This is a genomic window from Verrucomicrobium sp. BvORR106 (assembly GCF_000739655.1).
In the GTDB taxonomy this organism is placed as follows: domain Bacteria; phylum Verrucomicrobiota; class Verrucomicrobiia; order Verrucomicrobiales; family Verrucomicrobiaceae; genus Verrucomicrobium.
The window spans coordinates 56,257-105,775 of the sequence record NZ_BATR01000081.1 but is presented as its reverse complement, the minus strand read 5'-3'; the positions used below and the strand labels follow the sequence as shown (position 1 = coordinate 105,775).

48 protein-coding genes (1 of these 48 cut by a window edge) are annotated in these 49,519 nt (G+C 58.8%); 22 read left to right on the top strand and 26 right to left on the bottom strand.

What is annotated here, in order from left to right; genetic code table 11:
- The first annotated feature begins 626 nt into the window (after positions 1–626).
- The gene (locus BV106_RS12450; RefSeq protein WP_265595622.1) at positions 627–3,467 is read left to right on the top strand and encodes a hypothetical protein; all 2,841 of its coding nucleotides are present in this window, start codon (positions 627–629) and stop codon (positions 3,465–3,467) included.
- Positions 3,468–3,523: 56 nt separating this feature from the next.
- Here the strand turns inward: BV106_RS12450 and BV106_RS12445 are convergent, their stop codons facing one another.
- Positions 3,524–3,793, bottom strand: a complete 270-nt coding sequence (locus tag BV106_RS12445) for a hypothetical protein (protein ID WP_265595621.1) — start codon at positions 3,791–3,793, stop codon at positions 3,524–3,526.
- 264 nt (positions 3,794–4,057) lie between these two features.
- On the opposite strand from BV106_RS12445, the gene BV106_RS12440 reads away from it, so the two are divergent.
- Entirely contained in the window at positions 4,058–4,480 is a 423-nt protein-coding gene (locus BV106_RS12440; RefSeq protein WP_038164991.1) for a response regulator, read from the top strand.
- Between the two features lie 83 nt (positions 4,481–4,563).
- Here BV106_RS12440 and BV106_RS38435 read toward each other — a convergent pair whose 3' ends face one another.
- Positions 4,564–4,791, bottom strand: a complete 228-nt coding sequence (locus BV106_RS38435) for a hypothetical protein (protein ID WP_265595620.1) — start codon at positions 4,789–4,791, stop codon at positions 4,564–4,566.
- A gap of 715 nt (positions 4,792–5,506) precedes the next feature.
- On the opposite strand from BV106_RS38435, the gene BV106_RS12430 reads away from it, so the two are divergent.
- Entirely contained in the window at positions 5,507–5,695 is a 189-nt protein-coding gene (locus BV106_RS12430) for a hypothetical protein (protein WP_038164986.1), read from the top strand.
- A 23-nt stretch (positions 5,696–5,718) separates the two neighbouring features.
- Here BV106_RS12430 and BV106_RS12425 read toward each other — a convergent pair whose 3' ends face one another.
- The 4 genes from BV106_RS12425 to BV106_RS12410 all read right to left on the bottom strand — a co-directional run bounded on the left by BV106_RS12425 (position 5,719) and on the right by BV106_RS12410 (position 8,588).
- Entirely contained in the window at positions 5,719–6,450 is a 732-nt protein-coding gene (locus tag BV106_RS12425; RefSeq protein ID WP_038164984.1) for an SOS response-associated peptidase, read from the bottom strand.
- Positions 6,451–6,619: 169 nt separating this feature from the next.
- Positions 6,620–6,838: a hypothetical protein gene (locus BV106_RS12420; RefSeq protein WP_038164982.1), complete on the bottom strand. Its 219-nt coding sequence runs from the start codon at positions 6,836–6,838 to the stop codon at positions 6,620–6,622.
- A gap of 28 nt (positions 6,839–6,866) precedes the next feature.
- Positions 6,867–7,775, bottom strand: a complete 909-nt coding sequence (gene ligD, locus BV106_RS12415; RefSeq protein WP_265595619.1) for a non-homologous end-joining DNA ligase — start codon at positions 7,773–7,775, stop codon at positions 6,867–6,869.
- 135 nt (positions 7,776–7,910) lie between these two features.
- Complete coding sequence (locus tag BV106_RS12410; RefSeq protein WP_038164980.1) at positions 7,911–8,588, bottom strand: SOS response-associated peptidase family protein; 678 nt, start codon at positions 8,586–8,588, stop codon at positions 7,911–7,913.
- 431 nt (positions 8,589–9,019) lie between these two features.
- Between BV106_RS12410 and BV106_RS12405 the strand changes: the two genes are divergently transcribed.
- From BV106_RS12405 to BV106_RS12340, 16 genes are all read left to right on the top strand, one after another.
- Positions 9,020–10,072 carry a P63C domain-containing protein gene (locus BV106_RS12405; protein ID WP_265595618.1) on the top strand — a complete coding sequence of 351 codons (1,053 nt, stop codon included), beginning with the start codon at positions 9,020–9,022 and terminating at the stop codon, positions 10,070–10,072.
- Between the two features lie 69 nt (positions 10,073–10,141).
- Positions 10,142–11,896 (top strand): hypothetical protein, encoded by a 1,755-nt coding sequence (locus tag BV106_RS12400; RefSeq protein ID WP_038164978.1) that lies wholly within the window; start codon positions 10,142–10,144, stop codon positions 11,894–11,896.
- A gap of 453 nt (positions 11,897–12,349) precedes the next feature.
- Positions 12,350–13,489 (top strand): hypothetical protein, encoded by a 1,140-nt coding sequence (locus BV106_RS12395; protein WP_038164976.1) that lies wholly within the window; start codon positions 12,350–12,352, stop codon positions 13,487–13,489.
- Between the two features lie 191 nt (positions 13,490–13,680).
- Positions 13,681–14,307, top strand: coding sequence for a hypothetical protein (locus BV106_RS38430; protein WP_265595617.1), 627 nt, complete (start codon positions 13,681–13,683; stop codon positions 14,305–14,307).
- Between the two features lie 272 nt (positions 14,308–14,579).
- Entirely contained in the window at positions 14,580–14,783 is a 204-nt protein-coding gene (locus BV106_RS12385; protein WP_038164970.1) for a hypothetical protein, read from the top strand.
- 177 nt (positions 14,784–14,960) lie between these two features.
- Positions 14,961–26,963 (top strand): hypothetical protein, encoded by a 12,003-nt coding sequence (locus BV106_RS12380; protein ID WP_038164968.1) that lies wholly within the window; start codon positions 14,961–14,963, stop codon positions 26,961–26,963.
- 5 nt (positions 26,964–26,968) lie between these two features.
- Entirely contained in the window at positions 26,969–29,104 is a 2,136-nt protein-coding gene (locus tag BV106_RS12375; protein ID WP_038164965.1) for a hypothetical protein, read from the top strand.
- A gap of 19 nt (positions 29,105–29,123) precedes the next feature.
- Positions 29,124–29,879, top strand: coding sequence for a hypothetical protein (locus BV106_RS12370; protein ID WP_038164962.1), 756 nt, complete (start codon positions 29,124–29,126; stop codon positions 29,877–29,879).
- A gap of 7 nt (positions 29,880–29,886) precedes the next feature.
- Entirely contained in the window at positions 29,887–30,450 is a 564-nt protein-coding gene (locus BV106_RS12365; protein ID WP_265595616.1) for a hypothetical protein, read from the top strand.
- 23 nt (positions 30,451–30,473) lie between these two features.
- Positions 30,474–31,298, top strand: a complete 825-nt coding sequence (locus BV106_RS12360; protein ID WP_038164958.1) for a hypothetical protein — start codon at positions 30,474–30,476, stop codon at positions 31,296–31,298.
- A 21-nt stretch (positions 31,299–31,319) separates the two neighbouring features.
- Positions 31,320–31,445, top strand: coding sequence for a hypothetical protein (locus BV106_RS38425; protein ID WP_265595615.1), 126 nt, complete (start codon positions 31,320–31,322; stop codon positions 31,443–31,445).
- Positions 31,442–31,699 (top strand): hypothetical protein, encoded by a 258-nt coding sequence (locus BV106_RS12355; protein WP_038164955.1) that lies wholly within the window; start codon positions 31,442–31,444, stop codon positions 31,697–31,699. Before BV106_RS38425 ends, BV106_RS12355 begins: the two co-directional genes overlap by 4 nt.
- Before the next feature lie 259 nt (positions 31,700–31,958).
- On the top strand, positions 31,959–32,117 hold the full coding sequence (locus BV106_RS38420) for a hypothetical protein (RefSeq protein WP_265595614.1): 159 nt from the start codon (positions 31,959–31,961) through the stop codon (positions 32,115–32,117).
- 1 nt (position 32,118) lies between these two features.
- On the top strand, positions 32,119–32,388 hold the full coding sequence (locus BV106_RS12345; RefSeq protein WP_038164949.1) for a hypothetical protein: 270 nt from the start codon (positions 32,119–32,121) through the stop codon (positions 32,386–32,388).
- A gap of 64 nt (positions 32,389–32,452) precedes the next feature.
- On the top strand, positions 32,453–32,899 hold the full coding sequence (locus tag BV106_RS37305) for a DUF1353 domain-containing protein (RefSeq protein ID WP_081891691.1): 447 nt from the start codon (positions 32,453–32,455) through the stop codon (positions 32,897–32,899).
- The gene (locus tag BV106_RS12340; protein WP_051945695.1) at positions 32,896–33,318 is read left to right on the top strand and encodes a TIGR02594 family protein; all 423 of its coding nucleotides are present in this window, start codon (positions 32,896–32,898) and stop codon (positions 33,316–33,318) included. Before BV106_RS37305 ends, BV106_RS12340 begins: the two co-directional genes overlap by 4 nt.
- A gap of 718 nt (positions 33,319–34,036) precedes the next feature.
- Here the strand turns inward: BV106_RS12340 and BV106_RS12330 are convergent.
- The 11 genes from BV106_RS12330 to BV106_RS12280 all read right to left on the bottom strand — a co-directional run bounded on the left by BV106_RS12330 (position 34,037) and on the right by BV106_RS12280 (position 43,338).
- Positions 34,037–34,471, bottom strand: a complete 435-nt coding sequence (locus BV106_RS12330; protein ID WP_265595613.1) for a hypothetical protein — start codon at positions 34,469–34,471, stop codon at positions 34,037–34,039.
- 61 nt (positions 34,472–34,532) lie between these two features.
- Positions 34,533–35,108 carry a hypothetical protein gene (locus BV106_RS12325; RefSeq protein WP_038164941.1) on the bottom strand — a complete coding sequence of 192 codons (576 nt, stop codon included), beginning with the start codon at positions 35,106–35,108 and terminating at the stop codon, positions 34,533–34,535.
- A complete protein-coding gene (locus BV106_RS12320) occupies positions 35,109–36,272 on the bottom strand; it encodes a hypothetical protein (RefSeq protein ID WP_038164938.1) in 1,164 nt (387 codons plus the stop codon).
- 3 nt (positions 36,273–36,275) lie between these two features.
- Positions 36,276–37,244, bottom strand: coding sequence for a hypothetical protein (locus tag BV106_RS12315; protein ID WP_038164935.1), 969 nt, complete (start codon positions 37,242–37,244; stop codon positions 36,276–36,278).
- Between the two features lie 13 nt (positions 37,245–37,257).
- Positions 37,258–37,869, bottom strand: coding sequence for a hypothetical protein (locus BV106_RS12310; protein WP_038164932.1), 612 nt, complete (start codon positions 37,867–37,869; stop codon positions 37,258–37,260).
- 33 nt (positions 37,870–37,902) lie between these two features.
- On the bottom strand, positions 37,903–38,553 hold the full coding sequence (locus BV106_RS12305; RefSeq protein WP_038164929.1) for a hypothetical protein: 651 nt from the start codon (positions 38,551–38,553) through the stop codon (positions 37,903–37,905).
- Positions 38,554–38,616: 63 nt separating this feature from the next.
- Positions 38,617–40,128 carry a DUF4043 family protein gene (locus BV106_RS12300; RefSeq protein WP_038164927.1) on the bottom strand — a complete coding sequence of 504 codons (1,512 nt, stop codon included), beginning with the start codon at positions 40,126–40,128 and terminating at the stop codon, positions 38,617–38,619.
- Positions 40,129–40,176: 48 nt separating this feature from the next.
- Entirely contained in the window at positions 40,177–41,343 is a 1,167-nt protein-coding gene (locus BV106_RS12295) for a hypothetical protein (RefSeq protein WP_038164925.1), read from the bottom strand.
- A 94-nt stretch (positions 41,344–41,437) separates the two neighbouring features.
- Positions 41,438–41,866: a hypothetical protein gene (locus BV106_RS12290; RefSeq protein WP_038164921.1), complete on the bottom strand. Its 429-nt coding sequence runs from the start codon at positions 41,864–41,866 to the stop codon at positions 41,438–41,440.
- 46 nt (positions 41,867–41,912) lie between these two features.
- Positions 41,913–42,494, bottom strand: a complete 582-nt coding sequence (locus BV106_RS12285; protein WP_038164918.1) for a hypothetical protein — start codon at positions 42,492–42,494, stop codon at positions 41,913–41,915.
- Positions 42,495–42,498: 4 nt separating this feature from the next.
- Positions 42,499–43,338, bottom strand: a complete 840-nt coding sequence (locus tag BV106_RS12280) for a hypothetical protein (protein WP_051945693.1) — start codon at positions 43,336–43,338, stop codon at positions 42,499–42,501.
- 288 nt (positions 43,339–43,626) lie between these two features.
- Here BV106_RS12280 and BV106_RS38415 point away from each other — a divergent pair, with 288 nt between their 5' ends.
- The 3 genes from BV106_RS38415 to BV106_RS12265 all read left to right on the top strand — a co-directional run bounded on the left by BV106_RS38415 (position 43,627) and on the right by BV106_RS12265 (position 44,706).
- On the top strand, positions 43,627–43,773 hold the full coding sequence (locus BV106_RS38415) for a hypothetical protein (RefSeq protein WP_265595612.1): 147 nt from the start codon (positions 43,627–43,629) through the stop codon (positions 43,771–43,773).
- 52 nt (positions 43,774–43,825) lie between these two features.
- A complete protein-coding gene (locus tag BV106_RS12270; protein WP_038164912.1) occupies positions 43,826–44,149 on the top strand; it encodes a PadR family transcriptional regulator in 324 nt (107 codons plus the stop codon).
- Positions 44,150–44,268: 119 nt separating this feature from the next.
- Positions 44,269–44,706, top strand: coding sequence for a hypothetical protein (locus BV106_RS12265; RefSeq protein WP_265595611.1), 438 nt, complete (start codon positions 44,269–44,271; stop codon positions 44,704–44,706).
- A 144-nt stretch (positions 44,707–44,850) separates the two neighbouring features.
- Here the strand turns inward: BV106_RS12265 and BV106_RS12260 are convergent, their stop codons facing one another.
- The 9 genes from BV106_RS12260 to BV106_RS38400 all read right to left on the bottom strand — a co-directional run.
- Positions 44,851–45,588, bottom strand: coding sequence for an ATP-binding protein (locus tag BV106_RS12260; RefSeq protein ID WP_265595610.1), 738 nt, complete (start codon positions 45,586–45,588; stop codon positions 44,851–44,853).
- Positions 45,551–45,829 carry a hypothetical protein gene (locus tag BV106_RS38410; RefSeq protein WP_038164902.1) on the bottom strand — a complete coding sequence of 93 codons (279 nt, stop codon included), beginning with the start codon at positions 45,827–45,829 and terminating at the stop codon, positions 45,551–45,553. Before BV106_RS38410 ends, BV106_RS12260 begins: the two co-directional genes overlap by 38 nt.
- Before the next feature lie 696 nt (positions 45,830–46,525).
- Positions 46,526–46,840, bottom strand: a complete 315-nt coding sequence (locus BV106_RS12250; RefSeq protein WP_038164899.1) for a hypothetical protein — start codon at positions 46,838–46,840, stop codon at positions 46,526–46,528.
- On the bottom strand, positions 46,837–47,124 hold the full coding sequence (locus tag BV106_RS12245) for a hypothetical protein (protein ID WP_038164896.1): 288 nt from the start codon (positions 47,122–47,124) through the stop codon (positions 46,837–46,839). Before BV106_RS12245 ends, BV106_RS12250 begins: the two co-directional genes overlap by 4 nt.
- Positions 47,125–47,127: 3 nt before the next feature.
- Positions 47,128–48,201, bottom strand: coding sequence for a phosphoadenosine phosphosulfate reductase family protein (locus BV106_RS12240; protein ID WP_265595609.1), 1,074 nt, complete (start codon positions 48,199–48,201; stop codon positions 47,128–47,130).
- 89 nt (positions 48,202–48,290) lie between these two features.
- Complete coding sequence (locus BV106_RS12230) at positions 48,291–48,752, bottom strand: RusA family crossover junction endodeoxyribonuclease (RefSeq protein ID WP_051945692.1); 462 nt, start codon at positions 48,750–48,752, stop codon at positions 48,291–48,293.
- A 2-nt stretch (positions 48,753–48,754) separates the two neighbouring features.
- Complete coding sequence (locus BV106_RS38405; RefSeq protein WP_038164893.1) at positions 48,755–49,027, bottom strand: hypothetical protein; 273 nt, start codon at positions 49,025–49,027, stop codon at positions 48,755–48,757.
- Positions 49,024–49,341, bottom strand: a complete 318-nt coding sequence (locus tag BV106_RS12220) for a hypothetical protein (RefSeq protein ID WP_038164890.1) — start codon at positions 49,339–49,341, stop codon at positions 49,024–49,026. The genes BV106_RS38405 and BV106_RS12220 overlap by 4 nt, the downstream gene beginning before the upstream one ends.
- A 17-nt stretch (positions 49,342–49,358) precedes the next feature.
- Positions 49,359–49,519: the 3' portion of a DNA methyltransferase gene (locus BV106_RS38400; protein ID WP_265595608.1), read on the bottom strand. The gene runs 997 nt beyond the window's last position; the window shows 161 of its 1,158 coding nt (coding positions 998–1,158); the start codon falls outside the window, past its right edge; its stop codon occupies positions 49,359–49,361.

Below are 49,519 nucleotides of genomic sequence, written 5' to 3'. Positions count from 1 at the left end.
GTGCTTGAAGTTTCGGGCGCGGGGGTGCGCATAGAGCAAGCTTTATTGATCGCTCCCCGCCATTGAACTTCAACGAAGCGGGTTGGAGTGCCGACTGCAGTCCAATGCCATCAGGGAAAAGGAAAGTCTTGCCGCTTTGCCTTGGTGAGGTTGAAGTCGCGATGGTGCGTCAGCCATACTTGTAGCAGGAGTGCCACTTCAGGAGGGCCGAAGGCTCGGCGTGATACCAGCCTTGGGCAACGCCCAAGGAATAGATGACCAAACAACCCTTGAGGGCTGAAGGCCCGGCCTCATCAAGCCTGCCCACGACGAGCATCCCTGAATGACCCCGGGCCTTCAGCCCTCAACATCTAAAACTAACGCCAACCTTGGGCGTTGCCCAAGGCTGGTATCACTCCGGGCTTTCAGCCCTCAGCTCGTTCGCCAAAGGGAGATCATCGTCACCCCTTTTTCCCTGATGGCAGTGGACTTCAGTCGGCTCACCGGCCAAACCGCCCAGCACACCCCTCTCACCTGGAAAAGTACTTACCTTTAACCGATGGCATCTCCCCCATCCATCAAGCACCGAGAACCCAAAAACCTCCCCTCCTTGACAGCCATCGAATAAATCCTTAGGCTTCGCCAGCATGACCCCTTATCCGGCTCACGCTGCCCGCCTGCTACATCCATTCAGATGGCTATTCCCCGTGGCCCTGGCGGCGTGCCTGGCCGTTCCGCATGCTCCCTGGGTGACGGAGGCGCGGGCGCAGGGGCACCTGCTGTCTCGCTCCTACCCCGGAGCGCCGGTGCCGGATCCGCTGGCGTTTCTCCAGCCGGGAGATCCGGTGGAAGAGAAGAAGATCCGCCTGAGCCTGGCGTTGCTGAAGGTGCCTGCCTTGGACTTCGCCAAAACGCTGGAGCAGGATCGTGAGGCAGGCAGCCTCTCCTGGCACCGCTGGCTGCTCCAGGCCAAGGCGGCTGGAAAACTTGAGCTTGTGGAGAGCTTCAGGGCAGAGTCCACACCGCGGGAGGCCTTTAAGTCCGGCTATCAGCGTCCCCAGCACTACATCCGCCAGGGGGAGTCCTCCCAACTCTGGTCGAGCATCATGCAGGAGAACTTGCCGCATCTCAATCCGGAGATCTGGGACGACATGCTGGACAGCCTGGACCAATCCCCTGTGGGCTCAATCGCCACCGGAGAAATGGCGTTGGCGCTGGATGAAGGCGGCGTGGAAATCAAACTCAACGTCAACTGCGCCGCCCTGCCCGAGAAGCGGCCCTCGCCAGCGTGGGTGCACCCCCATTTCCCTGCGCCCAAGCTCCTCTTTCCCACCTGGGAGTATCAGGGCCATGTGCTGGCCCCGCTGAGCGAGCCCTTCCTGCTCGCTGCCCAGATGGAGCCGCTCGCCAAAGAAGCTGCCCCCGGCACGGAGACTGGCCCGGCCTATGTGTGGGCGCTGTTTGGCCGACTGACCTTGTCAGCTGATCTGGCGGAGAAGACTGGCGAAGGCGTACCCCTCGAGTCCATGGGAGGTGCCTGGCAGGCGTGGACTCTGGACCTGCCGGCCCAGACCGTGCAAAACTGGCTGAGCACCCGCCAATCTGACGCGCAAGATGGGCCCTGGATGCAATCGTGCCTCAACAAGGCGCTCTCTGGAGGCGACATCCGGCTGCGCTCCGTGATGAGCGGGGCGTCCGCGATGGGCAAGTCCACCCGCCTCACGGAAGACAATGACATCATCCTCCGGAGCGTGGTGAAGTGGAATGACTCCACCGGGTTCGAGCCCACACACAATGACCGCATCTTCCGCCCCTGCGTGGCGGAGGACGACGAGTTCAGCCGCCGGTACGAACTGCACATACAGGCATCTGGCACCTCCGGCATGGTCCTCCCTCCCGGTGGCACCACTCCCTGGCAGGTGGCTCAGGTCGGCCTTTCCCAGCCCTCCACACCCCTGGTGTGGAGACGGTGGAAGCACGCGATGGAAGGAACGGAGCAGGACGAAGGCAACCTGGAACTGGCGGATGCGCCCTATCGGGAAGAGGAAGGATTGTCGCTGGAGATGCTGTCCGCCTTCCCCCCAGGAAAGGCGGTGCTGCTGAACACCACGCAGCAAGGGGAGCGGATGCTGGTCACGTTTGCGCGGGCCGTGGATGGCACCCCGCCTCCCCAGGTGCCACCAGCGCCTGCTCCGCCGCCCCAGGCCCCGGTGGCGCGCGATCCCTTTGGCCCTGGCGGCGGACCTTCTGAAGCCCCTCCTCATCTCCACACCACCATCTGGCAGATCGATACCCCCTTGGACTGGATGGCGAAAGCGTTCGCGCTGGAGCCCGATCAGGCGGGCCACCTGGCCACCCAGCTTCTGGAAGCCACCCGGCAGGGCAAAGCGACCGTGGTGGCGATGAACGCGCGCCGCCAGATCTCAGACAACGGAGCTCCGTCTCGGTGGAATGCGACGCAGCCCGTCAACTTCTACGGCGGCCCCTATGTGAACACCGCCCCGCATGCCAAAGGCATTTACTTCAACATGCGCCATCTGGAGCAGGTATCCGCCGGGGCCAAGGAACGGCTGGAAGTCTCCCTGGAGGAGCAGACGGGGCTGGCCGTGGTGAATGCCGAGCTGATCGCCATCGGGACGCCCGCCTGGCAGCAATGGGGCATCTGGCAGCCCTCAGTTTCAGGAACCAACGTCACCAACTCCGGCATCAAGCGCCCCGCCTTCCCCACCGGTCTGCTCCACCTGAGCGCAAAGCTCCCGCCCGGGCAGCCGCAGGTGGTGGCGGTGGCCACGGCACCGGATGCCGCCGCCCCGGGTGCAAGGGGATCCCGTCTGCGCTGGTGGGTCATAGGAGTTAACAAGGAGGATCAGCCGGCTCCCGCACGGACTGCCGAGACCCCGGCACCCGCCCGCAGTTCCCTGGTCCAGGCCGTGATCCTGCCCCTGCCCAAGTCGGAGGCCATTCCCACCGACAGCCAGGCCCTGGCGGAGAGGCTGCTCGCGGAGGCTGCCGCCGGCACACGTGCTGTGCACGATGTCTCCACCGTGCTGCGACTGGGCACCCGCGACTACACCGCGACCCTCACCTCCGGAACGGACTACTACTTTACCAACGGCCGCACCCATCCCTACACGGAGGATCAAGCCGCCCTCATCAACGCCCCGGCCGTGATGCCGCCCGATTCCAAGTACGACGATCAGATCAACCTGCAAAACCGGATCGTAGGCACCCGCCTCTTTGTGAACGAAGAGACCTGGACGCTCACCCGCGACGTCACCCCTCCCCAGGTGGTGACCGACACCTTCCAGGATGTGCGCTACGAGTTCCCCTGGCAGGAAGAGGAAACGGCCAAACGCACCGCCGTCTCTGTGCAACGGCCGATCTTCCAGGTCATCAAGAAAGAACAACCCCTGCCCACCCCGGGACGGCCTATTGTGGTGCGGCTGACCGATGAGATCGTGGTCGTAGTGAGAGCCGGTGGTTCTTAGTGCCTAATGCTTGGTCCATCTTCGGCACCACCTTTGCGTCAACCAAGAACCAAGCACTAAGCACCAAGCACGCTTTCCCCCTCCCCGATCACGCGGATTCCCGGACGGGACATGCGCTGCACGGGAATGCCGCGAAAGCGGATGCCCTCGCCCGACACCTCACGCCCCAGGTAGTCTGCCAGGGCCGTCATCTCCTCGGGCCCCAGACAAATGCAATATGGAAGCCTCCCCGCGTTGCCCCGCTCATATTGGGAGACGGTCACGAGAATCTCGACACCGACTTTATATGCCTGCATCAGCATATAGTGAACCCAGCTCGCTTTCAAGGGAAGCGCAAGCTGGGGTCAACAGGCCGGATCGTGAACGCGAGATTCCCCCAACTGCCGCCCGTGGATTTCATCAACAGCGCTCAGCATTTTGCTTATCCCAAGCCGCTAGCTGACGGTCATCCTCCTGACCTGGCCGTGGCCGAGGAGCAAACGAGGCGAAAGGCACGTTGGCACCTTGGAGTCGAGGGATACCCACCCCCCACAATTGGGTGGGCATGAGGGGGTTGTATAAACCAAATTGGGTGGATAACGTCTGGCAACATGAAGCCTGTCACCCCCAAGGATAGCCTTCGCATTTTCATTGTGGAGGACCATGAGGCTATTCTCAAGATGCTGTCGGGCTACCTGAGGGCCAGGGGCCACACGGTAGTCTCGGCCTGCGACATAGGGAATGCCCGCCAATCCTTCCCTGGAGGCCAGTGGGACCTTCTGATCTGCGACAAACACCTGCCTGACGGAGACGGGTGGGAACTGCTCCTCGAACCCACCCAAGTGCCCGAGCCTCCCTATCGTGTCGCCATGAGCGGGGCCGCCACGGATCGCGACGTCGAAACCGCCCTCATCGACGGATGTCACCATCTGCCCAAACCATTCGGGATTGAACAAATCGACGCCATCGTGAAGGCCGCCACCCATCGTCGGGCGGGGCTGGCCTGTGGGATACCACGTAGCGAAAACGTTTGAATTTTGCCTGCAATGTATCAGGGTGGCGCAAAATGAAGTTTATTGCTGCCCTGCCGTTCCTTTTTCTTTGCCCTGTAGCTTTTTCACAAGTCGGCGCGACCGCTGGTGAAGTCAGAATTCCGAAGGCCGTTGGCGAGCACATCTTCACGAATTGCAAGGTGACGAAGGTAGAACCAGATGGCGTCAGGATCTCCCATGATGGAGGCTTTGCGAAGGTGCCCTACGAGTACATGCCGGAGGTCTGGCAGAAGAACGTGTCCCACAACGAAAGTGAAGCGCTGGCTTTCTTCAGGCAGCAGAACGAGATGCATCAGAATGCCATCAGCAAGGCAGAGTCCGAGAGAGCTGCAGCGACCGCTTCACAGGCGCCCATCCAGCCAGAGAATCCCAAGGCCAAACAACCTTCAAGCGCTGTACGGCAAGACCAACCTTCCCATGCGAAAGTGGATGATGGGACGCGGTCAGGAACCTTCGTGGTGACAGAATTCATTGACGGAGGGGCGTTTGGAAACTTCAGCGCCGGAGGATTCGCCTACCTTCACCCGTTCCCAGCAGACGTTGGGTTGCGAGTGGGATCAGAATTTACGGTGAGGGTTTTGCCCGTCAAACCTGCCAAAGTTGCGTACGCTGGTGGCCCAGTCGGTCGGAAGACCATTGTCGCGCCAAGATACCATGTGCTTGCGAAGCTTCGGATTCGGTGAAACAACACAACACAACACAACGCACTGCCACCCCATCGCAGATTTCAATGCCTCCCGCATGTTGCGGAACGTGCAGGCAAAGCCCAACGGGTTCGCTTGTGACCCTTCTTCCTCAGGTCTTCCAGCTCCAACCCCCTCAAAAATTCCTCCCGTACCAGAGACAGGACTCGAACCTGCACTTGTTTCCAAACCAGATCCTAAGTCTGATCGATTCCTATATTTCAGTAAGGCAGGATGCTCACTGCGGTCAATTTGCGGGCATTTCACTGAATCCATTCACTAACTTTCCTTTTGCATTGGCTTTCTGCGGTCCGACATTCAGACGATGAAAATCAAGATCTTCAATAGTCATCAAACACAGAACCTTGAAACGTTGGTGAATGAATGGCTCTCCGATGCTGGAGAGAGCATTGAGGTCAAGCAGATGCTACAGTCCGAGAGCGCAAAGATGAGCACCTCCGCGACGGGTGGAATGAGCTATACTATCACAGTTTACTACCTCGACCTTCACTGATACCACGGAGGGAGCCTGAGGGATTAGAGGAGCAAGTCCGTTCCTTCCTTCCCCTGTGTGGACAGAGGTTCAACGGCATCTGGGGCCTCATACCGGGCATTGCTCATCTTCCGCGTAACCGGCCACTGGTTCATCTCGGTGGCCGCGTGCCCAGTTTGCACCTTTTGAACCAGCCGCTCCAGTTCCTGAGGACTGATAGAATCATCCATCCAGTGTACCCAGTCTTCTGGGGCAAGCACCACTGGAAACCGGTCGTGAATCCAAGCTCCCCGCGTAGTTGCGGTGGTGGTGAGAATGCTAAAAGTCTCCGTGGGAGGAGTCTCGGGAGGGGCGTCTTTAGGCGTCCAGCTTTCCCATAGGCCCGCGAAGACCATCAGACTTTCACCTGGCAGTGTGAAGAGCCAGGGTTGCTTCCCGGTGGGAGTGGTCTCCCACTCGAAGAAACCGTGACTCAGCACTAGGCACCTGCGAAACCGAAAAGCGTTTCGGAAGGCGGGCTTCTCCGGGACGGTCTCGGCGCGCGCATTGATGGTCTTGGCCCCGAATGACTGGTCCTTCGCCCAGAATGGGAGCAGACCCCAGCGCAGAGCTTCGACCTCGTGCCCACCATCTTTGGTTGCGCGGACTATCGGCGATAGTTGGGTCGGTGCGATGTTGAAGCGCGGCGGGAACGCTTTACGAATCTCCAGCCCAGGGACGTGTTTCAACTCGTCAGACTCAATGGTCATCCCGCGGTATCGAAAGCGTCCACACATGGCTAAGGTTCTACCACGGGCGTCAAGCCCGTCATTTGCATATTTTTTGCGACCGATAGACGTGATCGTAGTTGGTAAGGCTGCATCCAAACGCATTCTGGACCGGCTCCAAAGGTCAGGTGCTGCTTGGCATGGGGCGCTGAGCCCCATGCCAAGCTTCACAGGCCCGCTAAATGCCGCCGTGACCGACTGCTTCAACTGGCCTGCGAAGGTAATAAACCATCACCTCTTCAGCATGAGAGTGAAGGGCAGTTTTCAGCGTCGCGGGGCCAACAACGGAAATCAGTTCCCATCCTTGGTCGAAGTGCTCCCTTAACCTGCTGAGATCCTTCTCAACGTCTATTGAGTCTGAAGTGTCGATCGGAATGGCTAGGTACTGGAATTTCATAAATCATAGGGGGATATCGGTCTTCTTGCTATTTGCTTCTTCCTTGGATCAGTTTTGAAAACTTGGAGTGCCTGAGCTTTCCGCCGTCGGTCCATTCCACGAAGGTAATTTCAGCCTTCACCCTGGGGTTGACCCAGCGGCATTCGCGCATCTTCTCTTCGTCGAGGCTCCTACCCCAGCGGCTCTTGCCCGTCTCAGGGAGATTTGAAAAGGGGCAATGCGGTAACGTCAGCGGTCGGATGGCGTCCATGATCTTGCCTTTCTGTATCGAGGTGAAGCCAGCGCGAACACTGCTTACGTATTCCAACTGCCGGCCGCGGCGACGCCCTACAAGAAGCTCCTCGAAACTCCGGCCGTTTGGCACATACCCGCCAATAAAAAACGTGTCCTTTCGCTCCGCTTTCCACTTCATCCACATTCCGGAGCGCTCGCCCGGCTCGTAACTGCTATCGCGCGATTTGGCGACAATGCCTTCGATCCCCGCGGCGCGCGCTTGGGCCATCAGCGAAGCGACGGTGCCATGTAGCTCGTGACTGAATCCCAGGAGATTGCTCTCTGGTGGCAGGATCTTTTGCAGGGCCAACCGCCTGGCTTCGAGCGGGAATTCCGTCAGATCTCTCCCGTTCACCTCCAGCAGGTCGAACAGCATAAACCGCAGCGTAGGGCTCTGGGAACGGTGAGACTGCAGCACCTGAAAATCTGGTCGCCCGTCCACTCCGATGGCAACGATCTCCCCGTCCACCGTGGCGCTTTTGCACCTCAGATCAGCGAGAGCCTGGGCCACCGACGGGAAAGTTCTGGTGAAAGACTTGTCGTTGCGAGAACTCAGGCGAAGGCCGTCGGGGCGCTTCTGTCCTATGGCGCGGTAGCCATCCCATTTGACCTCATAGCTCCATTCCGGCCCGTCCGGCAGCTCTGCAACCAGCTTGCAGAGCATGGGCTCAATCTCGAAAGTGGAAGCGCGGGAGGACATGGCTCCCCTGAATCGCGAGGGCCCCCTGCAGGGCGCGCTTACTGTCGGGGAGACCTGACTGTAAAAAAATGAAAGTGTAAGGCGGCACCCTTTTAAAACTCAACGAACGGGCGGAGGGAGAGGCACTATAGCGGCGGGATCTTGGAAGTCTGGGGAGGCGATGCTGGAGGTGACGCGCCATTGCTGGAGGTCGCGGTTGGGGCGCTGGCGGCCGTTGTAGGCGATCTCAGCCAAGGTGCCGATGGAGGTGTCATGATCCAGCCAGGCGGCCCACGTTGACGGAGGCAAGATGACCGGGAACTGGAAGTGGACCCAGGCCGCGCGGTTGGGCGGGGCGGTGGTGAGGAGGGCAAAGGCATCCCCCGCCTGCGGTAAGGGCTCCCAAAGGCCCGCCAGCATCATGAGCGCCTCTCCCGGGTAAGACAGGAGCCAGGGCACGGAGCGGCGGGGCGTGACTTGCTGCCAGATGAAGAAGCCGTTACTGGGGATAAGGCAACGCCGGTAGAGGTAGGTGGCCCGGATGCCGATGCGGGCAGCCGCCTCATGATGCTCCAAACTTGAGATGGGCCCTGCGTCCGGATCTGTGACTGTGGTGGGAGCTAGGCCCCAGATGAGGTCTGCGAGCTCTGTGGTACCTGTGGCGGCGCGCCGGATCACAGGAGCGGCGTGGCCGGGTGCGATGTTGTACCTCGCCCCACCCCTGCCAAGAGCGCCAAGGTCTGGGATGTGCTTTTGCACCTCTTCCAGTTCACCTTGGAGCCAGTAGCGTTTGCACATTCCGGAGCCGTAGCATCCGAATCCCGCCCTGCCAAACAGTATTCAAATGAACATCATCTAGCGACAGACGCTGCACGAGTTACCAGGCCGGGAACAATGGGCGCACGAAGAGCAAGTGCTGCAAGCTCGGCAAACCCCAAACGGGTTGCATGCTGCCATTTCAGGCGCGGGACCAGAAGAGCAACACGACGCCTCCGCTTTGGGCATCATTGCGAAGACAGATGCCAGAACGATGGTTGCACCGACGGAGAAAAACAATGCAGTTTGTTTCATGTCGCCATATATTTGCTGTTGCAAACTATGCAAGAGTTTTTCTTTGTAATGGCTAGTGCAAACGGCTTGAGGCACGCCGGGCCCAGCGCAAGTCAAAGGCGGGAGTGAGGGTAACCGCGCTCCTCTTGAACAATGCTTGCTTAAACTGTTGACGATGCATGCTAGCAGGCATATCATTAAAAATGAGCAAGCATAAAGCTGCCGGCGATGGTCCTGGAGAAAATCCGGGAGAGTCTAAATCCATTCAATCCAAGGGAGGGCGAGCCCGCAGGGAGAAATTGAGCCCTGAGAGGTTAAAGGAAATATCATCCGATGCCGCAAAGGCAAGATGGCTTCCAAAATCTTCCCATAAAGGGAACTTCAAAAAAGAGTTCGGGTTTGACGTTGACTGCTACGTGCTCAACGACCGGAGCAAAACACCAGTGATCAGTCAGCGCGGAATGGGTAGGGCGCTTGGCCTTTCATCGGGTGGATCTGAGTTGCCTCGCTTTCTAGCCACGCGAGCCATGACTAAGCACCTTGGTGGTGAACTTGGTTCAAAATTGTCGCAACCCATTAAGTTTCAATGGATTGGTGGTGGTGGCGAAGGTGCAACGCCTGGAGATATTCACGGATATGACGCAACACTTCTGATTGATCTGTGCAGGGTAATCGTGCAGGCAGAGCAAGCTGGAGACCTGGGGCCAAGGAGTAAGAATGTAGCAATACAGGCGCACGTAATTCTCAACGCATCTGCAAAGGCTGGAATTCAAGGCTTGGTCTACGCACTGGCGGGATACAACCCGACAGCCGCTGAAGTAATTGCAGCGTTTAAGATGTACGTTCAGGAGGAAGCAAAGCGGTATGAAAAAGAGTTCCCGCCGGAATTGTATGACCAATGGTATCGGCTGTACGATCTACCTGTTCTGACAAACGGGAGGCCGTGGTACTTCAAGCATTTCACCGAGAGGCACATCTACCGTCCCTTGGCGCAGAGCAATGGGAAAATCCTTGAATTGACCCGCGCACTCAAGGCGAACGACGGCGATCGAAAGAAGAAGCTATTTCAGTTTTTGACAGAAATTGGAACTCGCGCCTTGAGAATGCAACTTGGGCGCGTGCTGGAAATGGCCGAGTCATCCAAGACGAGAGCCGAATATGAGGAAAAAATCGTGCAAAGGTTTGGAGGCCAGCCTGATCTGAAAATACCCCCATCTCCAGAAGAGGTTTAGTCCTCCACTTGACGCCAACTCCCTTCCTGCACCGGTGCGAAATCGCATCCGGCGTCTACTCCTGTATGGGTGGTAGACGACCTGACCGACGACGAAATCGAGGACATCGCCCGGGAAAGCCCAGTGGTGCACTTCGGCAGTTACCTGTCCATCTTCGACAAGGACAACGTCGAACGGGTGCCAAAGCCAAACATCCTGCAAATTCGGATCAATGAGGCCCTGATGACGCTCAAGGCCTTGGAAGTAGCCGTGCGCCTGCTGGTGACCAAGATCCGCCAGTGCGGTGGGTCAACCTTCTCCCTCGAAGTCGCCTATCACGAGGGCCGCAATCGCAAGGTTGATGCGGTCATCATAGCCGATGTGGCCAGGAACTCGGAGAAGATGCTCACCCGTCTGGACGACTACAAGAACAAGGACCAGTTCCCGTGGGACAGCGACATGGTGGCCAAGCAGGGCAAGATCTCGCTAACCAACGGAACCACCTTCGAGATCGACTCTGCCCAGAACTGGAACGCTGGCATTTCCCGCACCCGCCAGGTGTTCCTTGCATCAGAAACCCCGAAGTGGTCCCGATCCGGCGCGAAGAACGACAAGCGAATCATGGCGGCCGTCTTGCCGTCCATCCCAAAGCGCCCTGGCACGGTGGTCATCTCAGAGGGCACCCCATTCGGTGCGTCCGGATGGCAGTACGAGCAGTGGCAGGGTGCCCTCACACTGGAGGAATTTGTGCGGCGGCTGAAGGCCGGCGAATCGAACCCTGGCAATGGTTGGGTGAAGATCTTCGCCGGCTGGTTTGAGTTCGAAGAGAACCAGGTCCCCATCACCGACCGGGAGAGAAAACAGATCATGGCCAGCCTCAGCAATCGTGAGGTGGCAGGTATTGAGAAGTACGGGTGGACGCCGGAGCAGATCGCCTGGCGACGTGCCACGATCGACAGCGAATGCGGCGGCTCTGAAGAGGACTTCGACCAGTACTACCCAGAAGACGATGTTTCCTGCTGGCTCAGCTCTGGCCGCCCTCGCTTCGACATGGGCAAGCTGGTAGAGTTGGAGACCCGGGCCCGCAGCGCCTCCCCGGAAACGGGGCGTCTGGTGCTACAGGACGATGGCGAGATGGTGTCTTGGTCCCCCGATTTCGAAGGCAAAGGGGACATCATCATTTGGGAGCAGCCCAAGGAAGGCTGCCGGTACCTGGTGTCATGCGATCCGGCGACAGGATCTGACCAGACCGAAAGCGACAATCCCGACCGTCACAGCATTTCCGTCTGGCGCGCTCCCTACGTTGACCAGTTCGGAAACGAACGGAAGATCAAGATGGTTGCCCGCGTGCGCCCGCCCTTCCAAGGCGAGGGCGATCTGGTGGCCACGCACATTGCCAACTTGTCGGCCTACTACGGCGGCTGCATCGTGGTTCTGGAGATCAACATGGGGCTCCACATTCTGGAGCTACTGAAGGCCCGCGGGGTGCCGCTGTACAAGCGTGAGGTGTTTGACGAGAAGGACCGGGACAAGCCAATCCTGCAGTACGGCTTCAAGTTGAAAGACCGCAACACCAAACGTGCTGTCGTGGACTGCCTAGCCATTCACATCCGAGAACGCGCAATCGAGGTGGAGTGCCTCCACTGGATTGGGGAAGCGAAGGCGTTCATGATCGACGCCAGCGGAAACGAGACCGCACCGAGTGGCCAACACGATGATGACGTGATGCAGGGAGCCATGGGGGTGTACTCGATTGGGGCGGCCACGCTCTACAAGACACCCCAGCGTCGTCGGAAGAAGCCGCGGGATTGGCGGGATTGGACGCGGGCACCCTTTAAGAACTGAAGCGACTTATCTTTGATAATATTTAGCGCTGATATAGACAAAATTCCGCGTTAAAAAAACGCATTTTGGTTGTTGCCTTTCTCAAAAAATGGCAATGTTAAGCAGGCATGTCCACTGAGACCCCTGCCCCCCGTCGTCACCGCCCCTCTTGGGATCGCAAAGCACTCTTTGCCCTCGTGTTGGCATTCATCTTCACGACTCTTGCCGCGCTTCCCTACTTTGGAGATCCTGTGCGGCTTGCCTTAGTGGCTGGAGCTCTAAAGCTCTTCTTTGTATTCGCGAAGCACTCAAGATGAGAACACGTTCCCATGTCGGAGCGCCTCCCCTAACCGAAATTGTGGGTCCGCTGCGAAGCGTCTCATCCAGCCGACCGCAATAGGTCGTGCACCCAGCAAAACTCCGTTGACCCATTCCCTTTGATCCTGCATCATTAGGAAATCCCTTACCGACGCCATGAAACCGCTACTCTGCACCCTGGTCGCTGTCCTGTCCCTGTCCGCCTTTGGGGCCGAACTCACTCCTGAGGAATGGGGCAAACAAGAACTTGCATCCATCGAGCAGGGTACAAAGCAGTACGCGAAAGCCTTTGAGGATCCGTCATTTCTAGAGGCATTGCAAGACGCTCGGGATGCTGCCCATGCACGACAGGACGCGATTCTCAACAGCCCCGACTGGCCGTTCAAGCTCATAGAGAAAGTGCATCGGCGGCACTATGAACACGTAGTGGATTCGCCAGCTCCAGTGGTTCAGCCAACTCCTGAAGAGGCGCAATATCAAGCTGAATGGACGGCCCAAGAAGAGAAACATCTTAACCATGCCAAGGAGCTTTATAGAATAGCGCTCAGCGACCCTTCTTTTGTGGAAGCGCTTTCTAATGCCCGTGATGCAGCAGAAGAACAAAAAGACGAAATATTTCAATCACCAGATTGGTCGCTTAAGTTACTCGATAGGGTACATCGCGCACGCTACGGAAAGCCGGTTGAGCCACTCGTAAAGCTTGCGCCAGCATACGCAACCGCTCCTAAAGAAGAAGCAACTAAAACACAACCACTACCAGAGGTGGAACTGGTTACGCGAACACAGGTCCTTGCGTATTGGCGAGCTGGTGTGAAATCAAAAGATCCGGCTGTATCCGCCTTTTTTGGCCCTGGGATGCTCAGTGTTGAAAAAGCCTGGAGAATCGTGGAAGGAATTGATAGGGGCGACTACTACTGGGACGCCGCCATTTACGCTGCCCAATTGAATCAAGCGCGTTGGGCGAGCGTCGGTCGAACCGACAAAGTGACAGAATATGCACAACGTGTTCAGTCCCTCACCCAGACAAGGGATCAAGCCTTGGCGAATTCCCAGAGAATCGCGGCGCAACAGGCGGCTGATGATGCGGCGAGAGCTGCAGAGCTAGCCCAAGCCAAATCGGCGGCAGCTGCTCAAGCTCGACTCGGCGCTGAAATGCGCGCCATTCGGGCGATGGAGCAGCGCGACGCTACTAGGATGCGCAATGACATCAACGAATTGAAGCGGAAGGCGCGAGACGCAGAAGCCGCCCGTGCAATGCGTGATCAGGACGCTGTCTTCGGGCGTGGTGCTCGATGAAAATTCAGGACTTGGAGCCAAGTCGCCTTCTGCACCACTGACAGTATTCGCCCGCGCAATACGCTGGGCGAATGGCTACAGTCGAAGAACAACAAGAGGATATTGCATCAGCCTCGCAACGCGCCTCGGCCTCACAGACGCAACCAGCAAAATCGCCGCCACTAGCCCCCGCCCAAGTCACTGTCCCGCCTGTGGAGCGCCGACGGAGTGCCAGCAGCCCAGACCGGGCGAAGACTGCGGATGAATGGCGGAGGCGTCAGGGCTCCACTGGCCTGGATGTGTTCTATGATTTAAATCCGCATCTGCGTCGACCTGGCACGCCCGCCCCTTCCACCGCTCCCTCTGCCCCTGCAACACAGCCCGCCATCCAGGCAACGGCAACCGGCAGCGTTGGCGTGCAATCCACTGCTGCGAGCTCGCCTGGGGAACAAGCTGCGCTGAACGCGCTGAGGCCTTACGGTCGGCCCCTCGGTAGCGGTGTGGCGATGCGCGGCAGTGATGGTTCGGTGAAATTCGAATCTGGGGCGACCATCACCCCTACTGGCCCCATCTCCACTACAGGAACGGGCGATCGTGCCCTCTCCAGCGGGTATGGCACCGGCAGCGTCACTCACGGCCCCCGCACGGGAGAGCCCATGATTGGGGGAATGCCCTCCAGCCAGTTCTTCCAAAACACTGCCAACGAGCAAGGGCAATCCAATGCCTTCGCCAATGCGATGCGCCCCATGGGCCCTCCGGGAACCCGGCCGCTGCCCAAAACAGCCGGACCTCTGTTTGTGAACGGCCAGATGCAACCACGCGGGGCCCCCCTTCCCTGACAGCCGCGGCTCCAACGGTCTCCACAGCACCGCCCCCGCCCTCTACGGCGCTCCCCTTACCGCAGGCAACAACCGCAGCACCGGCCCTCCCGAAACCTCCCGCGGTCGCTGCACCAGCGCCACCTGCAGCACCTGCACCGTCTCCTGGTGTGGCACCATGGCAGCCAGATGTCGAGGGGTGGAAACGTGAGACACAAGCGAAGCTGGACGCGTCGCGTGCCCAGACAGCATCGCTCCCTGCGCCGATCCGTCCCTACGGCAAACCACCACTGATGCGCACCCCACTACAGACAGCAGGCATCAAACTGCAGGGCGGCATGGCACATGCCGCTGATGCATACACGGCTCCTGTCCGCGCAGCAGGCGAGGTGGCAGGGGCGGCTGGAGACCTCACCAAAGCGGCCGTTGGGGCGGCCGTTGATGCGCCCAAGAACGCCTGGAAATGGGCCAATACCCCCCGCCCGGTCGCGCAATGACCTCCATCGCCGAAGTCCTCCGCCCTTACGGCATGCCTCGCAACAATGCGCAGGGCGCCTATCACCCGCTGGCTTTGAAGAAGCCGCTAACTCCCCCTCAACCACCCCAGGCCGACGCGAACAGCGCAGCCGGAGGTCAAGCCGAGCCCCTCGACCCTCTCCGCCCGCTCAATCGCCATGGCAACCGACCCACTTGAAGTTCTCGCAGACGATCCCAACCTCCGCCGACTCAACCGCGCCGCCCGCCTTGCCCCTGATGACCGCACCAACGCGACCATCAATCAGCAACGCGAGCAATACATCCAAGCGCGGGTGGATGAACAGCATGCTGCCGAGGTAGGCCAAGCCCGGGCCGAGCGTGATGCTCACAACGATCAAGTTGAGTCGCAATTCGCGGCAGAGAACCGGCCGCGCTACACCGACTCGCAGGGCTACATCCAGCCTTCGCAACCCGACGAGGTTTGGCAGGCAGAGCAGCAGCGCAAGCAGGCCGAGGAACAGCGCAAAGAAGGCCTGCGTGTTGCCAAGGCCAATGGCATTGAGATCGAGGCCGACCCTGCCACAGGCTTGGAGCGTCCCAAGGTGGGCCAAAACGGAAAGCCCCTCTACACTCCCGCCATCGTTGGCCAGCCCCAGCGCATGGCCACGCTGCCGTTCACGCTCAAGAATCCCGACGGCACCACCAAACAAGAGGACCGTGCGCAGCCCGACGGTTCCCCCTGGACGGTGGTTCGAGCCCGCACACCTGACGGCCGCGAGTTCAACACCCCTGCTCAAGATGTGAAATGGGATGCGGCAACGCGCACCCACCGGCTCAAACATCCGGAGTCCGGCCAGGAAGTGGCCATCCCCGGCGAGCGTCCTCTCACGCAGACCGACGAGAAGACGGGTAACATCTCGATTCTGTCCACCGACGCGGCCACCGGCATGCTTGCCCCGCAGGTGATCGGCAAAGACGAACGCATCTCCCGCAGCCTGCAGTTCGACCAGCGCACCCAAGAAGTCACTGGACGCAGTCAACTGCTCCAGCAAGAGCACGACCTTAAAACGTTCGAGGACCGCCCGAAGATTGAGGCCCTCACAGAGGCACAGAAGAAGGCCAAGGAGTTCGACAAAGAACTCTTCACCTACGCCAACGGCCAGCCTGCCCGTCTCTTCACTGACTCCCGCTCTGGCACCACCACCACCATCCCGCTGGATGATCCGGTGCAGGCGCAACAGGCGCGTGACTGGTTGACCAAGCGTGATGCAGCCCGCAAGCAGATTGAGGAGCTCAGCACGCCAGCAAAGCAGGCGGAAGAAGATGCCCGGGCCCGCCAAACGGAATTGCATCGTCTTGCCCTCCGCAAGGTGCGCCTGGAACAGGCAAAGCAAGCCCACCTCCGAGACCTGGACGAAGCGCAGCGCAAAGGCGCGATTCTCCCCCAGCCCGACTGGAGCAAGTTGGACGCCGACCCCATCACCAAGGCCAGCGCCCGAGCTACCGTTGGGGAGCAGGATCCTGCTTCTCAAACAGCATTGACGGATGCTGAACAAGCTGCGAGCAACACCATCGTCAGTTCCATCGCTCATGCCCTGGAGGGATACACGCCCCAAAAGGCAACCCAGGACCAGCAGGATCTGGCGAAGGTCATGGGGGCCTTTGCAGATGAGGAAGGCAACATCGACAGCTCGAGGTTTGGCCAGACCCTGTTTGCTGGTCTCGGTCTCATTGGAAAGGTAACCGGGACGGGTGGTGCCCTGACAGCGCCCTTGCGTGATCTCGGCAACAAAGCCGTCGCCTTCGCCACCGCCGCGCAGACCTTCAAAGGCCTGGCAGGCAACCACGACCTCAGCACCGGGGCAGGCCGCGCAAATGCACTCAAGGCGTTGTTTCCCACATCCAACCCGGACGCTCTTGTCGCCACCTCTCGTCAGGTGGATATCGCGGGCAGGCCTTCAGTGCTCATCGATCTATCCAACCCCACCACCGGTGAAGATCTGGGCACCTACCATCCCGACGGCAACTTCATGACCGTTGGTTGGGAAACTCAGTCCAAGATCGGCACCCTCCGGGCCCCGCAGCTCGCAGACAACGGCATCCCGGCCTACTTCGGCAACCCCAACAACCGCCTCAACGACGGCCAGAAGCGTGCCTTGCTTCAGACAGGTCTTGAACTGCGTTTATCCGGCGAGAATGACGAGAGCACCTTCGCCAAGCTCGACCAAGCAGGCCTCGGCATTGGTGGACTGCGTGACAAACTCCAGAAAGGCGAACTTTCCTACCAGGAAGCTCGCGCCCTCAAGAGCCAGCTCTACGGGTGGGACGAAACCGACCTGCCCAAGGCCATCACGGAAGATGGCCTGACCGCATGGCTGGGGAATAATGAGGCCTACCGTCGGATGTGGCAGGCCGCCAAGAAGCCTGAGGCAAAGGCCGAGGTGGTCACTGCCTACTTCGATGAGCTGTACGGCAAGTCCCGGCAGACAGATCTCGCTTTCAACGTGGACGGGCTGAAAGAGGCTCGCGCCCAAATGCTGGAAACCCTTGCGGGCAAAGGCATGGGCGACAAGGCGCGGGATTTCGGCGCAGAACTTGCCAAGCAGACGTTCGGCTCCCTTGCCGCCATCATCTACCGAAGCGTCAAAGAAGCCCCAGCGCGGCTTGGCATGTGGAAGGCAGCCGACAGTCTGACCGGCTGGGACTGGATCAAGAAGGTGTCGGAATCGGAGGACGAACGCCTCGTCATCAGCGACGAGCAAACTGCCGACTGGCTCAGGAACACCAATACTTTCTTTGGCGGCACGTTCTTTGATACCAACGGCACTGGATACGACCTACGCCAACTGTTCCTGCAGTTGGCCGACAAGGCAGCTCAGACTGGGAGCCTTGACGCCATTTCGGATCCAGAAGCCGCAGAACTGCGCGACCGCATCACTGGGCTCTACCATGCCGATCGCATCGGCAGCGCCGAAGGAGCCACACGCGGTTTCACGACTGAGGCCTTCGATGTGCGCAAAGACCCTGCGATCCGCGCCGCCCTTCAGGACTACATTGATTCCGGCAACGCGGACAACAGAGAACGGGCGTTCCGATTGTTTGCCCTCGATCCCAAGGCACGGCGGCTCGAGCAGCGCATTCAGGCCTACACCTTGAGCCCTCGCAGCGCCACGGCACAAGATGTGCAGGAGCGCGCCAAAGAGGTCTTCGGACTGGACCTCAGCAGCGAAAACTCCACGGCCATCCTTCGTCTTGCGTCGGAAATTGAAGTCGTGGGCAAGAATGAGCAGGCAATTGCCGCTCGCGTAAAAGCGGCCGGTTCACTCATGGGGATTGGTGACCAGCACGCCGCCGCGGTGGTGCTTCAGCGCATTGCGGGGCAAGTCACCAACGATCCTGGTTCGTGGGCTGCCTACATCAACACTCTCGACAGCGCGGGCATTCAAGAGTTCGGAGCCGAAGGTCTCACCACCTTTGCGGGCACCGCTTTCAAAGGCCTCAAGATCCTGCGTGTTGCGGCCGGGGCCGCGGTCAAGAGTGCGGCCAAAACGACTGCATCAAAGACCCTCTCCACCGCGGTGCGGATGGCGCAGCAGACAGAGAAGTCCGTCGCGGGGAGATTGGCCCGAGCCAATCGCATCCTGGATGAAACCCGCTTCGGTCGAAGCTGGGACAAGGTCCGCGCCGCATTGGCCGGACCCGCCGTCCGTGCGCCGTTCACGCCCGCACTTGGTCAGACTCTGCCGGCGTGGAAGCGCGCCACCAACGTAGCGTTCGCTGGCGCCGGCACCTACAGCAAAACCGCCTTTGCCGAGGGCCTTGAAGAGACCGTCGCTGCGGTAGGCGAGCCAGGTGCAACCATGGACTCTGTCGCCGAACAAACGGCAATGGGCTTCATCTATGGTGGTCTCGGCGGTCCGTTGATGTCAGTGACATTTGCCCCTCTCGCCGCGGCATCCAATGCCCGCCAGGCGCGTGCACAAATGCAATCCCGTGATCAGTGGGCACAAGAGATCAATGCGATCGGTGCTCAGGTTCCAGGTTGGCAGAACGTCACTGGTGCCGACTTCGACCTCTATCATGCCCTGATGGACGTGGGAACGGTCGCGGCCTCGCAGCAATCGCTGGAGACTCTCAACACCGAACGCCAGACACTCGCTGAAGAACTGGCTGCCATGCCCGAGAGCGATACCTCTCCAAGGCGGACAGAGATCAACACACGGCTGCAGACCATCGACTCGGAGCGGGCCGCCCACTCCGCCGCCATCACATTCGCAGCGGGCAATGCTGTCGGAGCCCTGGCGGCGGTGCGCAATGCACAGCAACTCAGCACCAGTGAGCGAGCGATGCTTACGGCCGCCGCTAAGGTTGCTGGTGGCCGCACCGACTTCACGGTTGAGGAAGGGAAAGCCATCACCAGCTCCCCTGAGGTCTTTGAAGTCGCATCCACAGAGCTGGAAGGCATCACAGATGAAGGCCAGCAACGCATCACAAATGCCGCCAATGTGCGCCTCACAGACGCCGGACGTGCCCAGATCCAGGCGACGATGCCAGAGCTGGGGGCGCTGATCTCCACTGCTGAAAGCAATCGGCTTTACGAGGAACAGCAATCGCAGGCACAAGCACAAACTCAGCAACCTGCCTCTGCGCCGACGTCCACCGCAACCTCAGTCCCTACGGCAGAGGCTGCCCCCGCGGCCCCAACGTGGAGCGTTCGAGGTGATAACGGCACGCTCGCCACTATCCACGCGGACGAAGCCGCCACGGCTGAAGAGGCGCTGCGAAAGCTGCAACTGCGACTGCCGGAAGGTGAGAACGTGGATGCCCGCAGCCTCACTCATCCTCAGGCACGAGCTACCACTTCGAACAGCGCCCCTGCTTCTCGTGAGCGGCTCATCAGGGATGAGATTGCCAAGGCCGTTGCGAGCTACCCAGGTCTCAGCAGCACAGTCTCAGTGCTGGAGGGTTCCGAAGGAGTGGGCGCCAGCGGTGCCGCGTATGACTACGGGCAGGATCGCGTCTTGCTCTCGATCCCGAAGCTGCTCGCTGAAACCGATGGGTTCACCGCAGAACAGACGGCAAGCCACATCGCCGCTGCCGTGGACGAGGAGATCCGCCATGCCGCCCACATGCAAGCGGCCCAGACTCTCTACGAACTGAGCGGCGATACCCGCCCGTTTGAAGAATGGCGGGCCGATCACTACGGCCGCCTCTGGAACGATGAGTTCACAGAGGAACAGCGCCGGGCAACCCTTGCTCTATACGGCCCAACGCTTGCAACGACGGAGGACTGGGAAAAGGCTTTCGAAGGAATTCGGATGCTCTCCCAGGCCGAGGCGAGCGGAGAGACCACTGAGGCCGCGAAAGGCTACCGCATTCAGCCGAATCAGCAGGGCATCATCGCGCACCTTCGCGCCGTATTCGCGTACCTGAAGGACCTCGTGTCCAAGGGGCTCCCAGACTCGATCAAACAGGATCTGGTCGCCATTGAAGCCACGCTGAAGCGCTTCCGTCAACAGGACGCCTCGACCGCTGCCGCGCCAGCTCCCACGGGCAAGCCCGTTGAACAAATGACGCAGGATGAGTACGCGGCTCACCTTGCTGCCCACGGGCCACCCCAGGGCGTTTCATTCTACGATGCGCTCACCGCCCGGCCGGAACATCGCAACTTCACCGCCCAAGAGCGCGCTGACCACTACATGCAACACCGCCAGGCAGTGAAGGCGTTCACGCAACGTGTCAGTAACTTCTGGACCAAGCTCAAACAATCACCGATTGCCGGCATCGTCGCGCGTGGGGTTGAAAGCGCCTGGACCAACTTCGAAGTGGGCAACGACAGCCACGCTAAAGGTACCGACAGGCACAAGGCCTACGCCACCATTGCAGACGTTCTGAGCCTCTCAGAATCCGATATGCAAGGGTTCATGGAAGCGCTTCGCTATGCGGGATTCAATGGGCAGGTGAAGTTCCCGGGCATGGGTTCGCGAGCGCTGCTGTCCTTTGACAATGTCGTCATGCACGGTGCCACCGAGAACGATGCACAAGTCGCCGAGCGAGTCGCGCGGGAGTATTTCGGCACCAGGGTGCAAGGCACTCAGTTCGGCATCGATCAGGGCGGCAATAGTCACACGCAGGCCCTCGCGGACAGGACAGAGCAGGCCTTCAAGAGCCAGGCCAAGGCGTCGCCAAAGTCCGCCCTCGAACAGTCCGTGGTGGGCACTCAGCCGCAGATCCCCGAGGGACGCACGGTCACCCTGACTACGCCACGAAATGAGACCACTATCCAGGCTACGGCCACCGCGGTGGACATCAGCCAACTCGTTGGAAGTGGAGATTCTCGCTTCCCCGGACAAGAGCTGCAACCACATGACCGCGCCTCCACTGAATCAGCAGTGCAGTCGGTGGAGATGATGCGTAACCTTGAGCGCAATCCAGACCAATGGCGCCGCTATCATGAAGGCAGCACCACAGACACCGGGAGGACGCTCGTCGCACCCCTCTTTGGACCGAATGGCCAACATCAGGTAAATGACGCTGGCAAGCCGCTGTTCTACGTCATCAGCGGCAATGGTCGCCGCAATGCTCTGGCGAACCTGTACGAGGCCGGTAATCCCGCCGCCTATGATGCGGGCATTCGTGCTGCACTTAATGCTGACGGCATCTCAACTGAGGGGATGGCCGCACCAGTTTCAGTGGCTGTGTACCAGCCCTCAAGCGCGGCGGATGCGGTCAAGCTGGCTGAGTATTCCAACCGTCCAGCTCAGCTGAGCCAGTCCACCGTGGAGCGAGCCCAGCGAGATGCCACGAGCATTCAGGGCAACAATTTGATGTCCCTGTGGGACACCGGGGAGAATGCAGACCCGCTCGCGGCCAGCAACCGGGATTTCTGGAAGGCGTTCGCGCGCGCTACGGGCGAACCAGGCATGATCAATTCCGATGGCAGGCCCTCAGAATTGGCCGTGCAGAGGGCAGAGAACGCCATGCTTGCCATTTTGCTCAACGGAGGTTCGGGGCAGCTGGGATCGTCTCCTTTGAAGCCCAGTGCATTTTGGTCTCGGCGCTACCGAGATGTTCTTAAGAAATGGCAAGACGGGGAAGATATCGGCACAGAGCTCGTGAGACTGGGACCAACACCTGCAGCCATTCGAGCAGCGGGTGCAAACGAGCACTTGCTCGTCCTACCGGGCAGCTTGTTCCGCAAAGCAACCCATGATGTGCACTCCGTGCCAATTGCAGCCCTTGAGCAGCTTCCCGAGAGTCTGGCCGATCCGGTGGCCATCTTCCCCTCTCGGAGCCGGCCCGACAGCCTGCTGGTGCTGACGGAATTCACAGAGCCTGGCAAGGGGCCCATCGTCGCGGCCATCCATCTGGATAGGACTGCTGAACGTGGACTTGTCGTCAATCAGATCCAGTCCCTTTACGGTCGGCCTGCAGGCGACATCGCTATGATGTTCGGTGAGAGCCCGATCTACGAGAATAAAACAAAGAGCCTTTCGATGGCACGACTTTATGGGCTGCAATTGCCCAAACGTGGGACGCCACCGAAAGGCTTCTCAAAGATACTGGGCCCTGATGATATCGTCAACCCCCAAGGGGGTTCTGGCACCTTCAATGCCGCTCCCAGCGAACGTTCTGCCAACCAGGAGACGCTGCGCAACATCCTGGAGCGGGCCGACACTCTAGGCATCCGCCGCCAGATCTCGGGAATCGTCTCACGCGCGGGTGCGCTGATCAAGCTGGCATCCGAGAAACCGCAATACAACATCGCGCCCGAACTTCGCGCCTCTCTCCACACCCTGATTCGATTCAAGGAAGAGGGCGGCAAAGGCACCATTGAGGAATACCTCCAGCAGCAGGACATGTTCGCTTCGAACACTGCTCCAGAGACGGCGCAACTGGCCATCGCCCTGGGAAACTCAACTTCGGCGAAGTCCGTCCGCTCGATCCTCGATGAATACTTGCGCCTCGCCGATGCGGTGGACACTACCACCCCCGACATCTTTGGCGAACCGCTACCCACCAACGCGACGCTCATCAGTCGAGCCATCGACCAGACGTTGACACTTCCAGATGGCAGGAAGCTGGAAACCGGTCCGCGGCTTCACACCCTATCCGCTGCGACAACCGCGTATCACGGATCTCCGCATGCAGTGGACCGATTCACCACCGCCAAAATTGGCACTGGTGAAGGCGCTCAAGTCTACGGCTGGGGACTCTACTTCGCCGAGCGGCCAAGTGTTGCCAGGCGGTATCAGCTCGTGGTGTCCGCAAACCACCTCATCCAGAAGATGAGGGACGCGTACGACGAGAACATCTCTCCATTCGACGCTGTAGAGGAGTTGCTGAAAGACGAGACTCTTACAGAGCACGAGCGAGGGCTGCTGGCTGGCCTGGCAGACGCCGACTTCCTTGGGTTCGACTACCCACACCAAGCCCTGCGTGAGATCGCAAAAGATCCCAACTGGCGAGACAACTGGGATTCGTCTCCCGCACTGGACGCGGCCATCGAGAGATTTGGCAACTTGTATGAGGTCGAGTTCGATCTCGGTACTGACTCCATTCTGGACTGGGACCTTCCCTTGAACCAGCAATCCGAAGCTGTTCAACAGAAGCTTGGACAGGGCGTTCTGGCGAACCATGGCATGAAGACCGGCGGCCAGTACTACAAGGAACTGTCGAAGAAGACTTCACCGGCTCTCTTTTCCAAAGCGCTCTCCCAGAGGGGGATCAAAGCGATTCAGTATTTTGATCAGCGATCACGCCAAACGGATGCCGAGGAAAGGACGCGCAACTATGTCATCTTCGACGACGACACGGTCAAAATCCTTTCTGTAAACGGAAGACCCAGCAACACCTTGGGAGCGTCGCCGCTGCACCAAAGCAGGCTGCAAACTGCACCTGCAAACTCCACGTCATCCATACATGAGCAGGCACTCCGCTCCATCCTGCAACCTGTACCCCAGCAGATCCGGCTCATCTTCGCGGATTTCCTCAAGGACAAGCCAGTCGCTGAGATAGCTAAAGGCACTGGCCTCTCCGAGATCGCGGTTCAGAACATCGTCAACCAGATGCGGGCAAGGTACCTCACCGCGTTGAAGGCGCTTCAATCCCAAGCGCTTCAACCAGAGACCGCCGAATTTAAAGACGCCCCCACATCGACCTGGCAGAGCAAGATCGACGGCGGCCGTCCTGACCTTGCTGGGGGGTCAATCCCCGCCATCGCAGCAATTGACCAGACTCGCAATACCAGCGGCAATCCCGGCAAAGTCACGCTCGACACCATGGAGATGACGGCCAGGGCAATGTTTGCGACGGATCCAGCAGGAGCGCGCGCTTTGGTCAAAGCATGGTCTGACAACAAAGCCGACTTGCCGGAGGGCTATCCTGTTCCGGACAGTCTCAAACCTGTTCTCGCTGAAGCTCGAGCTTCACAGGCACTGCACGGCCTCATGACGATGGCCGCCAAGATCATGACCTTTGAGGCCGCGATGGATGCCGGCGCTCTCAGCGATCCGGCAAAACGAATCGAGACCGCTCAGCTCATCATGAGTTACCGCGAACTCGGAACCGAACAGGCCAGGGCTTTCGCTGCCCGTCGGGATCCTTGGAAGTCGCCAGCAGAGCGCCACGCGGCATTTCTGATGGAAGGCCTTCTGTCCCCAGACCCGCAGACCCGGGCCGCATACCGGGAGGCGGAGACTGCCGAGGCCCGCAGAGAAATCATGGCCAAATGGATGTCGCGTGTTGACGACATCAAGCGGACGCTGCTTGCCGAGGGCATCGACATTGATTCCATCTTGTCCGACTACCGGGAGGAACAAGCCAGCCGCAAGCCAATCGATGGCAGATATGGGGCGGAAATCTCACGTGCCGACAAAGCCACTCGCACCATCGTCGAGGTGTTGCAACAAGGTGGCAGCCCATCCCAAGCAGCGGATGCAGCGGGGGTTACACTGGGAGTTGCCAGATCGAAATATGAGGCCCTGCTCCGAGCTGTTCACAACATCGGTGTCACAGCCGCCAAGTACGCCAGGGCCGCCATGCTTTCGGCGGCATCCTCTCAACAAGATCCGTACTTCTTTGCGACCGAAGCGGGACTGCACGGCATGCACATTTGGGACTCTCCAAACCTTCGTCCCACACACACGCCCACCAGTGCGCGCCCCCGGAGGAGACGTAGCACCCCAGCTCCAACACAGCGCGACCCGCTGGGCCCACCGATCGCCGGAGGGACTGTTGAAGCATACGAACAAGGCACACTCGCCATCCACGACCCGCGCACCATGCGCAGCATTGCTGATGCAATCGCCACCCGGCGGTCCACAGCTTTCGACAAGATCATCGAGTACTGGAAGGCCGCTATCCTGTCTGGCCCCCAAACCCAGGTGGTCAACATCGCCTCCAACGCGATCTTTCAGGGCTATGACCAGTGGATCAAGCGTCTCCCAGAAGCGACCATCAACAGCATCCTGAAACGCTTCGGAGCAGGCAGCCCAGAAGCGCCTTCGCTCTCAGAGTTCGGCAGCATGGTGCGAGCTTTTGTGCCCGCTCTCGCGCAGGCTTCCCGCAATGCGTTGCGGGCCTTTGCCAACGAGAGCCAGGTGTTCATGACCTATGCCCGCGGTGTTACATCGGGTACCGACATCCTCGGCAACGAATGGCAGCAAATGCCACCCGCCGTAAAAGGCAGGCTCGGCACCATCATGCGAGGGATCTCGTTTCGTCTGCTCAACACGGCGGACGAGTTCTTCAAATCCACATCGGGCTATGTTGAGCTTGCAGCCGCCGCCCACCGAATCGCGAAGGCTGAAGGCCTGTCTGGCGCTGCTTACGAATCACGGGTCGCAAGACTGGTCGGTGAACATGGCAGCGAAGCCTGGCAGCGCGCAGGTGACTACGCCACTAAAGCCACCTTCCAGAACAAACTGGGAAGTGGCAAACGGGCAGTCGACACGCTTGATGCTGCCGGCGTGCTGTTGAATCGCCTGAAGACCGAAAGAGGAATCAAGGCCCTGGACTTCATTGTCCCGTTTGTTCAAACCCCCGCAAACATCTTCAAGCAGGGACTCGACTACTCGCCCATGGGGAGCTTCCTCGCGGTCATCGACATGTTGCGCGAATACAACGCCCACCGCCGCAACAAACAAGCCTACGGCGCCGATGTGGCCAATCAGATGGCAGGGGAGATCTACAATCGCGCGCGGATGGTGCAGGATCTCGCCCAGCAGATGGTCGCATGGAGTGCCTACTTCGCCATCCGAGGTGTGCTCGGTGACCATGAAGATGACGATGACCTTCCGTACCTTACCGGATCTGCGCCATGGCAGCCCGGTAAAACTGGCGAGCGAGAGCTCGGCTATCGTACCGTGCCCGCCCAATCGATTCGTATTGGGGACCAGTGGTACAGCTACGCACGGATTGAACCCTTCGCTTCAGCTCTCACCACCATGGTGGATGCCGCAAAGTCGGACGATCTCACGACCTTCCTTTCCACTACCGTCGGTCAGTTGAAGGACAAGACGTTCCTGTCTGGCATCTCCGACATGATGGACATGATCGGTGATCCCGGCAGGTACGGAAACAAAGTCCTGGCCCGAACACTGACAGGCTTCATTCCCAATCTGATCCTCCAGCCCATTCGCAATGCGGATCCAGTGGTGAGAGACACGCAACCGCCCAAAGACCTCGGGTTCTTCACTGAGTTGGCGATGCGGATGCAGTTCAACGTCCTCCCACAAACAGCGCCTCCGCGGGTAGACGTGTGGGGCAGGCCGGTGATGAAGAACAACGGTGACCAGTTCAACCAGCCTGCAACGGACATCCCCTACCGGATTCTGTCCCCAGTGCGATCAGGCCAGACTGACGCGTCTTTGCCAGTAGATAGATACCTGCTGGCCTACAACACCAAGTTCCCCGACTCGACTTGGGCACCCGCGCCCATGGACAAATCGATTCAGGCCACCATCAACGGGAAGAAGGTTTCGCTTCGCCTATCCGATGCCGAGTGGACGGAGATGCACGTTCAAGCCGGACAGGCAGCTTTGAAGGCACTCGGCTCCAACTGGGATGCAAACAACCCGACCGAAGAAGGCAAAAGGCGGATTCAAGATACCTTGGAACAGTTCCGTCGCCTCTACCGCGACACGATGAAACTCCGTCATGCTGCGGACTTCCAGAAAACTGCCCAATCCCAACGCTGATCACGATGCAAATCCTTGCCCAACCACAAGCGGAATCACTTACAGCAGTCCGCAACCGGATGGTCCTAAAGGCGGCGCTGGTCAAACAGCGTGGGTCGCGACAGAGCCCCCTGGAGAACGCCATCAAAGCCGATCGCATCGCTTTCCTGGTACGACACGCCAAATCGCGGCACGACTCCTACTACGCTGCCCTGTCCGGATGGCGGAACAAGCTCGACAGATACCTCCTACAGTCCGAAGACTACTTCGAGTTCCGGAAAGCGGAGCCCAACCGCAACGAGGGCAAGAAAAGCATCTTCGACAAACAGAACGACTCGCTCAACCTCATTGGAGCATTCGCTGAGTTTTTCGCGGCCCAAGCTCAGAATGATCTCTTTGGCTCGAATCCATGGTTTGCCGCCCGCCCGCTGGGCAAGGCGGACGCCACGCTCGCGGACCAGATCACCAAGCACGCCACTTGGAAGACCAGTCAGGCAAGGCTGACGGAGACCTACTGCGAGACCACCATGCTCGCCGCCATCTTGGGCACGCAGTTCACACGCACCACCTGGATGGTAAAGACGGACTCGTTCGAAGAGTCTCGCAATGCTCTCTATGATGCCAAGACGAAGAAGCTGGTGTTGACCAGCACCGGGGACGCCATCTTCGATGATGATCCGATCCTCGAGGAAGAGCGCCCGGGCCAGGATGAGGCATCTGCCCCGTCCCTTGCGCGCTTCCCAAAAAAGGATCCACAGACCGACCTGTCCCAAGGCACCTTCGAATACGGCAAGGCCTTCCTGAAACAGGATGTGGTGACGTACCGCAACATCAAGACTCACAACCTCCACTTTCGCGACATCGCCTTCGACCCGACGGCGCCGGATCTCGACCTCCATCACACTGACTTCTTCCACTCTTTCACCAAAGGCGTGCTCGACATCGCCAAAGAGTATGACCTCACCGATGCAGAGACCCGAGAGCTGTACAATGCAGCCAAGGAAAAGGCCGAGAGCCTCAAGCCCGAAACGTCCCGTAGCGAATCGGCACCTGCAGACCTGGACCAGGATGATCCCAATGGTTCCATCCCCAACATTCCGGTTCGACTCACCGAAGGATTCATGCGGGCAGATGCACTCGGCAAAGGCCAGGCATCGAACATCTACATTGTGTTCGCGCCTCAGTGTGAGATGTGCCTGAAGCTGGACTACCTCGGCAACATCACCCCGAAGGGCAAGCTGCCTCTGCACTCTCACACCATCAACAGGCTTCCGTGGCGGATCGTCGGCCGGGGGTTCTTCGAGCGCTTTGACAAGGTGCAAACCTTCGTAGACGACCTGTTCAATCGGATCAACTGGCACGACCGGAAGTCGAGCGACCCCATTACCGGTTACGACAAATCGAAGCTTGCACAGGAAGACGAAGAAGAAGATGAGCCGTTCAACACGGAGAAGCCCCTCAACCTCAAGCCAGACTCAAAGCTTGAAGAGGCGATTCAGTTCAAAGCGCTGCCCGATCTCAACGACCGCACTAAAGAGATGCTTCAGATGATGATTCAAATGGTGCAGCTGCGTACAGGCATCACCGCGGCCAACCAGGGCGATGTCGCTGGGCTCCCCGAAGCAAGCACCGCCACCGGTATCAAGCAGCTGATGAGTCGTGCTGCAGTGCTGCTCAAATCCCCCATCGATCAGCTCAAGCGCAGCTTCACCTGTGACCTGGAGTACTCCCTGCTGCTTCTGTACACAAACCTCGATGAGGACGAGACCTTCGCCTTCGGGGAAGGCGAAAACACAGAACTCATTGAACTCAAAGCGGATGCTGTCCGCGGGCTGGAGCTCAACATCTCGTTGCTCCTCACCCAGGCACAGAACCAGTTCAAGCTGGAGAATGCGAAGGCAGCCATCGACCTTCTTGCTCGGTACATCCAACTGCCAGAACACGAGAAGACGGCGGCGCGTTCGCTGTTCCTTCAGGCCCTGCGGGCTCTGGACTTCCAAGACGCCGATTCAATTGTCAGAGCGCCCATCCTGGACCTGCAAACTTTGCTGGCACAACTGCCGCCGGAACTGCAAGCCCAGCTGTCTGCGTTGATGCAAAATCCGCAATCTGCAAGCGGACTTGGAGCCAAGTCGGGACCCTCATTGATGCAAGCCGCATAGATCGCCCCACAATCGGGGCATGCCCGAATTGCCCGTCATCCCCAGCCCTGCCGAGCCTATCAGGCCGTCACGGGTGCGGGAGCTGCCGTTGAATCGGCTGGTGGATGACTGGATACCCGACGGAGCTGACTTGGCCACTCCAACTGCCGGCATTTCACGATATGCCCGTCAGCTGATACTGGGCAACGGCACGCTCTATGATCCAGAATTATCGACGCATTTGCGCATCGGGTCTGGCGTTCCATCAAATAGCTTTGGGGTTGTTGGTGATCTCTACGTCAACAGGCTCACTGGCTGGCTCTACGAGAAGACGGCCATCACAACGTGGACTCTCCGCGGCGTGTTCGCCGTGTCGATAGGCAACACGCAGGCCAGCTTTGTTTGTCCCGACGGCACGACGCGGACATTGAGTTTCAGCCCAGCAGAGACGCTTTGCATCGCTCTTGGGGACCAAGTCTCCGACATTGAGACAGGGCTTCGTGTCACGTTCCACATGCCGTTTGCATTTACCCTGAGCTCCACTCAGTGGAGCCTTGTGGAAGGCGCTACTGGATCAGCGTTTATCGGAGACATCCAAGTTAATGATGTCTCGATCTTCGAGACCAAGCCTAGCATCGACGCTGGGGAAACAACTTCGGATACCGCCGCCACTCCCCAGGCGATCAGCACCGAAGCAATCCCTTACGGCGCGAAGGTCACCATCTTCATTGATCAAGTTGGAGCCGTGACTGCCGGCATTGGGCCTGTGGTCTCTCTCATCGGAAACCGAACCTAGAAAACCCATGGTCCTCACATTCACAGACGGCAGAAAACAATACGTGCAGCAACGCGTCTCGACGGAGGAGATCCTCAAACGAGGAGTCCGTTACCCCGCAGCGGTAGATGGTGGTGCAATCGCAGGCCTCGATCCAGATCTACGATACCTTGAGATGCATCGGGATCTGCAGCCAGACTTCGATCCGCGTTGCTACTCGCTGGGCACTGTGGAGACGGTAAAAGAAGTTGAAGGAGCGACAGTGTTCCACATCGGCTTCACGACTACCCGGAGACCTGCCGACGATCTCAAACAGGCTGCCAAGAACGTGGAAAGCCTGATGAACCAGGAACACGTGGAGCAGAGCGAGCTCTTGAAGTTCGCCATCATCGGGATGGGCATACTCTTCAAAGGGTTGGCCAACCAGGTATTGAGTGGACCAGAGGAATCGGTTCGATCGCGCCTTATCACCACGGCAGCGGCCATGCAGAACAACGACGCCCGGCTGACCGCACTGCTGACGGCCATCGACAACGGTGAAGACATTGACCTTGATTCCGGATGGGAGCCCGCACCCACCCCCCAATCCTAAACGCGCCAGGCCCCTTCCCGCCGATGCCGTTTTTCCTCAATCCCTACGGATTCGCTCCGCCGGTGCCATCCTTCGTGGGGCCGCTTGATGGCCTCACGACGGACGCGGTGTTCGCTGTTGCGCCCGGACATCGGCTGGTCGGCACAAGCGATCCCGATGTCGCGAAGCTGTACAATGCCAGCACCACGGCGTCTCAGGTGTTCAAGGCGTCGGCTGGTGCCTGGGGAGCTGATGTCACGTCCTTCGTAGGCTCTGATACTGCAAACGTCATCGAACTGTATTCACAGGTCGGTTCTATGGTCTTCTCCTCAGGATCGGTCAATTCGGGACCGCTCGCAGCGGAGTCGGGAGTGCTCAATACAATCGGCACTGGATTTGCTCAGCGACATCTGGCGACGGTGCTGGTCAGTACCTCTGTGTTGGCCAGCTTGCCTCAGCCGTTTACGCTGTTCTTTGTCTGCCGGCATACGGCCACTGGTATCAATGCAGGATTCTTCAGGGCTGAAGTGGGTGGCGTGCTGAACTCGCTCGTTGGGTTTGTTTCTGGGAATTGGGCTGTTCGAATTGGTGGTGGCTCCACTATCAACACAGGGGTGGCGGCTACCGCAAACATAGACCGGGTGGTACGCATCGTGGTCGACGGGTCTAGTAGTCACATCGCACTCGATAATGGCACACCAACGGTCTTCAACCCCGGCACTGGCAACCTCTCTGGCGCCAGCAATGAAGTAGTGACGCTGGGACGAGGCTTTGCTGCGGCCTATCCAGGCAAGATCGCCTTCGCGGGGCTCTGGAGTGGGCGGAAGGACGATGGAGCAATCGATACGGCCCTGCTCGGGGTGTGGTGAACTCATACGATAGCCCTTCTCATGAAAACCGCCACCCTCCTTCTCTTGCTCGCCACCGCCATGGCTTATCGCTGGTGGGAGTTCCTATGCGCTCAAGCACTGGGGGCCCTGATCCAAGCACTTTGCAACCTCGGCTTCACCCCATGACTTTCGAAAACGCTCTACTCACTGCCCTCAGCGCTGTCACTACCGCTCTCGTCTATGTCTGCCGCCTCATGTGGGTGAAGCAGGAACAGTGCGAAAAGGACCGGTATGAACTTCGCGAGGAGATCGAGGAAATGAAGTCTCTGCATGGCGTGGCCACCGGCACGCTCAATGCCGTGCGACGCTGCCCGGTGCCTGGGTGCATGTTTCGCGACCCTCCCTTGAACCCTCCTACCGAAAAGGGCATTCCAGCATGATCGTCCGAGCTTTCATTCTCCTGGCCTTTGGCCTCTTCATTGGCTGGGGCGCTGCCATAAAGCAGGCGCACAACCCGGCCCGTAAGAAGTGCCAGTTCAACCCGACTGCAGCCTGCACGTGTGCAGGGGTTCGAGGCGAGCACGTATACGGCTGCGAATGCTGCGCCGCTTCCCCGTGCAGGCCGCAGGCTGATTTGGATCTCGACAAGATACTCAAGGCCGAGCGCAAAGCCGCAAAGGCCGAACATGACGCAAAACCATGAAGCTCCTCCTTCTCCTACCCATCATCGCGCTCCTCGCCTCCTGTCGCCAGTTGGACGGCTATAAGCGCACCTACAGCCTCAACTACGTCACTCCACAGGGCCAGCCCGTCGGCGTCGGCGTCACCCTCGACCCTGTCACCAAATCCGGGAAATAACATGAAATCACTCTCCAAAGTCTTCGGCGGCTGGCTTCTCGGAATCTTCCTTGCCCTCCTCATCTTCTGCTTGGGCGGGGCCATCTGGGATGCCTGGACCGCACCCTCCACGGTCAATGGCATGGTGGGACACGCTCCCGGCGGCATCACCTACGGCGGGTTCGCGCTACTCTGCTGGCTGATCCCGTGTTTCGGGCCGCTCTGCCTGCTGGCGGTGTTCGCCGTCTTTCTGGTCGCCGTCATCGCTGGTGACGCACTGCTCCGCCGATGAGTTGGGCGCTCGTCATCGCCATCGCAGCAATCCTTGCCGCCCTGGAATTCATCCGTCGTTCCCAATGACTGAGCCTCACCAGCCTCTACTTGTGCCCATTCGCGCCGACGGCGGTGAGCCGCTCTACCGGGTGGTTCAGTCCTGGCGTTACGATTGGCAGTTGCCAGGTTGGCCCATTCAACGCCTTACGGTGCCGCGGGATTTCGAGATGGACGGGGCCAGCGTGCCACGTGTTTTGTGGTCTCTCACTGGGATCACTCCTGATGGACTGCATCGGGCTGCAGCAGTCGCTCACGACTTTCTCTATCGCTACTCGGGTCACCTGCCGTCGAGAGCCCATCAAACGCGACTCCGCAATGGCTGGGTGGATACCGGACATCTTTGGACCCGCAAGGAAGCGGATCGCCTTTTCGCCCGGATCCTCCGCGAGTGCGGAGTGAGTAAATCCCGCCGGAGGATCATGTATCTCGGCGTCCGCCTTGGTGGCTGGCGCAGCTGGAAATCTCTATGAGCCAAGCACTCTACGACCTCGCATCGCGCTACCTCGGTGTAGCGGAAACCCCCGGCCCAAAGTCCACCCCGCTGATTGCGGAGATGTTCAAGACCGCGCCTTCATGGCTCGATCAGGACGACTCTAAGACCGCCTGGTGTGGCATCTTCCGCGGCTACCTCGGCCTGTGGAGCGGCACGGGCGTGCCCAAGGAACACTACCGGGCTCGTAACTGGCTAAACTGGGGCCAGGAGGTGGCGCTCAAGGAAGCGCAGCGCGGCGATACCGTGGTGACCTCCCGTGAAGGCGGGCATCACGTGGCACTGTTCGACCGAGTGGAAGGAGGGCGAGTCTATCTCTTGGGTGGAAACCAAGGGAACCGGGTGAGCGTCGCCCCATTTCCGACGTCGGTAGTGATTGGGGTGAGACGGCAAGCCTGAGTAATCGTTCCTGAAACTCTACAGCACGAGGTGAGCAACCCGAAGTTGCTCGCCTCGTTTTTTTGTGCACATTCCCCTATGAACTTCAAACGAATGTTCGAAGACTGGAAGACGTCCCTTACCATTACTGGAGTCTACACAGTCCTCCTCTACGCGATTGTAGGGCTTTCTATAAAACATTGCCCCCCAACCAAAAATGCCGAGACGCCTGCTCCGGCACCCTATCGCAGATCTGCCGAAGATATTATCGACAATCCTTTGCGCGGGACGCCACTCGAGGGAGCGTCTACAGGGACCGCAACCCATAAGACTCAAAAGGGACATACATCGGACTACCCCGTACCGAAAAATCGAACTCTCAATGGCCAGTTCCAACGAGATGAAGAGGAAGGCCTCGAACCAGTCGGAAACTAATTGTTCGTCTCCACCCATTGCGGTCTCTTCAGCAACTGGTTAACGTCGTTGTGACGATCAATGCCCCACCGCACAAATTCAGCCCGCCCCCCAAGCGAAGGGGGATGCAGCCGGCGAATCTTGTACCACTCTGAGCGACACGTGCAGCCCATGCTCCCGAGGCTGTGTTCCCAGGCCTCCAACCAAGCCCAAGCGCGAAGCACATCGGCTTCAGTGGCGATATCAGGATAGGCCTCCGTGAAGTCGTGTAGTTGCCGCCACTTGGTGCGGCCCCGCGCTGGTGTCATTGGAGCCACCACGAGCATCACTCCTCTTCGCGTACGCATATAGTTGAAACAATCGTGAGTTGGTGTGTTGCCTGGATGTTGTCTGGCGGGTCTGGAGGCCAGGGCATGGTGGTCTCCCCGGCAGTCTCGTTCAGCGGGTCGTTGACGTCCCATTCGTACTCAAGCACTCCGGAATCGATCAGGGCTTCATCTGTGTCTCTGATCTCCCAAGTAACCTTTACGTATCCCGTGTTACCACCAGTCAACCGGAAGCGGTATTGCGTTCTCGATACCGTCCAAGAGTCGAACAGCTCTCCGGTAACAGTGTGCAGCATGGAGGAAAATGCCAATCCCACCTCCCATTCCGCCTCTGCTATCTGGTCGTCAGCGGCACTCTGTGCAGCACCTTTGGACTCGTCCGTTCCCTCCCCAAATTTGGCCTCTACTTGAACCAGCGGGCAGACCGGTTCCACGGTCTCTGCGTAGTCGTCACAGCAGAGACAATCCAATCCCCAAACCAGCGGTGGTCTGTCATCACGAGCCATAGGTACCCGGCACGAAGCCAGTTGCGGCACAGTACTGCAGCCGAATGTTGGACTTCGTCCATTGAATTGGGAACGTGCTGCCCTGCTCCCAAAGGTGAATGTACACGTGCCCGTTGGTGGTGTTGGTTGGGAGCTCCCCTGTTCCAGGAGTTGTGACCAGTTCAACCGTGACAGGCGTCCCGCCACTATGAACCTCATCGTCGACCACATTGGGGGCCCACTCAACATGCAGCCACACTCCGCCGCTGCTGAGGCTGATGGACTGGATGTCGTCCATGTCTCCCCCGCCAATCTGAGGGACGTGCCAGTTGACGCCATCAAACAGGAGCCCTTTGAGAATGGTCCCTGACGCCCCGCTTCCGCTCACCATGAAAGGATGGGCACTGATCTCGATCCTGCTCACCGCCCGAGGAATGGAAACAGACTCGAAGAACGGCTCATCAAGCCCCAGGTCGCCAGCAAATACAGGTGCACTATGAGCGGCTCGTTGTTCGTGCTCTTGCTGTTCTTCAGCAATAGCACGCTCAATTCTCACGCGGCTCGGTTTCTGAGGTTCAGCATCCATTTATTCGAGGGTGATTTTCAACAATTCCCGACGCCACAGGCCATACCGCCATCTGCTGATCTGTTCTGCGATCGTGACCTGTGTACCGATCGCTGCAAGGTACGCGGAAGCACTTGGGGAGGTGTCCGCATAGGTCACCGACTCGGAGCCGAGCGGCCCGGAAGTCGATAGAGTAGCACCGTCAACCAAGGCGCTCCGAAACTCCACATCGAAGAGCACCCCTTGGTAAACTACATCCTCGGGAACGATTTGGTAGAGGCTGGTGGGAGACGGCTGCGTTGCATGGAATGATACCTCAACAACGCCTCGTGCCCGCTTCCGGAAACCCGCGCGGATCCTTGGATGGTACACGTATCTGTCACCGATCAGCACGCCGCTTCCGAAGTTGTGATTGATGACCACGGTCGGGAAAACGAACGTCGCCCACGTCGCGGTGCTGTACCCTGTCGGAGAGGTGCCAATACTGCGGTCGACCTTGAGCTGGTAGTCACTGCCCAGCTCTTTGTAGGTTATCTCGTGGCCTACGGGCTGAGTCGCTGCCGGCGTCGAGTAGGGCACGATTTGCCGGGAGATGGAAATACGGTCCAGGGTTTCAGGATCGTACTCGTAATCCACCGCCTCAGCGAGCGTCTCGTACACTCGGATGATCGACGCCAAGGGCCCACGTCGCACCATGATCTCTTTGGTGAGCTTGGCCTGCGTGATGAGCGGATGTGCCGTCCCCTTTGGCGGCTTGGTGTAGCTGTCCGGGTTGACTACATCGAAGCGCCACTCGATGAGCGGCTCGACGCTTGAGTATTCATCCGTGATGGTGGCGCCATCCTTTGCCAGCAGGTTCGGCCAAGTCCCCACCTCGGGGAACGCCAGGCAGAACGCTTGGAGATCGAGCCGATAAAGCAACACCCAGTTGTCATGGGAATCATCGCCGCCGGTGCTGTAGGCATCCACCAGGATGAGAAAGGTGCACTTGGGATGCACAGCCCCTGGAATGCACTTTGCTGGCACTGTCTGGCTGGCTGCAGCTGGGTACTTGGGATTGGCCTTCGTCCGCGGGATGGTCTCCTGCTCGGTGTAGAGACGGTCAAAGGTGGTGCCCTTGCTTGAGAGCTCCACTGCAGCGCTGTCTCGCAGCTCTTGGGCAATGTCCTTGTAGGATCTGGCCATGGATCAGTGTCCGGGCTGTAGAAACACGCCAGAAGCGCCCTGTGGCCTCATCTGCCTGGCGATGGCATAGGCAGCCTCGTACTGCCGCTTGATCTCGCCAACGGCGTTGTCATTGCGAAAGAGCGGGCTGCCAGTGAAACGTTGCCGTGCAATGGGCTGGAAGATCGTCTCCACCAGATCAGGACGAAGCGGGATGTTCGTACCAGGGTCTGTATACCCGGGCGGGCCGCTGTGCACATCTGCGATGGTGTACTGCGGGGGAGAGATGCGGGCGCGAAAGTGCAGGATCATCTCCGCGTTGGGCATCGGACCCAGCCGGATCCTCGAAGCAGTGGCCACTGCGGATGCCACATAGTTGGTGTCTGCCCAGTAGAACCGGGGCGCAGGCTCAGTTCCGGTCCTGCGAACGGCCGTACTTCTGTTGGTCATGCGTCCGTAGTCTTCCTGTGGCCAGTACTGATACACCGAGGCCTGAAGGTCAGACAGGTTGTTGACCGGAGACAGCTCATGGCCGTCTGCAATAGCCACTGGCCGCAACACCTGCAGCACATCACTCCCTGCCGTCACGCAATCGCAAAAGACGATCGCAGAGACGTTGGAGCCAGCACTGTGCACGATGGGGTGAAGCAGCGTCACCGTGGTACCAGACCGGCTCACGATCTCATTCCAGGGATCTCCTGGTAGCTGGATGGAGCAGCCGAGCATCCAATCTTGCCAAGGCCCATCAAGAGTGAAGGTCGATTGCCCCGCTGTCAGGGTTGGGATGGTGACCGTCGTCGGAGAATAAATCCGCGCCCCACGGCGAGCCCTGAACTGCCAGAGCGGGCCGAGCGTCGCCAGCTCCGTCAATGCACCATTGATCGCTGCCAAGCATGCTGGCAGTGGATCATCTTCCCCGTTGGCGGCGGGAATGGTGCGCTGCTCGGGTGTCAGATACCCGAGCAGATCGTTGACGGACTGGCGGACGGTCATGACCACAGGGGAGTTACATTGCGGCCGTCCGGCTCACTTCATTGAAGTTGGTGCCGTCGTAGATGAACTGCACGACGAAGACCTTTGCATCCGAGGTACCGGTGGCGAGGGTGGCCGTGGCCTTGAAGTTGGTGCCAAACGTCAAGGTGTAGCTGGAGGTGCCCGAGGTGAGGATCCGGATGAAATAACTTCGACCCGGCACGGCACCCGTCTTCACCGCGTTGATGGTCTCATTCTGGGCCGGCGTCAGCAGGTAACACGAGACACTCGATGCCGGTGCAAAGGAAACCGTGGTAGCGGCCGTAAGCGTGGCCGTGGACTGAAGGCCCACAGTGCCAGTACCGTCCGGAACAGTCCAACTGCGGCGCGCGGTCGGGTTGGTGATGATAAGGGAGGTGCTGTAGGCATCCTTCTTGGAACCTTCGAACTCGAGCTTGCCGTCCTTGGCTTTCACCACCAGATCGCCGGAAGCGTCCAGCAAGCCACGTGCAATGGAGGAGATGGGCGGCTCAACACCTCCCCTCTCTTTCACCTCTTTGGCGGCAGCATCGACTTGAGGGGCGGTCTGCGCAGAGATGACGGAGACGAAGGAAGCGAGAGCGAGAATGTGAATCAGTGATTTCATGATGGGCGATTTGATGGATGTGGAATTGAGTGACTACTGAGCGGGTTGGGGTGCTGGAGCTGGAGGTTCGGTGAAGTCCACCCAGCCACCGCTTTTGATGACAAGTCCGGAACCTTCGGTCTCGACGAGCGCTCGAAGCACCTCCGGATCGATGTCGAGCTCATCCGCCAGGCGTTTCAGCCTCGCAGGACGGGACTCTTCGAACACGGCACGCACCTTTGCGATGTCAGGCACCACAGTGGACTTGCCATCGCCTGAAGGAACCTCAGGAACTTTGGTGTCATTGGAAACAACAAGGTCTCCATTGCCCTCCGGCGCTGGCGCACCAGGCGCTTGTGGAGCGGGTTGGGGTGCTGGAGCTGGAGGTTCGGTTTGCTCCGGGGCAGCGACTGGCACCTCCACATCGACGATGATCGAATGCATGAGGCGCTGGTCGAGGGCTTCACGAGCAAGGGCGAGCTTGTCCATCTGCCACAGCGAAAGCGGGACGCTCAGTACATGGCAGGACAAGGCGCGGCTGTACTCGAACCGGAACACCCGGTTCGTTCTACCGCCCATCCGGAAGGCAGAGAGGTTGCCTACCGCCAACATGCGCATCGTGACGATGGGTTCGCCGGGCTTTGCATGCGGCTGGAGAGCTTTCGTGCTGATTTCCAGGGGAAGTTGAGCGAAACGGGTGATCATAGTTCAGAAGATTGGGAAGAAGGCCGCGCCCTCTTTCGAAGGCGCGGCCAAGGTGGTGGAGGTTTACAGGGCGGGCACTTCGAGACCCGGATGCTGGATGCCGACTTCCATCAAGCCGTAGCCGAAGGTCTTGCCGTCGGTACGCTTGGTGGGTGCCTGACCGAAGATCGACTCGAAGCCGCGGCCATGAACGAATTCATAGTCACGGGACTGGCTGATCATGGTGTCGGTCTGGCCGTATCCGCGGAGGGCAGCACCCTTGCCGAAGAAGAAGCCATAGCCGATCGGCATACCGTTGGCGTTCGCGGGGATGATGTAAGCACCCACCTGGAAGCTGTCGGTGTAGTTGAAGTCAGCACTGGTGTTGGCGCTGCCACCAACGCCGCCAGGCGCTGCAACGTTGTCCCATGTGTCACCCGTCGCATCGATGTTGCCAAGGGTGGCGCTGCCGATGGTCGAGGTACCAGCACCATCAGGCGACAAGATCCCCGTGATGACGATCTGATTGCCGTTGTTGCCGGTGCCAGTGTACCGCACGAAGCCAACGCTGGCGTCAGGGTTCACCAACCAAGCGTAGTACACGCCAGCGTCCGGATTGGCCGATTGGCCCTCGTACCACTGGTAGTCGTAGCCAGGGAACCACTCGAAGTAGCGGTGCCGGGTGTTGGAACCGTTGACGATCAGCTTGCAGGCAGCTTGGGCGCTGTCCACGCTGAAGGCGGTGCCCAAGATTGCCAGGGGCGCGGTCGGATCGCTGATGTGGTCGTCCACATCAGGGATCGTCAGCACATGCTCGAAGAGAGCGATGTTCATCCAATCCACCAGACGGCCGGTGAACAGCGGGTTTTGATCCCCACGCTCAATCGAGTTGCCCAGAGCATTCTGGTAGCTCGTGGAGTTGCGAATCTCCGTCATGGCCACGTCCGGCATGTAGGCGATGTGGCGGTGCACCGGGGAGCCCACCTTGTTCTTGGAGACGTTGATGGGGCGGGCACCGAGACGCTGCACCTGAGGCTTGGCGGTGATCAGGAACGACGGCGACATGGTGTCGGCCGCGGTCAAAGAGTCACGCGTCTTGCGGCCGTTGGGACGCACGATGTTGCCAAGTGCCAGTCGGATGAGTGCCATCTTCATGTCGTACATGCGATGGCGGCCCAGCTTGACCTTCAGCTTGTTGATGCAGTGCTCGTCAAGGTCAGCACCCGCCGCGAGGAACCTGCGTTCCTTTTTGGTGATCTCATGGGCATCGCGGAAATAGTCGATGATGAGCTCGTAGTTGCTGTACTTGGCCGTGCTGGTCTTGCCGGTCAGTTCTTCCTCACCGCGAACGCCCGGACCTGCGAGGTCGGACTGCACGGTAAAGACCATCTTGTCCCCACCGATCTTGGTGAGGTCGCGTTTGACGTAGAAGACAGACTCCGAATCCTCGGGGCCCTCGAAAAGCTTGAAGTCGTCGTAGGCGGCAGCACCGCTCTCCAACTTCTTCGCATACAGTTTTCCCTTGGCATCGGTTGCCGTTGCCAGCACGTCCGAGAGAGTCTCGACGCTGGCATTGGCGTTATAGGTTCCAGGCATGATTTTTCGAAATTGAGGTCATGCCGCGGCACGAACGGGCCGAAGTGATTACCGACGCAAGAGACCGGCGCGCTCTCGGGCTTTAATCCCGGCAAGCACTTGGTCCACTTGCTCCTCAGACAAGCCGTCCATTGCCGTGAGGGCCTCATCAACGCTCATGGCAGGAGTGCCAGGAGGAGTCGGAGAGGACAACTCACCTCGAACCTTGGGCTCCTGTGCAGGAGGCTTGGGGAACGGGGGTGCAGTGGGAGCGGGAGCTACTGCCTTGAATCTGGCGGCCACACGTTCGGAGAGCTTGAGCGGCCAGTCTGACCCTTCCAAGATTGGGTCCTGTCGATGCTCCGCCAGGTCCCGAGCGTCTTGCAATGCCTGGAGGAATTCGGGGTTGGCGAATTGCTCAGGGTACTGTTTGACGGCTTCAGTGACGTTGCGGGCCTCTTGTTGGGACCAACTGAAATGTTGGGACTGTTCGGCCTTGAACTCCGCCTCGGCGTCTCTGAGCTCGAGCTTGGCATCCAACAGGTCGCGGTTCGCTTTGAGGAGCCCTACGCTATCGAAAGCGGTGATGGCTGCCTCTTGCTTGGCCTCGATGTCGGCGATGCGTTGCTGGATCTCTTTGACTTTCGGCGATGGTTCCGGGCTTGGCTCTGCCTTCGGTTCAGCTGGCGCAGCTTCAGCAGGCTTGGGAGCCTGGGAAGCACGGGCTTCTTCGAAGGTGTTGAACTTGCCCTCCTTGACCGCCTGGATGGCGTCGGCAACGGCCTTGCGTTCCTTTGGGGGCAGGGCCCGCAGAGAAATGCGCGTGGGTCCGTCTTCGTCGCTCTCAAGGTCAGGCTTGGGAGGTGTGGGCGCTGCTTGTGGGGCAGACGCTGGCGTCTGAGGTTTCGGTGCTGGCTCCGGCAGGTTGAGAACCTTGGCCACGGCTTGAAGGTCGCCGGAAGCTAGCGCTTCGATCTCCGCGCTCGACATACGGGCCACGACCTCATCCGGAATGCTGGCGATGATCTCGTCCAGGCTGGCGTTCTCGGGGAGCTTGATCGCAGGGCGACTGTCTGCAGGAGGGTTGTCAGACTTCGGTTCTGCCGGCGCAGCAGCTGGCGTGGCATCCGAAGGCGTGATCGCGGCATCGGGGGCTGGCGTGGCGGCTGTGACTTCAGGCGAAGGTGACGAAGACGGCAGCGGTTCTGCACCTGCTGCTGAGGGAGTTGATTCCATGCATGGGTTGTACCCTTACTGCATGGGATTGGTAGCGAGTCAGGCCCGACTTGGAGCCAAGTCGGCATCAGTGCGCAGACAATTCGTCAGACGCTCAGTAGCCAAGGAGAGCGATCATGTCCTCTACGTGCTTCTTGGCGTCTTCGCGCGAGGGGTAGGAATAACTGTGCCTGGGACGATCCTCTCCCTTGAAGATCGTTCGCATACTCCCAATGAGAAGGCCTGAAGTTTCATCCCACCGCCTACGCTTCCCCCACATAAACGTTCGACTCACTTCGTAGCTTCCCGCCAGCAGTTCGATATGAAGACCACTCAGGATCTCGGAGACTGGCCTATCCGTGGTCTCCAACTCGCGACCAACGATCAACAGGAGTTTTACCATGTTCGACCGAGCGGAGGCACTTCTGTCTGCGTTCATTTGTCGCCAGCTGACGATTGCCCCAACCACAACGCCGATCATGCCGCTCATCAGCCCATCGAGGGTAACTAGAGCCTCAGCAGAGGCCAAGAATATATTGCTCATGGCGCAACATTGCCCATGCATCAGACACGAAAAGCCTCTTTGCTCCCTATTTTGCGGTTTCAGCTTCAATGAGGTGCCCACCATGCCCTGGGAGCTTCTTCAGCAAGTCTCTCGCCCGCTTTGTGGCCCCAATGCGAGCGTTTGTGTTCACCGGCGGCTTCCCGGTGCCCTCGAGGTCGGTGTCAAGCTCGATGGCCCGGAGCTTGTCCACCATCTTCACGCGGATCTGCCTGGTAGTGGTGGTATTCCCATCCTTGTCCGTGCGCTCGTGCTCCGTGATCGTCAGCTCCTGCATGCACCAGGGTGGCAGCTGCCTCACCTTGGAGATGTCCAGGGCGCCCTTGTCATCCATCAGGGTCACCACATTCACCCTGGCAATGTCTGCCAGCATTCGCCGCTTCTCGTCCAGGCTCAGGTAAGCCTCTGTCTGCATCTGCTGCGCCATCTCCTCCCTTATCTCTTTTACCCGGGCAGAAACCTTTGGGTTTGATAGGAGTTCCGACGCGCTGCCATTGGATGCCGCCACCGAGCAGCGAGGGAAGAGCTCCCTGTAGACGGCAGCTGCCAACGCCCCGGCGGCTACCCGCAGGGCGAAGGTCTCATGGCGGATGTTGGCGAGGGCGGGCATTGCACTATTCGGTTCTCACAGTGTCAAATTTTGCCTGCGCACGGTGGAGAATGCCGAGAATATCATTCAGCTGTTCTGAATTCCCGTACACCTCAAAAGTACCGTCTGTACTGTGATTATAAATGATGTTCGGATATCCAAGCATTACCTGCGACACAAGTGAAGCAGAGGAAGGATCGACCCTCAATTTCACGTACCTAGAATTCAGTGCCCTTGAACCAGGTGGCCCAGAGCTTCTTTCTGCCTTCTGCATCAACTGTTCGATGCGGTCTAACCGGCGCAGTAACAATCCTTCGGCGTCTGAAACCTTGCCCGTCGATTTGATGACAGTCTCATCCACAACACGGTAGACTGGGTTGTCCACTTCGACACCATCAGCGATGGCAGCATCAATCATCCGTTCGAGCTGGGGTCTTAGCTCTATTATCCCCTTCATGTCGTTCCGGTAAAAGATGGTTCTCTCTACCGCGATATCAAACGGCAGCTTGGTCACGTCCTCAGCCAAGCAAATCACCGGTTTTCGTGTGCAATGGCGCACGGCGAGTTCGTACATAACATTGGGATTCAGTCCCGTGAGGTTCGCGATGACCAACTCATCGAAAAGGAGGTGCTGCACCACAGACCTCGTGATCGAGCCTGGATCGTCGATCTTGTGAGGGGGAATAGGTATGAAGCCCTTTTCACGTAGAACTGGCTCAAGCACCGAATCAATCAGACCATCTGCAGCACGGCGGATGTCGCTTGAGTCCATACCTAAGGGCGTCACGATAAAACACTTCTTCGCACCGCCCTTCTCGCCTTCAGAAGTTGGAGAGTCCGCTTTTTCCGCTTTCGGTTTGGTCATGCACCAAATGGTGGTTGCCGTCGCTTGATTGTCAAGGCCAAGCCGAGCGCCACACCTTAGCGCTTCAGATGTGTAGCTAGTTCTACCAAAAGTTGAACGAAATGGCCGCCGCCCCCAGCCCCTTGTAGCTTCCTCCTGCGGAATAGGTCGAGGCCGCGGTGTATGCTACTTTTCCCTTTTTATTTCTGGGGGGCGCGGCCCACTCTACGGGCCATGTTTGTCAGGGCAAATCCACCAACCCCGCGCAAATCGCGGCCTCCCATCGCCCCACTCTCCACGGACGACCTGATGCGAATAGTCGTCACCCTCTCCGTTCTGGGGTGCTGCTTGGGCGTGATTCTCTTTGGCAGCTACGACGATGGTACGCAGAAATGGGCGTTTGGGTCCATTGGAGCCATTCTCGGGTACTGGCTGCGTCCTGTGAAAAAGGGGTGAACCAGGAAAGTATACACTTGTGCATTCCATGCAGTCTTGTATACTTATTGGCATGAAGATGCCATCTCCAACAGAGTGGGCGCTCATTGAGCTGCTCACGGCCCGAGAAATAAGCGGGCGAGACTTGGCCAGACTCTACGAGAAAGAGACTGGCAAGTCGATGTCCTACGGAACCCTTTACACAACAATGCGTCGACTGAAGGATGCCGGGTGGGTTGACGTACGTGAAGACGAAGACGGGGATGGGCGCGTCCGACTGTTCAAGATTTCCGGCAAAGGCGCTCAGGCTAGGATTAAGTTGGTCGAGTTCCGCAAAGCCCTTGGGGCGGAATCGCATGCGATTCCATTCGGGTTTTTAGAAGGGAGGCTGGCATGAATGGTGTTCCGAAACTGTGTGAGCTCTGCGTGATTCGCTCCAGACAAGAAATTCGTCTTAACAAGCTACGCCTCCTCACGGAGAAGTATCGAATGAGGCAAAGACTCCTACTATGGTTGATGAGCGGTTGTCTTGCCTCGCTGATGATTCTGGGTGCGGGGGCTGTAATTTTCAGGCCGGAGAAATGGGTGGAAACTGCGAGCTGGATCGCCTTGATGACGGTTTTAGGTGCTTTAGGGCAAACCTTGCTTGTCCGATTCACGCTCCGAAGTTTAGAGATAGATAGTGCTAGGCAGATCCGAAAATTGGATGTTCTCGGGAAGTTCAGATTCCTGTTACCCAGAGCCTGTAGAGAGGACGTTGATCTGCTTCAGTCCGACTTGAAGAAAGACGAGAGGGAGATGATTGCTCGCGGACTGACTCCATCATTCATCAATATTGTTAAGGCCTGGCATATCTGCCGATTTATTGTCCCTTATCTCTTTGACGGTGCGCTCTCATTGCTCAGGGCCCTGAGTCCGTTGAAAGTTTTGCTCAAGATCTTCGGCAAAGGTTAGCTCCTAGCTCGGCCCATCGATGCGCTTCACACCTTATGTGAGCCTTCCGGAGATTCCGAATGGCTCGAACTGTCAGGGATCGTTAGACCTCTAGTCACTCTGGTATCCAGCTGAACTCAGCCAGGCGCCTCACGATAGCGGCTATTACCGGGGTAGATTTGGGATCACACAGAACTCGGCGAGTCTGCGGACAATGGCTGGCCCGCGGTCTGGACCGAACCTTTGAATAAGCCACTCGCCACCAGAGTTGGCACTCCAAAGAATTGGCCTGCCGCAACCAGTGCGCCTCTCAATCAGGTCTTCAATCGCCTCATCTCTGGATGGGGTTGCGCGAGCCTTGCCTAGATCATCCATCAAGAGCACATCGCAGAATCTAGCCAGCCTGATGACATCGGCCGCCCTGGCTCTCTCCTGCTTGTCATCTGAGTAACTGGCCTCCACCGCATCAGCAAATGTTGTGTGCCGTACTGCAAAGCAGGAGTGGCCAGCCAGATGCGCCTGTTTCAACGCCAAGTGTAAGCAACGCGTCTTTCCGATACCAGTCTTGCCCACAAGCCCGAGACCTTTTCCACGGCGCTCAAATTTCCACTGGAGGCAAAGTCGCGCCGCGATCGGGTTGATAGATGAATGAGAAGGATCAGTTTCATTGTAGATATCTGCAATGATGATCTTTTCCCAGGACAGCAAGAGATCTTTATGTTTCCGCTCTCGATCCGCTTCTTCAGCTTTTTCACTTTCCAGGGCTGTGCATTCAAAGCAGGAGACCAAGGGGAACATTTCCCTACCATTGAAAAGCACCGGTTCGTACTCAAACAGGCGCTCGCAGAATTTGCAGGTGATGGTTTTAGAAACCGAATTCGGATTTTTCAGTGCTGCTTCCATGATTTTGCCCGTTGTGTTTTGGTTCAAAAATGCCTTGGTAGCCCTTCTTGATTGAGTGGTAGATGGCCGCGATCGCCCGGTCTTCTCCCATTTCGCGAAGCTCACGCCACTGGAGCTTCTTTGCCCGTTCAGTGATCTTTTTGCGACGTTCTTTCCGGTCCTCGACCCACGCATTCCAGGCTTCCGCGAATTCAGGTGAGTGGAAGGGAAGAGTCTCTTCGGTGCCGAGATCAAGCACCAAGTCGCTTTGGGTTCCTTTTGGATTCTTATTTGGGTTCTCTTTGGGTTTGTGTCCGGCAGGCGGACTAGGGGGGTCCGTGTGGCGGACTACCCCTAGTCCGTGTGGCGGACTGGAGGGGTCCGCGTGGCGGACTAGTACGGGAGGCGGACTAGTCCGTGTAGCGGACTCCTGTAGTCCGTGTGGCGGACTATCTGCCTTAGTAGAGGGACCATCGAGATTCAGGCAATACGTAGTCGAGGTGCGCCCCTTTGATCGAACAATGAGACCACGCTCTTCCAGCCAAGCCAGCCACTCGCATACGGAAGAACGAGCCAGAGATGTCTCCTCAGTGAGGGTAGAGATAGATGGCCAGCACTCTCCCGCATCATTGGCCGCATCAGCCAATCGAGCGAGGACGAGCTTTGCCATGGGCTTGATGTCAAGCTTCCAGGCCTTGGATAGAAGCGCGTTGCTCATGCCTGGCAGTGAAAACAAAACCCCTCTGCGGGATGCTCCGAAGTCACATCCGCAGCCGAGGAAAGAGACTCGGCATTGGCAACGAAGCACCCCGCAGAGGGGTCTGATGTAGATTGATTGAACTCTTCCATGTGATTGCTGTTGTGAAGCAGCACCAGCGACTTGCGCCGGTGCAGTTGTGATAGGACAAGATCCAGGAGGTTTCTAGGGTCCCAGTTCAGAGTTGGCTCCAAGTCGGCTTCAAGATGCGATCTTTCGCTTGCTCAGTGCGTCCAACGCCGCGCGCTTCATCTCGTTTGGAAGATGCAGGATCGTGATCAGGACATGGCCACTGAAGACAAAGACGTGTTCACTGTGAATGCGAAGATTGTCCGCAGTACCATGCTCGAGGTAGAGACGTGTAAGATAGCGATTGAGCTTCCCACCTGTCTCTCCATGGCGAAGACCAGTTGCAAACACCTTCTCCACTTCGCGTTCAGTCGCCGCCCTATCCAGCCCAAGCCGCTTTTTGGCGCGGTCATAGGCATGTTCCGTGATGGCAAGCGGGGCGATCATGGGGCAATCCCTCCACTGTTTCCCTGTCCCTTCGAAGGTACAGATTGACCTCCTCGCTCCTCCGTTGCGACGTCAAAGCCTCGGGCAACAGCCTGCATCAGCGCCTCCTTCGCCTCCGATGCGTTGGCAGCGGGATTGAGGATGGCCGCCATCTCGCCCAGGGCGAGGGCCATCCCAGCCAAAATCTCGCGGCCCTTGAACTTTTGCTTGTCATGGAGATCCTGCGCCCGGCCCAAGAAGGCGCGTTTGCAGCGTAGTACGGTGTCAGCTTGGATGATGTCCATAGGTCAGATGAGGTTGGGTTGTTTGCTTCCGTCAGGGAACACGTTGTCAAAAGGCAGGGAGGCGAGAGGTTCGGTGCCGTCCCATCCCCGCGGCCAGGTCTGCAGGGCGATGAGTTCCCGGATTCGAGCTTCTTCTTCGGCGTTGATGAGGTCGACACGAGCTCGCGCCTGAATATCCAGGACACGATCCAGAGCCCAGAGACGCGCTTCGAAGGTCAACGGACCCATGCGGCAGGGATTGGACACCAGAGAGCCATCGCGGCGCGTCTCGGTGCCGTCTTTGCGCAGCCGGTTGTGCGGCTTTTTCAGCTCGGCATAGAGTGGGCGAAGCTCAAGGAGTGGTGCAAGGTATCGCCATTGAGGCCTTGCGATGATGTTCTCCAGAGCGACATCCCGGCTTGCCAGATTGCAAGCAATGCAGCCGGTGCGGGCATGGGTCTCCAGGTCTTCATCTTGCCCATACACGGACGCGATCAGTTTCGTGGAGAAACCATGATCGTAACCCTCGGGCACCAATCCCGTCAGCCAGTCCCACACCTGGCAAAGTCTCCAGTGCAGGATGGGCGCCAACGTATCAGCCACCGCCTCGGGCGTAGACTCTTGGAACCATCCCTGACCGCATTCCGAATTGTTCTTTCCGCACGAAACTGCGATACGCGCATCACGCGCTGCGCTCTCGCCAATCCTCACCCCAGTGAGCATGAGGAACTTCTGCCCATAATGATCACGGAGGGCCTTGAGAGCGCCCACCATCGGCTCAATCTTCAGCTGAGGAGTACACCAGCGGAAGGTGTTGCTGGGCGGAGGAACCCCGCGACCGAACATGTAGACGAAGAAGCGGTCGTCCAATGTGGGCTGCACCAACTGGGCCTTATGACCGCGATCTCTCACCTCTTGCAGAATCTTTTGAGCGGTCGCGAATAGCGGCGGCATCTCCAATCGAGTGTCCGACATGAGCACTGTCAGACTCTCTGGAGCCTTCACCCGGCCTGTCTCGATCAGCCAGATTACGACAGAGAGCACCGTGGAAGAGTCTTTGCCTCCACTGAAGCCAATGGCCCAATGCTTATAGGCCATGCCATAGGCATTCAAGCTTGCGGCAGTTGTGACAATGGAATCCTCAAGCGACGTGCGCTGGCTCTCAAAGAGCGTTGATTGCCGAGCGATCACAGCTCCAAACCTCCGTTGTTGCTGAGCTCCTCGATCTCCACCAAGCACCCCGCAGAGCAGGTGTCCGCGTAGCGTTTTTTTTGCCCGCCATCGACCACCTGAGCGTCATCCCGCCAAACAATCCCTGTCAGGGCGTCTTCGGTGGACCGCGCCAGCTTGAGAGCATCGGGCTTGGTGATGGGGAAAGTTGGCGCTGACGGGCGAAGTCCACGCTTCCCGTGATGCCCCTTGGGCCGCGGCATGAAGAACGTGAACGTCACCTTCAAGGCACCGGTAAGCACCTCGCCTTTGAAGTGCTCGTGTGCTGCCCAGCCGACTGCAGTCCGCCAGTCTTTGTTCCGCTGCCCGGCATCATCGATGAGGATGGCACGCTTCGTTTTCTTGCCGAAACCGACGAATCGTTTGGATCCGCCCGGTGCCGGAACACCCGGAATGAAGAATGAGAGTTGTTGATTCATGGTCAGACTGCTTTGGCTTCGATGAGTTGTACCCAGTGCGCTTGCACTGCGTCGGTGAGGGTTTCGCAGAGGGCTTTGGCCTCGCGGTATTGTCGGTAGAACTCGCTGGGGTCGTCGGTCGGCTGACCGTTCATCGCGGCCACAGGCCCGAGAGCGAGATCCGCTTTCCATTCGCCGGGCCCAGCAAGATACTGGTGAGCAGCATCGAGGGTTGAACCGCTCAGATGCGGGAGGTCACGCAGAGCCTCGATGGTTCGGGTTTCAGGAAAGGTCATTCGGATGAGGTGTCTTGTTGTTGTTTCTCCCAGTTCCCGGCCAGAATGTCCTGGATGAGGTGGCCGAAAGTCTTGTAGTGCTTGCTGCGTTGGGAGAGCACCGCATAGGCCCAGCCCGAAACCACCGCGGCGGTTTGTCCGCCTGGGAACTCCTTGTGCTTCACTACTGGGCGCAATTTCTTGGGCTTGCGCTTCCACTCCCCCGAAGTGAAGGCATCAAAGAACCGCTTGGCGCTCGGCTTCTCCTGATACGTGTACCCGTTGTTGACGACAAACGCCCGGAACGCTGCCCCCAATGCTTTGGGATAGCTCATGCAAACTTCGTTGCTCTTCACGCTGCTTGCCCCCTCTCCAGTTCGGTGAGGTCGAAGAGCGTCGGAGCGCATTGCTCAGCTTCTGCCATCTGGCAGTAGGCCACGGCGCAGCGCCAATAGTCCGCATTGAGTTCGATGCCAACACCGCAGCGCCCAAGCTGCAAGGCCTGGTAGACGG

What these genes read in the sequence shown, in the direction of transcription:
- BV106_RS12450 (WP_265595622.1), top strand. Translation starts at nt 627, where the DNA reads ATGACCCCTTATCCGGCTCACGCTGCCCGCCTGCTACATCCATTCAGA.
- BV106_RS12440 (WP_038164991.1), top strand. Translation starts at nt 4,058, where the DNA reads ATGAAGCCTGTCACCCCCAAGGATAGCCTTCGCATTTTCATTGTGGAG.
- BV106_RS38435 (WP_265595620.1), bottom strand. Translation starts at nt 4,791, where the DNA reads ATGCATCTCGTTCTGCTGCCTGAAGAAAGCCAGCGCTTCACTTTCGTT.
- BV106_RS12430 (WP_038164986.1), top strand. Translation starts at nt 5,507, where the DNA reads ATGAAAATCAAGATCTTCAATAGTCATCAAACACAGAACCTTGAAACG.
- BV106_RS12425 (WP_038164984.1), bottom strand. Translation starts at nt 6,450, where the DNA reads ATGTGTGGACGCTTTCGATACCGCGGGATGACCATTGAGTCTGACGAG.
- BV106_RS12420 (WP_038164982.1), bottom strand. Translation starts at nt 6,838, where the DNA reads ATGAAATTCCAGTACCTAGCCATTCCGATCGACACTTCAGACTCAATA.
- ligD (WP_265595619.1), bottom strand. Translation starts at nt 7,775, where the DNA reads ATGCTCTGCAAGCTGGTTGCAGAGCTGCCGGACGGGCCGGAATGGAGC.
- BV106_RS12410 (WP_038164980.1), bottom strand. Translation starts at nt 8,588, where the DNA reads ATGTGCAAACGCTACTGGCTCCAAGGTGAACTGGAAGAGGTGCAAAAG.
- BV106_RS12405 (WP_265595618.1), top strand. Translation starts at nt 9,020, where the DNA reads ATGCTAGCAGGCATATCATTAAAAATGAGCAAGCATAAAGCTGCCGGC.
- BV106_RS12395 (WP_038164976.1), top strand. Translation starts at nt 12,350, where the DNA reads ATGAAACCGCTACTCTGCACCCTGGTCGCTGTCCTGTCCCTGTCCGCC.
- BV106_RS12385 (WP_038164970.1), top strand. Translation starts at nt 14,580, where the DNA reads ATGCGCACCCCACTACAGACAGCAGGCATCAAACTGCAGGGCGGCATG.
- BV106_RS12380 (WP_038164968.1), top strand. Translation starts at nt 14,961, where the DNA reads ATGGCAACCGACCCACTTGAAGTTCTCGCAGACGATCCCAACCTCCGC.
- BV106_RS12375 (WP_038164965.1), top strand. Translation starts at nt 26,969, where the DNA reads ATGCAAATCCTTGCCCAACCACAAGCGGAATCACTTACAGCAGTCCGC.
- BV106_RS12370 (WP_038164962.1), top strand. Translation starts at nt 29,124, where the DNA reads ATGCCCGAATTGCCCGTCATCCCCAGCCCTGCCGAGCCTATCAGGCCG.
- BV106_RS12365 (WP_265595616.1), top strand. Translation starts at nt 29,887, where the DNA reads ATGGTCCTCACATTCACAGACGGCAGAAAACAATACGTGCAGCAACGC.
- BV106_RS12360 (WP_038164958.1), top strand. Translation starts at nt 30,474, where the DNA reads ATGCCGTTTTTCCTCAATCCCTACGGATTCGCTCCGCCGGTGCCATCC.
- BV106_RS38425 (WP_265595615.1), top strand. Translation starts at nt 31,320, where the DNA reads ATGAAAACCGCCACCCTCCTTCTCTTGCTCGCCACCGCCATGGCTTAT.
- BV106_RS12355 (WP_038164955.1), top strand. Translation starts at nt 31,442, where the DNA reads ATGACTTTCGAAAACGCTCTACTCACTGCCCTCAGCGCTGTCACTACC.
- BV106_RS38420 (WP_265595614.1), top strand. Translation starts at nt 31,959, where the DNA reads ATGAAGCTCCTCCTTCTCCTACCCATCATCGCGCTCCTCGCCTCCTGT.
- BV106_RS12345 (WP_038164949.1), top strand. Translation starts at nt 32,119, where the DNA reads ATGAAATCACTCTCCAAAGTCTTCGGCGGCTGGCTTCTCGGAATCTTC.
- BV106_RS37305 (WP_081891691.1), top strand. Translation starts at nt 32,453, where the DNA reads ATGACTGAGCCTCACCAGCCTCTACTTGTGCCCATTCGCGCCGACGGC.
- BV106_RS12340 (WP_051945695.1), top strand. Translation starts at nt 32,896, where the DNA reads ATGAGCCAAGCACTCTACGACCTCGCATCGCGCTACCTCGGTGTAGCG.
- BV106_RS12325 (WP_038164941.1), bottom strand. Translation starts at nt 35,108, where the DNA reads ATGGATGCTGAACCTCAGAAACCGAGCCGCGTGAGAATTGAGCGTGCT.
- BV106_RS12320 (WP_038164938.1), bottom strand. Translation starts at nt 36,272, where the DNA reads ATGGCCAGATCCTACAAGGACATTGCCCAAGAGCTGCGAGACAGCGCT.
- BV106_RS12315 (WP_038164935.1), bottom strand. Translation starts at nt 37,244, where the DNA reads ATGACCGTCCGCCAGTCCGTCAACGATCTGCTCGGGTATCTGACACCC.
- BV106_RS12310 (WP_038164932.1), bottom strand. Translation starts at nt 37,869, where the DNA reads ATGAAATCACTGATTCACATTCTCGCTCTCGCTTCCTTCGTCTCCGTC.
- BV106_RS12305 (WP_038164929.1), bottom strand. Translation starts at nt 38,553, where the DNA reads ATGATCACCCGTTTCGCTCAACTTCCCCTGGAAATCAGCACGAAAGCT.
- BV106_RS12300 (WP_038164927.1), bottom strand. Translation starts at nt 40,128, where the DNA reads ATGCCTGGAACCTATAACGCCAATGCCAGCGTCGAGACTCTCTCGGAC.
- BV106_RS12295 (WP_038164925.1), bottom strand. Translation starts at nt 41,343, where the DNA reads ATGGAATCAACTCCCTCAGCAGCAGGTGCAGAACCGCTGCCGTCTTCG.
- BV106_RS12290 (WP_038164921.1), bottom strand. Translation starts at nt 41,866, where the DNA reads ATGAGCAATATATTCTTGGCCTCTGCTGAGGCTCTAGTTACCCTCGAT.
- BV106_RS12285 (WP_038164918.1), bottom strand. Translation starts at nt 42,494, where the DNA reads ATGCCCGCCCTCGCCAACATCCGCCATGAGACCTTCGCCCTGCGGGTA.
- BV106_RS12280 (WP_051945693.1), bottom strand. Translation starts at nt 43,338, where the DNA reads ATGACCAAACCGAAAGCGGAAAAAGCGGACTCTCCAACTTCTGAAGGC.
- BV106_RS38415 (WP_265595612.1), top strand. Translation starts at nt 43,627, where the DNA reads ATGCGAATAGTCGTCACCCTCTCCGTTCTGGGGTGCTGCTTGGGCGTG.
- BV106_RS12270 (WP_038164912.1), top strand. Translation starts at nt 43,826, where the DNA reads ATGAAGATGCCATCTCCAACAGAGTGGGCGCTCATTGAGCTGCTCACG.
- BV106_RS12265 (WP_265595611.1), top strand. Translation starts at nt 44,269, where the DNA reads ATGAGCGGTTGTCTTGCCTCGCTGATGATTCTGGGTGCGGGGGCTGTA.
- BV106_RS12260 (WP_265595610.1), bottom strand. Translation starts at nt 45,588, where the DNA reads ATGGAAGCAGCACTGAAAAATCCGAATTCGGTTTCTAAAACCATCACC.
- BV106_RS12250 (WP_038164899.1), bottom strand. Translation starts at nt 46,840, where the DNA reads ATGATCGCCCCGCTTGCCATCACGGAACATGCCTATGACCGCGCCAAA.
- BV106_RS12245 (WP_038164896.1), bottom strand. Translation starts at nt 47,124, where the DNA reads ATGGACATCATCCAAGCTGACACCGTACTACGCTGCAAACGCGCCTTC.
- BV106_RS12240 (WP_265595609.1), bottom strand. Translation starts at nt 48,201, where the DNA reads ATGGCCTATAAGCATTGGGCCATTGGCTTCAGTGGAGGCAAAGACTCT.
- BV106_RS12230 (WP_051945692.1), bottom strand. Translation starts at nt 48,752, where the DNA reads ATGAATCAACAACTCTCATTCTTCATTCCGGGTGTTCCGGCACCGGGC.
- BV106_RS38405 (WP_038164893.1), bottom strand. Translation starts at nt 49,027, where the DNA reads ATGACCTTTCCTGAAACCCGAACCATCGAGGCTCTGCGTGACCTCCCG.
- BV106_RS12220 (WP_038164890.1), bottom strand. Translation starts at nt 49,341, where the DNA reads ATGAGCTATCCCAAAGCATTGGGGGCAGCGTTCCGGGCGTTTGTCGTC.